This is a genomic window from Streptomyces seoulensis (assembly GCF_004328625.1).
Lineage (GTDB): Bacteria > Actinomycetota > Actinomycetes > Streptomycetales > Streptomycetaceae > Streptomyces > Streptomyces seoulensis.
Map to the genome: position 1 here is coordinate 5,278,213 of NZ_CP032229.1, position 56,734 is coordinate 5,334,946.

The following is a 56,734-nucleotide window of genomic DNA, read 5'->3' on the forward strand; positions in this document are numbered from 1 at the left end:
AGTGGATCAGATAGAGGTCGAGGTAGTCGAGACCGAGCTTCGCCAGCGACGTGTCGAAGGCACGCAGGGTGGAGTCGTACCCCTGGTCGCTGTTCCAGAGCTTGGTGGTGACGAAGAGGTCCTCGCGGGGCAGGCCGGAGGCCGCGATGGCCTTGCCGGTGCCCTCTTCGTTGCCGTAGATCGCCGCGGTGTCGATGCTGCGGTACCCGGTCTCCAGCGCCGTGGCGACCGCGCGCTCCGCCTCGTCGTCCGGGACCTGCCAGACGCCGAAGCCGAGCTGGGGCATCTCGACACCGTTGTTGAGGATGATCGGGGGGACCTTGCTGCTCACGAGCCTGTGATCCTTCGGTTGTGGACAGGTGCTGTACCCATCGTCAACGATCATCGGCCGGTCCGCATTCCTGACGGCGGGATCAGGACCGGTAGAGGGCTTCCACCTCGTGCTCGTACGCCTTCTCGATCGCCTTGCGCTTCAGCTTCAGCGACGGCGTCAGCAGCCCGTGCTCCTCGGTGAACGGCTGGGCCAGGATGCGGAACGTACGGATCGACTCAGCCTGCGAGACCAGAGTGTTCGCCGCGACCACCGCCCGGCGCACCTCGGTCTCCAGATCGGCGTCGTGCACCAGCTCGGCCGGGGCCGGGCGGGGCTTGCCGCGCATCTGGAGCCAGTGGTCGACCGCCTCCTGGTCCAGGGTGACCAGCGCCGCGATGTACGGGCGGTCGTTGCCGACGACGATGCACTGGTTGACCAGCGGATGATCCCGCACCCGCTCCTCCAGCACGCCGGGGGAGACGCTCTTGCCGCCGGAGGTCACCAGGATCTCCTTCTTGCGGCCGGTGATGGTCAGATAGCCGTCCTCGTCCAGCGAGCCCAGGTCACCGGTGGCGAGCCAGCCGTCGTGCAGGGTCTCGTCGGTCGCCTTGGGGTTGTTGAGGTAGCCCTGGAAGACGTTCCCGCCGTGCAGCCAGACCTCGCCGTCGTCGGCGACGTGCACGCTCACCCCGGGGACGGCCTGGCCGACGGTGCCGTAGCGGGTGCGCTCGGGCGGGTTGGCGGTGGCGGCGGCCGTCGACTCGGTCAGGCCGTAGCCCTCGTAGATCTGGACGCCGGCGCCCGCGAAGAACAGGCCGAGGCGGCGGTCCATCGCCGAGCCGCCCGACATCGCGTTGCGGATACGGCCGCCCATCGCCGCGCGGACCTTGGAGTACACCAGCTTGTCGAAGAGCTGGTGCTGCATCCTCAGGCCCGCCGAGGGACCGGGGCCGATGCCCCACGCCTTGGCCTCCAGGGCGTCGGCGTACTTCACGGCCACGTCGACCGCCTTCTCGAAGGGCGTCGCCTTGCCGTCCTTCTCCGCCTTGCGCCGGGCCGAGTTGAACACCTTCTCGAAGATGTACGGCACCGCCAGGATGAACGTCGGCCGGAACGCGGCGAGGTCCGGCAGCAGGGCGGCCGCGTGCAGCTGGGGCTGGTGGCCGAAGCGGACCCGGCCCCGGAGCGCGGCGACCTCCACCATGCGGCCGAAGACGTGCGCCAGCGGCAGGAAGAGCAGGGTGGACGCCTCGTCGCCCTTTTTTGAGTGGAACACCGACTCCCAGCGGCGGATCACCGCGTCCGCCTCGAACATGAAGTTGCCGTGCGAGAGGACGCAGCCCTTGGGGCGGCCGGTGGTGCCCGAGGTGTAGATGACGGTGGCGGTGGACTCCGGGGTGACCGCCGCGCGGTGCCGGTGCACCACATCGTCGTCCAGGTGCGCCCCGGCGTCGTACAGCTCCCGTACGCAGTTCGCGTCGAGCTGCCAGAGCTGGCGCAGGCGGGGGAGGCGGCCGATGACCGTGGCGATCGTCATCGCGTGGTCCTCGTGCTCCACCACGGCGGAGGTGACCTCGGCGTCGTGCAGCATCCAGAAGCACTGCTCGGCGGAGGAGGTCGGGTAGATCGGCACCACCTGGGCGCCGATCGTCCACAGCGCGAAGTCGAAGAGGGTCCACTCGTAACGGGTGCGGGACATGATGGCGACCCGGTCGCCGAAGCGGACGCCCTGGGCGAGCAGGCCCTTGGCGAGGGCGACGACCTCGTCACGGAACTCGGCGGCGGTCACGTCCCGCCACTTGCCCTGATCGTCCTTGCGGCCGAGGGCGATGTGCAGCGGGTCGGTGCGCGCGTTGTCGAAGACGGTGTCGGCCAGACCGCCCACCGGCGGCTCCGACTCCCTCTCCGTCGCAGGGTTGGTGAACTCGCGCAAACCTCGCTCCCCCCTTGCTCGCTCTTCCTCGCTCCTCCGTCACGGACCCGCGACGCTCCGCACAGCGCCGTGAAAGCTACCCCACCGAATGGCCGGATGGGAGGGGTCCGGAAACCGGCCAAACCTCACGTACCTCACGGACACCACCCGGAAAATCCCCGCACATGCGGAAGGGCCGGACACGATACTGACGGGTCGGTACGTACCCCGGTCGTAATCTCCACCGAATCTGTACGGGCCGGTCACGGGGTGGGGCGTGGCGCAGAGGGGTCGGGGAGGCTGTCGGTCACTGCCACAAGGGCGCCGGGGCGAAATGCGCCATCTCCCCTCCGGGAGCCTCAGCCGCTCCGCCGCCGCAGCCGCTCCCCGCCCGCCAGGATCGCCGCCGCGAGTGCGTTCGCCGCGCCCTCCGTCGTGCCCCTCGCGCGGGCGTGGGTCAGGGTGAAGTCGACCTTGCCGAGGTCGGGGAGGCCGGCGCGGTCGGGGATACGGGTCAGGCCCGGGGGGATGAGGTGGCGGGAGTGGGCCATGACGCCGAGGCCCGCTCGGGCGGCGGCGATGAGGCCGTTGAGGCTGGCGCTGGTGCAGACGACGCGGTAGGGGCGGGAGTGGGCGTCCAGGGTCTCCAGGGCGCGGGCGCGGGTGATGCCGGGTGGGGGATAGACGATCAGGGGGACGGGGCGGTCCGGGTCGAGGCGCAGGCGGTCCGTGCCGATCCAGACGAGGTCGTCCCGCCAGACCAGGCGGCCGCGTGGGTCCTCGGGGCGGCGCTTGGCGAGGACCAGGTCGAGCTTGCCCTCGGCCAGGCGCTCGTGCAGCGTGCCGGACAGCTCCACCGTGAGTTCGAGGTCGACCTCGGGATGGTCGTACCGGAAGCCCTCCAGGATCTCCGGGAGCCGGGTCAGCACGAAGTCCTCCGAGGCGCCGAACCGCAGCCGGCCCCGTACGCGCGGGCCGGAGAAGTACGCCGACGCCTGCTCCTGCACCTCCAGCAGCCGCCGCGCGAACCCGAGCATCGCCTCGCCGTCGCCGGTCAGTTCCACCGAGTGGGTGTCACGCGCGAACAGCTGGCGGCCCGCCGCCTCCTCCAGCCGGCGCACGTGCTGGCTCACCGTCGACTGCCGCAGCCCCAGCCGCCGCGCGGCCTGCGTGAAGCTGAGCGTCTGCGCCACCGCGAGGAACGTCCGCAGGTGCGTGGGGTCGTACATGGAGGCCAGCCTAGCCCGGTCATCACGAACCGCGATCGCAGTCAGAGCGGTATGCCGGATTCCGCGATCGGCGCCGACCGGGCACGATGGAGATCGTCCGCCCCCACCGACACGCTACGGAGCCCTGTGAAACGCCGGCTGCCCATCGACCCGTACATCGCGCTGCTCCTCGGCACGGTGGGCCTGGCCGCGCTGCTGCCCGCGCGGGGTGTCGCCGCCGACGTGGCCTCCGGTGCCTCGACGGCCGCCATCGCGTTCCTGTTCTTCCTCTACGGCGCCCGCCTCTCCACCCGCGAGGCGATGGACGGACTGCGCCACTGGCGGCTCCATCTCACCGTCCTGGCCTGCACCTTCGTCGTCTTCCCGCTACTCGGGCTGGCGGCGCGCGGACTGGTACCGGTACTGCTGACCCAGCCGCTGTACCAGGGTCTGCTGTTCCTCACCCTGGTGCCGTCGACCATCCAGTCCTCCATCGCCTTCACCTCCATCGCGCGCGGCAACGTCCCCGCCGCCATCTGCGCCGGCTCCTTCTCCTCCCTCGTCGGCATCGTGGTCACCCCGCTGCTCGCCTCCGTGCTGCTGGGCAACTCCGGCGGCGGCTTCTCCGCCGACTCGCTGCTGAGGATCGTGCTGCAACTGCTGGTGCCGTTCCTCGCCGGACAGCTCCTGCGGCGCTGGATCGGCGGCTTCGTCGCCCGGCACAAGAAGGTGCTCGGACTGGTCGACCGTGGCTCGATCCTGCTGGTCGTCTACACCGCGTTCAGCGAGGGCATGGCCCAGGGCATCTGGCACCAGGTGAGCGTCCCGAGGCTCGGCGCGCTGCTCCTGGTGGAGGCGGTCCTGCTCGCGGTGATGCTGGCGCTGACCTGGTACGGGGCGCGGGCGCTCGGGTTCGGCCGGGGCGACCGCATCGCCATCCAGTTCGCCGGGTCGAAGAAGTCCCTCGCCTCCGGACTCCCCATGGCCGGCGTCCTGTTCGGCGCCCACGCCTCCCTCGCCGTACTGCCGCTGATGCTCTTCCACCAGATGCAGCTCATGGTCTGCGCGGTCATCGCCAAGCGCCGCGCCCACGACCCCGAGGAATCCCCGGCCGCACAGGCCCAGGTACCCCGCCCGCGCGTGCGGCCGGACGGCGACGGCGCCCCGTAGACCGCCGAACGCGTCTCGTTCACGCACCCGTTGATCCAGATTTCCGGCACGGACAGCGGGCGAGGGCTAACGTTCCGTCATGACCGCAGCCCCCGTACTCGACCCCCGGCGCACCGCCCTGGTCCTCGTCGACCTCATGGACCGTCTCGTCGCGCTGCCGCTTGAACCCCGCAAGGGCACCGAAGTGCTCACCGCCTGCGAGGAGTTGGCGGCGCGGTGCCGCGCCGGGGGAGCGCTCGTCGTACTCGTCCGGGTCGAACGGCCCGCCGTCGCCGAACAGCCGCCCGGCAGCGGTCTCGTGGCCGGACTGCTCCACGAGGGCGACCGGGAGGTGGTCAAGCGGACCATCGGGGCGTTCCAGGGCACCGGGCTGGACGAGCTGCTGCGGGACCAGGGCGTCGACACCCTCGTCCTCGGCGGCATCGCCACCAACCTGGGGGTCGAGTCCACCGCCCGCGCCGCCGCCGACCTGGGCTACGAACTGGTCTTCGTGGAGGACGCCATGGCCGCGTTCACGGCCGCCGAGCACGACGCGTCGGTACGGCTGGACTTCCCCCGCCTGGGCACGGTCACCATGGTCGGACGGCTGGACTTCGCGGCCGTACGGGACTGAGGGCGTACCTTTCCGGCCACCCGGCGGCCCCTCCCACCGGCCACCCGACGGCCCCTCCCACCGACCGCCCGACGCACGGAGCCGACCGTTCACCGCAAACGCGCCGCGCCCCTCCTTCTCAACCCACCCGCCCCGACCTACCGTCCGGCCCCATGAGCAGCCCCCCTGTCGCGCCCCCGGGCTGGAGCCGCTGGCTCGTACCGCCCGCCGCGCTCTCCGTCCACCTCTCCATCGGCCAGGCGTACGCCTGGAGCGTGTTCAAGCCACCCCTGGAATCCGCGCTGCACCTCGACGGCACCCAGAGCGCGCTGCCGTTCCAGCTGGCGATCGTGATGCTCGGTCTTTCCGCCGCGTTCGGCGGCACCCTGGTCGAGCGCAACGGCCCGCGCTGGGCGATGACCGTGGCCCTGGTCTGCTTCTCCTCCGGGTTCCTGATCTCCGCGCTCGGCGCCCAGACCCAGCAGTACTGGCTGATCGTCCTCGGGTACGGGTTCGTCGGCGGCATCGGCCTGGGCATCGGCTACATCTCGCCCGTCTCCACCCTGATGAAGTGGTTCCCGGACCGGCCCGGCATGGCCACCGGCATCGCCATCATGGGCTTCGGCGGCGGCGCCCTGATCGCCTCGCCGTGGTCGGCCCAGATGCTGGAGTCCTTCGGCACCGGCCACTCCGGGATCGCGCTGGCGTTCCTGGTGCACGGGCTCGCGTACGCCGTGTTCATGACCCTCGGCGTGCTGCTGGTCCGGGTGCCCCGGCCGGACGGGCGCACCAAGAGCGGCACGGACGCGGCCGTGGGCGTCCAGGTCTCGGCCCGCAGCGCGCTGCGCACCCCGCAGTTCTGGTTCCTGTGGGTCGTGCTGTGCACCAACGTCACGGCCGGGATCGGCATCCTGGAGAAGGCCGCGCCGATGATCACGGACTTCTTCGCGGACAGCTCCACCCCGGTCTCCGTCTCGGCGGCGGCTGGCTTCGTCGCCCTGCTGTCGGCGGCCAACATGGCGGGCCGGATCGGCTGGTCCTCCACCTCCGACCTCATCGGCCGCAAGAACATCTACCGGGTCTACCTGGGCGTCGGCGCGCTGATGTACCTGGTCCTCGCCCTTTTCGGGGACACCTCCAAGCCGCTGTTCGTGCTGTGCGCGCTGGTCGTCCTCTCCTTCTACGGCGGCGGCTTCGCCACGGTCCCCGCGTATCTGAAGGACCTCTTCGGCACGTATCAGGTCGGCGCCATCCACGGCCGGCTGCTCACCGCCTGGTCCACCGCGGGCGTACTCGGCCCGCTGATCGTCAACTGGATCGCCGACCGGCAGGAGGGCGCGGGCAAGCACGGACCCGCGCTGTACGGACTCTCCTTCTCGATCATGATCGGCCTGCTCCTCGTCGGTTTCGTCGCCAACGAGCTGATCCGCCCCGTCCACCCCCGTCACCACGTCCCCGCCCCGAAGGAGGCCCCCGATGCCCAGCGAGAGCAGCCCGCCTGACCGGCGCCCCCTGATCGCCCTCTCCTGGCTCTGGGTGGGCGCGCCGCTCGCCTACGGGCTGTACGAACTGGTGCGGAAGGCGACGCAGCTGTTCACCGGGTGAGGTGTCGGGCGCCCGTACGAGGGTCTGCGTGAAGCCGACAAAGGGGATGCCCGATTCCTGTGGCTTCACGTACCCCCGTACCCGTGAGTCACTGCGCAGACTGGAGAGTCCCGCCAACCACGGCAGCAGTGAGGGGACCCCGACATGCACGGCTCGCGTATCGCCGCGATCGGCCACTACCAGCCCGCCAAGGTGCTCACCAACGAGGACCTGGCGCGCATGGTCGACACCAGCGACGAGTGGATCACCAGCCGGGTCGGCATCCACACCCGGCACATCGCGGGCCCCGACGAACCGGTGGACGAGCTGGCCGCGCACGCCGCCGCCAAGGCCCTGGCCGCGGCCGGGCTCGCCCCCGGCGACATCGACCTGGTGCTGGTCGCCACCTCCACCGCGATCGACCGCTCCCCTAACACCGCCGCCCGGGTCGCGGCCCGGCTGGGCATTCCCGAGCCCGCCGCGATGGACGTCAACGTGGTGTGCGCCGGCTTCACCCACGCGCTGGCCACCGCCGACCACACGGTACGGGCGGGCGCCGCGACGCGTGCGCTGGTGATCGGCGCGGACAAGATGTCCGAGGTCACCGACTGGACCGACCGCACCACTTGCGTCCTGGTCGGCGACGGCGCGGGCGCGGCGGTGGTCGAGGCGTGCGCGCCGGGGGAGGAGGCCGGGATCGGGCCGGTGCTGTGGGGTTCGGTGCCGGAGATGGGCAACGCGGTACGGATCGAGGGCACGCCGCCGAGGTTCGCGCAGGAGGGGCAGAGCGTGTACCGCTGGGCCACCACCCAGCTCCCGCCGATCGCCCGGCGGGCCTGCGAGAAGGCCGGCGTCGACCCGGCCGAGCTGGCGGCGGTCGTCCTGCACCAGGCCAACCTGCGGATCATCGAGCCGCTGGCGCAGAAGATCGGCGCGGTGAACGCGGTCGTGGCCCGCGATGTCACCGAGTCCGGCAACACCTCCGCCGCGAGCATCCCGCTCGCCCTCTCCAAGCTGATCGAACAGGGCGCCGTCCGCACCGGCGACCCGGCCCTCCTGTTCGGCTTCGGCGGCAACCTCTCCTACGCCGGCCAGGTGATCCGCTGCCCCTGACCCGGGGTGGCCGAAGGCACAGATACGCAGGTGAAAGGCGCTCCGAAACCTTGGTATTGTTGTCCATGTCGCCGCGGGGAACACCCCCGGCCGGGTGACAGACACCTTGTCCGGGTGGCGGAATGGCAGACGCGCTAGCTTGAGGTGCTAGTGCCCTTTATCGGGCGTGGGGGTTCAAGTCCCCCCTCGGACACCACAAAGGCCCTTGCTGAGCAAGGGCCTTTTTGTCGTTCCGGGCTCGCCTTTCCGAGGTTTCCGCACCTCGGTGTCGGCATGGGTGGTAAATACAGTCATCCAGTACGACAGAAAGTGAACCGCCGTGTCCGTACAGTCCTCACGGCCCGACGTGGACGCGGCCGCAGCCGCGATCAAGGGCATCTGGTTTCCCGTCAAAGGCACCGTGCACAGCCTCCCCGAGGTGCTGGCGCCCGACGAGATGGTGCAGGTCCTCGCAGTGGCCCACCATGACCGTGCGATGGGCGTACTCGTCCTCACCGACCGGCGCTTCCTGTTCCGGGCACAGAACTGGTCCGGCCAGCGGATGGTGACGCACTCCTTCCCGGAGATCACCGACATCCGGTGGTCGGGCGGGCTTGAGCAGGGGGTGCTCACCGTGTTCATCGGCGGCTGGGCGGCCGAGTTCAAGAACATGGACAAGCGGGACGGGCAGCACCTCGCCGAGTGCATGCGGCAGTGGCGCCAGTGGTATGCGGCGCAGGGCGGTGCGGGTGCGCCGCAGTACGGGCAGCCCGTGCAGACTGCGCCAATCCCTCCGCAGTACGGTCAGCACACTCAAGCGGCGCCCGTTCCTCAGCAGTACGCGCAGCCCGCTCCGGCGGCCCCGGTCCACCCGCAGTACGCACAACCGGCCCCGGTTCCGCCGCAGTACGCCGCCCCGCACCACGCCCAGCCGGCCTCGCCCGCGCCCGTCCCGCCCCAGTCGCCGCGGCCTCCGGCCTCCTCCGGTGGCGGTCTCTTCGGGCGGCGGCGCCGGGAGGCGGAGGCGGAGGCCGCGCGGCTCGGGGACGAGCTGCGGGCGCACGCGGCCGACACCGAGACGTTGCGCGCGGAGAACGCCCGCCTCCAGGCCCAGCTGTCCGCACTAGTCGGCGCCGACGCCGCCCGGCTGGCGCAGGAGGCGGAGCGGATCGGCCGCACCCATGCCGAGCGGCTGGGAGAGCTGGAGCGGATCGACGCCGTACTGGACGCCAAGGTGGAGGCAGCCGCCGTTCGTGCCGAGGGCGAGCTGCACGGCACCCGGCAGCGGCTGACCGAGATGGAGGCGCAGGCTCAGGAGGCCGAGCGCCGGCTCGCCGCCGCGCGCGGCGCGCTGGTCGTCACCGACGACCTGGCGCTGCTCCAGGAAGCGGGGATCTACGAGTACCGCCACCCGCTGGCGGACGCCGTCGCGTACAAGGCCGAGCTGGACCGGATCAAGGAGCAGTACAAGGCGCTGACCAAGAACGGCCGTGCGGTGGTCGGTGTCACCGAGTGGACCGTCAACGGCTCGGCCGCCGAGGGCCGGCGCATGGTGCGGGACTTCTCCAAGCTGATGCTGCGGGCGTACAACGCCGAGGCGGACGCCGCCGTGCGCGGGATGAAGCCGCACCGTCTCGCCTCCCTCGTCGACCGGCTGGTGAAGTCCCGGGAGACGATCGCCAAGCTCGGCAAGACCATGCAGATCCAGGTCACGGACCAGTACCACCGGCTGCGCGTGAAGGAATTGGAGCTGACCGCCGACCACCTGGCCAAGCAGGAGGCGGAGAAGGAGCGGCGCCGCGAGGAACGGGAACGGCAGCGGGAGGAGGAGCGGCTGGAGCGGGAGATCGCCCGTGAGCGCGCCCGCCTCGACAAGGAGCGCAACCGGCTCGTCCTGGCGCTGAACCGCGCCCGTACGGCAGGGCAGGCGGATGCCACCCAGATCGCCGAACTGGAGCGCAAGCTCACCGACCTGGACGCGGAGGAGGAGGCCATCGACCGGCGCGAGGCCAACCGCCGTGCCGGGTACGTGTACGTCATCTCCAACATCGGCGCCTTCGGCGAGTCCATGGTCAAGATCGGCCTCACCCGGCGGCTGGACCCCATGGACCGTGTCATCGAACTCGGCGACGCCTCCGTACCGTTCCGCTTCGACGTCCACGCCCTCATCTACAGCGACGACGCGGTGGGCCTGGAGCGGGCCCTGCACCAGGAGTTCGAGCCCCAGCGCGTCAACCGGGTCAACGCCCGCCGCGAGTTCTTCCACGTCACTCCCGGCCAGGTCCGCGACGCCCTGACCCGCCATGCGGGCCAGCACCTCCTGGAGTTCCACGAACAGCCGGACGCGCCGGAGTGGCGGGCGAGTGTGGCGGCGGGGCGGGAGTGAGGACACCTAGGGTCTGTCGTTTGGATCAGGTCGGCCGAGAGTGACTATGCCTCTTGGCCGACCCGAGCGGGGCGTGGTGCGTGCGGATGCAAGGCGGAGGAGGGCGTCAACGCGGAGCGTTGACAACCGACGACAACGCCGCAGACGTGCGTGCCACGCCCCGCGACGCCGGCATGATCCAAACGACAGGCCCTGGGCCCATGGCCGCGCCGTAACCGCGTTGTGGATCGCACCCCTCCTTGTTATCGTCAGTTCGACGTTAACGGGAGGGGTGGGGGCATGGTTGTCGCGGATGTGCTGGGTAGGCTGGTCGCGCCCTTGAATCGGCCGTTGTTCGAGCTGGGGCAGGACGCGGTCACGTGGGCCGAGTTGCTCGGGTTCGCCACCGGGGCGGTGTGCGTGTGGCTGTGTGTGCGGGCCAGTGTGTGGAACTTTCCGGTGGGGATCGCCAACAACCTGTTCTTCCTGGTGTTGTTCTGGAGTGCCCGGCTGTACGCGGACGCCTCGCTCCAGGTGGTCTACCTGGGGCTCGCCGCCTACGGCTGGCTGCTCTGGCTGCGGGGCGGGGAGCGGCGCACGCGTCGGCGCATGGGGCGCGCCTCCCGGACCGAACTGTGCGCTCTGCTGGCCCTGTTGGTGCCGGTCACCTGGGGCCTGACCCTGCTGCTGGCCCGCGCGCACGACTCCGCGCCCTTCTGGGACGCCCTGACCACCGCACTCTCGCTGGCCGCGCAGTGGCTGCTCAACGCCAAGCAGATCGAGAACTGGTACTTCTGGATCGCCGCCGACCTCGTCTACATCCCGCTGTACTTCAGCAAGGGGCTGGACCTCACCGGCATCGTCTACGTGCTCTTCCTGGCGATGTGCGTGGCCGGGTGGCGTTCCTGGCGGCGGGAGTTGGCGACCGATGTGACCAAGGCCGGCCAGGCGGTGGCCGCGTGAGCGCCCGCTTCGCCCACGGGCTGGTGATCGGCAAGTTCTACCCGCCGCACTCCGGCCACCACTTCCTGATCCGCTCCGCCGCCGACGCCTGCGACGCCGTCACGGTCGTCGTGATGGCGGCCGGCCAGGAGTCGATCCCGCTGGCGGAGCGCGTCGCCTGGATACGCGAGCACTGGGCCGACGATCCGCACGTCGCGGTCGTCGGTGTCGTGGACGACCTGCCGGTCGACTACGAGAGCGAGGTGGCCTGGGAGGGGCATGTCGCCCTGATGCGCGAGGCCCTGGCCCAGAGCCCGCACGCGCCCGCCGTCGACGCGGTGTTCAGCTCCGAGCCCTACGGCACCGAACTCGCCCGCCGCTTCGACGCCGCCCCCGTGCTGCTGGACCTCGACCGGGGCACCTTCGCGGTCTCGGGTACGAAGGTCCGGGCGGACCCCGTCGCCCACTGGGCGGAGATCGAGCCGCCGGTCCGGGCGTGGCTGGCCCGCAGGGTCGTCGTGGTCGGCGCGGAGTCGACCGGCACCACCACCCTCTCCCGCGACCTCGCCACCGCCCTGCGCACCCGGGGCGGCCCGCACGCGCTCACCCGCTGGGTGCCGGAGTACGGCCGCGAGCTGACCGTCGCCAAGCTGGCCCGCGCCCGCGCGCTGGCCGCCCCCGGCCTGCCCCGGCCCACCGTGGCGGACCTCGACTGGGACGACGCCGACTTCGAACTCGTCGCCCGCCGCCAGAACCGCACCGAACAGCAGGCCGCCCGTACCGGTGGCCCGGTGCTCGTGTGTGACACCGACGCCCTGGCCACCACGATCTGGCAGGAGCGCTACCGCGGCCGCACCACCACCCCCGTCCGGGACCTCGCACGCGCCGTGCCTCCACGCACCCTCTACCTGCTCACCTCCGACAAGGACGTCCCCTTCGACGACGACGGCCTCCGCGACGGCGAACACCTGCGCGGCTGGATGACCGACCGCTTCCGCGAAACCCTCACCACCTCCGGCACCCCCTGGCAGGAACTCCACGGCGACCGCACCACCCGTCTCACCGCCGCCCTCACAGCGGTGGACCGCCTCTTGACCGACGGCTGGCACCTGACGGACCCCCTCGGCTGAGCCGCTCAGCAGGGCGACGGCATCCAGGTGCCGAAGTCCGTACCCGAGCGGCCGATTTGGCCGATTCCTCCCCTGACGGCCGCCCCGCCGGCGGCACGCCGGTCGGCGGCGACGTTCCAGAACGCGAGACCCGCTCACTTCCCCGTGCCGCATCCCTTGACGCACCCCCCTCCGGAGGATTAACTCACGTCCTAAATTAAGCCCTGAGGAGCCCACGCGGGTTTCGGGGTTTCTCTCTCCCGGAAAGGGACCGCTGGAGTCATGCGCAGCATCCGAGCCGCGGCCACAGGCGCCGTCGTCATGTCTCTCGCCCTCGCGGCCACGGCGTGCGGAGGAGGTACGGACAGTGGGGACGGAGCCGGCGGCTCGTCCAAGACGCTCACCTACTGGGCCTCCAACCAGGGCGCCAGCGTCGCCGTGGACAAGCAGGTGCTCCAGCCCGAGCTGGACAAGTTCGAGCAGCAGAGCGGCATCAAGGTCAAGGTCGAAGTCGTGCCCTGGTCCGACCTGCTCAACCGCATCCTCACCGCCACCACCTCCGGCCAGGGCCCGGACGTGCTCAACATCGGCAACACCTGGAGCGCCTCCCTCCAGGCTACCGGCGCGCTGCTGCCCTGGGACGCCAAGAACTTCGGCAAGATCGGCGGACGGGACCGCTTCGTCGACCCCGCGCTCGGCTCCACCGGCGCCGAGGGCAAGGACCCGGCCGCCGTACCGCTGTACTCGATGTCGTACGCCCTCTACTACAACAAGCAGATCTTCGCCGACGCCGGGATAGACGGGCCCCCGGCCACCTGGGACGAACTCGTCGCGGACGGCGCCAAGATCAGGGCCAAGGGCAAGTCCGTGCTCGGCGCCGAGGGCTCGAACCTCTCCGAGAACATCCACCACGTCTTCGTCTTCGCCAAGCAGCACGACGCCGACTTCTTCTCCGCCGACGGCAAGCCCGACTTCACCAACCCCAAGGTGGTCGACGCCGTCAAGCAGTACGTCGACCTCATGGCCAAGGACAAGGTCATCCCGCCGGGCAACGCCGAGTACGCGCAGAACCAGTCCGTCAGCGACTTCGCCAAGGGCAAGCAGGCCATGCTGCTCTGGCAGTCCGCCGCCGCCAACCTCAAGTCCCAGGGCATGAAGGAAGACGCCTACGGTGTCGCCCCCGTACCCGTCCAGAAGGGTGCCCCCGGGCAGGGCGCCCAGGTCAACTCGATGGCCGCGGGCATCAACATCGCCGTCTTCAAGGACAGCCACAACCTCGACGGCGCCACCGAGTTCGTGAAGTTCATGACCAGCGACGCCGAGCAGAAGATCCTCAACAAGGCGTACAGCTCCATCCCGCCGGTCAAGGCCGCGCAGGCCGACGCCGCGTTCGACGGGCCGTCCACCGCCGTGCTGAAGGACACCCTGGCTAAGAGTGCCGCCGCGCTGCCCCAGGTCGCCACCGAGTCGCAGTTCGAGACGGCCGTCGGCACCGCGGTGAAGGACCTGTTCGCCGACGCCGCCGCCGGACGCGCGGTCACCACCGCCTCCGTCAAGGCCAAGCTGGAGAAGGCCCAGCAGCAGATGCCGGCGGCCTGACGTCCATGACCTCCACCGTTCTCAAGGAACCGGTGCGCGAGGACACCCCCGGTGCGGCGCGAGACCCGCGCCGCACCGGGCGGTCCCGCCGCACCGCGCTCCCGTACCTGCTCCTGCTGCCCGCCCTGGTCTTCGAACTCCTCGTGCATCTGGTCCCGATGGTCATCGGCACCCTGATGAGCTTCCGGTCCATCACCCGCTTCACGCTGCGGGACTGGAGCAACGCCCCCTGGACCGGCCTGCGCAACTACCGCGTGGCCGTGGACTTCGACGCCCCGGCCGGCGAGGCGCTGCTGCGCTCCTTCGCCGTCACCGTCGGCTTCACCCTGCTCTCGGTCGCCCTGTGCTGGGTGCTCGGAACCGCCGCCGCGATCTTCATGCAGGACACCTTCCGGGGCCGCGGCATCCTGCGCGCCCTGTTCCTGGTGCCGTACGCGCTGCCCGTCTACGCGGCCGTCATCACCTGGGTGTTCATGTTCCAGCACGACAACGGCCTGGTGAACCACGTCCTGCACGACCAGCTGCACCTCACCGACAAGCCGTCCTTCTGGCTCATCGGCGACAACAGCTTCTACGCCCTGCTCACCGTCTCGGTGTGGAAGGGCTGGCCGTTCGCCTTCCTCATCGTGATGGCCGGCCTGCAGAACATCCCGCGCGAACTCTACGAAGCCGCCGCCCTGGACGGCGCCGGGATGTGGCAGCAGATCCGCCGCATCACCCTGCCGTCGCTGCGCCCGGTCAACCAGGTACTGGTCCTGGTGCTGTTTCTCTGGACGTTCAACGACTTCAACACGCCCTACGTCCTGTTCGGCCGGGCCGCACCCGAGGCCGCCGACCTGATCTCCGTGCACATCTATCAAACCACCTTCCTCACCTGGGACTTCGGCACCGGCTCCGCCATGTCCGTCCTGCTGCTGCTCTTCCTGCTGGCCGTGACCGGCGGATACCTGCTGTTCACCTCACGCGGAAGGAGGGCCGGAAATGGCTGACTCGTCGCCCATGGCGCCGCCCCGCTCGTTCCTGTGGTCCCGCCGGATCTTCCTCACCCTGCTCACCGGCTTCGTGCTGCTGCCCGTCTACGTGATGGTCTCCAGCTCGCTCAAGCCGCTCGCCGACGTCACCGACAAGTTCCGCTGGCTGCCCAGCCGGTTGACGATCCGGCCGTACATCGACATCTGGTCCACCGTGCCACTCGCCCGGTACTTCGTGAACTCGCTGATCGTCGCGGGCTCGGCCACCATCTGCTCGGTCGTCATCGCCGTCTTCGCGGCCTACGCGGTCAGCCGGTACGACTTCCGGGGCAAGCGCGTCTTCACGGTCACCGTGCTGTCCACCCAGATGTTCCCCGGCATCCTCTTCCTGCTCCCGCTGTTCCTGATCTACATCAACATCGGCAACGCCACCGGGATCGCCCTGTTCGGCTCGCGCGCCGGGCTGATCCTGACGTACCTGACCTTCTCGCTGCCGTTCTCGATCTGGATGCTGATCGGGTACTTCGACTCGGTGCCGCGCGACCTCGACGAGGCGGCGCTGGTGGACGGCTGCGGGCCGCTCGGCGCGCTGTTCCGGGTGGTCGTGCCGGCCGCGGTGCCCGGCATCGTCGCCGTCGCCGTCTACGCCTTCATGACCGCGTGGGGAGAAGTCCTCTTCGCGTCCGTGATGACCAACGACACCACCCGCACCCTCGCCGTCGGACTCCAGGGGTATTCCACCCTCTACGACGTCTACTGGAACCAGATCATGGCCGCCTCGCTCGTGGTGAGCGTGCCCGTGGTCGCCGGGTTCCTGCTGCTCCAGCGCTATCTCGTCACCGGACTGACGGCGGGCGCCGTCAAGTGACCGACTCCCCGCACCTCGAAGGGACTTCCATGTCCGACCCCATCGACCTCGCCGCCTTCCCGGATAACTTCCGCTGGGGCACGGCCACTTCGGCGTACCAGATCGAGGGCGCCGTCGACGAGGACGGCCGCTCGCCGTCGATCTGGGACACCTTCTCGCACACCCCCGGCAAGATCGACGGCGACGACAACGGCGACACCGCCTGCGACCACTACCACCGCTGGCGCGACGACCTCGGCCTGATGCGCCAACTCGGCGTCGACATGTACCGGTTGTCCGTCGCCTGGCCGCGCGTGATGCCCGGCGGCGACGGCCCGGTCAACCCCAAGGGGCTGGCCTTCTACGACGAGTTGACCGACGCCCTGCTGGAGGCGGGCATCACCCCCTCCGTCACCCTCTACCACTGGGACCTGCCGCAGGTGCTCCAGGACCGGGGCGGCTGGCCGGAGCGGGACACCGCCGAGCACTTCGCCGCGTACGCCTCGGCCGTCGCCGAACGCCTCGGCGACCGCGTCACCCACTGGGCCACCCTCAACGAGCCGCTCTGCTCCGCCTGGATCGGCCACCTCGAAGGCAAGATGGCCCCCGGCTGGACCGACCTCACCGCGGCCGTCCGCGCCTCCTACCACCTGCTCCTCGGCCACGGTCTCGCCACCCAGGCGATCCGCGCCGCCGCGCCCGACGCCGAGATCGGCATCGTCACCAACCTCTCCACCGTGCACGCCGCCACCGACAGCCCCGAGGACGTGGCCGCCGCGCACCGCCAGGACGGCCACGTCAACCGCTGGTGGCTCGACCCGGTGCACGGCCGCGGCTTCCCCGCCGACATGGTCGAGGTGTACGGGGTGGAACTGCCGGAGAAGCCGGGCGACTTGGAGACCATCGCCACCCCGCTGGACTGGCTGGGCCTCAACTACTACATGCCGGCCCATGTCGCCGACGACCCCGACGGGCCTGCCCCCTACGCCCGTTCCGTGCGCCGTGAGGGCGTACCCCGTACTGGCATGGACTGGGAGATCGACGCGAGCGGCATCGAGACGCTGCTGCTGCGCCTCACCGAGGAGTACGGCGCCCGCAGCATCTACGTCACCGAGAACGGCTCGTCGTTCCCCGACCGGGTCGGCCCGGACGGCACCGTCGACGACCCCGAGCGCCGGGCCTACCTGGAGAGCCACCTCGCCGCCTGCGCCTCCGCCGTCGCCAAGGGCGCCCCGCTCGCGGGCTACTTCGCCTGGTCCCTGATGGACAACTTCGAGTGGGCGTACGGCTACGACAAGCGCTTCGGCCTCTTCCACGTCGACTACGCGACCCAGGCCCGCACGATCAAGGCCAGCGGACGCCGGTACGCGGAGATCATCGACACCCACCGCAAGCTCGGGCGCCGCGCCGCCTGACCCCCTCCGGGGCGGGCGCGCTCATCCCGCGTCCGCCCCCCGCCTTCCATGTGACACGCACCAGGCACCGAACTGTCCAGGCACCCCGCACCGCCGACAGATCCTTCCGAGGAGAGCCGCCATGCCGTCACGCACCCCCCGCACCCTGCTCACCGCCCTCGCCGCCGTAGCCCTGCTCGCCGGGACCACGGCCCTGACCGCCCCCGCCACCGCCGCGCCGGCCGCCGTGGCCGCCACCTGGGACACCGACCGCGCCGCCACCGCCTACGCCGCCAACCCCGCCGCCGTCACCGCCTCCGGCAGCGAGAACGCCGGCACCGCCGCCGCGCTCGCCTTCGACGGCAACGGCAGCACCCGCTGGTCCAGCAACTTTGCCGACGACGCCTGGGTACGCGTCGACCTCGGCAGCGTGATCCGCGTCGACCGCGTGGTCCTCGACTGGGAGGCCGCGTACGGCAAGAGATACGTGCTGGAGGTCTCCCGCAACGGCACCGACTGGACGCCGTTCTACACCGAGACCGCGGGCACCGGCGGCTCCGTCACCGCGCACACCTACCCGCAGGAGGTGACCGGCCGCTACGTCCGGATGCGCGGCCTCGAACGGGCCACGCCGTACGGGTACTCGCTGTACTCCTTCAAGGTCTACGGCGGTGAGCCCGCGGCCGCGTCCACCACCCGCACCAACCTCGCGCTCAACCACCCCGCGTACTCCAACCTCTACCAACACGCGGGCAACTCACCGGCATTCGTCACCGACGGCGGCTGGCCCGCCAACCTCAAGGGCGACAGCACCCGTTGGTCCAGCGACTGGAACGCCGACCGCTGGGTCTCCGTCGACCTCGGTGCCAGCTCCACGATCTCCTCCGTCGACCTCTACTGGGAGTCGGCCTACGCCGTCGACTACCTGCTCCAGGTATCCGACGACAACCGCACCTGGCGCACGGTGTACCAGCCGTCCGCCGCCGAGGTCTCGGCCCGCCGCGCCAACGTCCAGGCACCCGGCGACGCGGCCGGACTGCACGACACGGTCACCCTCCCGACCCCCGCCACCGGCCGCTACGTCCGCATGCTCGGCAAGGAACGCCGCTCCTTCTACAACCCGGCGCCCTACACCGCCCAATTCGGTTACAGCCTCTACGAGTTCCAGGTCTGGGGCACCGGCGGCAGCGCCTCGGCCGCGTACCCGGCGCTGCCCGGCGAGCAGTCCGGCAGCTACCAGACCACGTTCTTCGACGACTTCACCGGCACGGCTCTCGACCGCTCCAAGTGGCGTGTGGTGCGCACCGGTTCCGAGATGGGGTCGGTCAACGGGGAATCCCAGGCGTACGTCGACTCCACCGACAACATCCGTACCGAGAACGGGGAGTTGATCCTCCGGGCGAAGTACTGCAAGGGCTGCACCAAGGCGGGCGGCGGCACCTACGACTTCACCTCCGGCCGCATCGACACCAACACCAAGTTCGACTTCAGCTACGGCAAGGTCAGCGCCCGGATGAAGCTGCCGGTCGGCGACGGGTTCTGGCCCGCCTTCTGGCTGCTGGGCAGCAACGTGGACGACCCGTCCGTCTCCTGGCCCGCGTCCGGCGAGACCGACATCATGGAGAACATCGGCTACGGCGACTGGACCAGCTCCGCACTGCACGGGCCCGGTTACTCGGCGGACGGCAACATCGGCGCCCGCCAGACCTACCCGAACGGCGGCCGCGCCGACCAGTGGCACACGTACTCCGTGGAGTGGACGCCGACCGCGATGCGGTTCTACGTCGACGACCGGCTCGTCCAGGAGACCACCCGCAACAAGCTGGAGTCGACGCGCGGGAAGTGGGTGTTCGACCACAACCAGTACGTCATCCTCAACCTCGCGCTGGGCGGCGCCTACCCGGCCGGCTGGAACCAGGTCACCTCGCCGTACTGGGGGCTGCCGCAGTCCAGCGTGGACCGGATCGCCGGCGGGGGAGTGCAGGCGGAGGTGGACTGGGTGCGCGTGGAACAGAAGCGGTAGCCGATCGGCGGATACCCTTTCTGCGCAGGCCGGTTCCGTGATCCCGCGCATGGAGGAGTGTCCCGTGCAGATCGACACCAGCAAGCCCCATCCCGCCCGCGTCTACGACTGGCTGCTGGGCGGGAAGGACAACTATCCGGTGGACCAGCGGATAGGGGAGACGCTGCCCGAGCAGTCCCGGCGCAGCGCCGCCCGCAACCGGGAGTTCATGCACCGCGCCGCCGCGTGGCTGGCGGCGCGGGGCATCGACCAGTTCCTCGACATCGGCACCGGCATCCCGACCGAGCCGAACCTGCACCAGATCGTCCAGGCGATCCGCCCGGAGTCCCGCGTGGTCTACGTCGACAACGACCCCATCGTGCTGCGCCACGCCGAGGCACTCCTGGTCAGCACCCCGGAGGGCGCCACCGACTACATCCACGCCGACGTACGCCAGCCGGAAGCGATCCTCGCCCACGCCGGCCAACGCCTCGACTTCGAACGCCCCGTGGCCCTCTCCCTCATCGCCCTCATGCACTTCCTCCCCGACACCGAGAACCCCCACGCCCTCACCCGCACCCTCCTCTCCGCCCTCCCCTCCGGCAGCTACCTCGTCCTCTCCCACGGCACCGCCGACCAACACCCCGACCTCCGCCAACAGGTCGAAGACGCCTACAAAAAGGGCACCATCCCCCTCCGCATGCGCACCCGCTCCGAGGTAGAACCCTTCTTCGCGGGCCTCGACCTGGCCGACCCCGGCCTGGTCTTCGCCACAGAGTGGTACCAGGAGGAACCCGCACCGGTGCAGGAGCGGAGCGGGTTCTATGTGGGGGTGGCGCGGGTTCCCTAGGCTCAGCGGACGGCCAGTTCCAGCACCGCGGTCGGTGCGGCGGGCGTCTCCTGGGGCTGGACCTCCGGCGTGAAGGCGGTCGCCCGCCCGTGCCGCCACAGCCACACCACATCCCGTCCGAACGACCACACCAGTGACCCCAACGCCAGCAGGACCACGGTGAGTTCCGCCGGGTGGGGGAGGAGGGACGAGCCTGCTGTCAGGAGGGCTATGCCCTGGAGCGCGGCGACGGTCTTGCGGGCGAAGGACGGGGGGAGGGGGGCGTTCAGCCAGGGGGCGAAGTGGGCGGCGGCCACGAAGGCGTAGCGCATGGCGCCGATGAGGAGGACCCAGGGGCCCAGAAGCGTGGAGACGTAGACGCTGAGGACCAGGATGAGGAACGCGTCCACCTCCATGTCGAAGCGGGCGCCGAGCGTGCTGGAGGTGCCGGTGCGGCGGGCCACCTTGCCGTCGACGCCGTCCAGGAGGAGGGCGACGGCCGTGAGGCCGACCAGGAGGGTGACCGGGGGCGCGCTCTGGAAGGAGTCCGCGACCAGCGCGGTGACCCCGCCGACCAGGGTGGCCCGGCCGAGGGTGACCCGGTTCGCCGGGCCGAAGGAGCGCAGCGCGGAGCGGTGCAGGGCGCGCGAGAGGACCGCCCAGGTGGCGAACGCGAAGGCGAGCCCCGACAGCCAGCCGGCCACCCCCAAGCCGATGGCCGTGCCGAGCAGGGCGAGCAGCAGGATCTGTACGCCCGCTCCCACGGCCGTCTCCTGCTGAAGCCTCGCGTCATACGTGTTGTTCAGGGCCACCGCGCATCCTCCGGCCGAGTGACAGAGTCGATCAAGGCCGCGTACTGTGCGCGGCCTGTGCCCTTCTCGGTACGTGAGCAAGTTCCCGATCGTTCAGGAGGATGCCGATGAACCCCGCCGCCCGCGCGTTCTGGCTCAGGTCACCCGGCCACGGCGAGCTGCGCGACGTCACCCTCCCGGAACCCGCCGGGGACGAGGTCCTGGTGCGTGCCCTGTACTCCGGGGTCAGCCGCGGCACCGAGACCCTGGTGTTCCGCGGCGGCGTCCCGGAGAGCCAACACGACGTGATGCGCGCGCCGTTCCAGGAGGGCGACTTCCCGGCCCCGGTGAAGTACGGCTATCTGAGCGTCGGCGTGGTCGAGCGGGGTCCCGATGCGCTGATCGGGCGTACGGTCTTCTGTCTCCATCCGCACCAGAGCCGTTACGTCGTTCCGGCGAGCGCCGTGACCGTCGTACCCGACCGGGTGCCCGCCGCGCGGGCCGTGCTCGCCGGGACCGTGGAGACCGCCGTGAACGCTCTGTGGGACGCGGCGCCGCAGATCGGGGACCGGATCAGCGTGGTCGGCGGCGGGATGGTCGGCTGCTCGGTCGCCGCCCTGCTCGCCCGCTTCCCCGGCATCCGGCTCCAGCTCGTCGACGCCGACCCCGCCCGCGCCGAGACCGCCAAGGCCCTCGGTGTCGACTTCGCCACCCCCGAAGAGGCCGCCGGCGAGCGTGACCTCGTCATCCACGCCAGCGCCACCGAGCAGGGCCTCGCCCGCGCCCTGGAACTCCTCGCCCCCGAGGGCACCGTCGTCGAGCTGAGCTGGTACGGCGACCGGCGCGTCACCCTGCCGCTCGGCGAAGCCTTCCACTCCCGCCGGCTCACCCTCCGCGCCAGCCAGGTCGGCACCGTCTCCCCGTCGGCCCGCCCCGGCCGGGGCTACGCCGAGCGGATGGCCCTCGCCCTGGACCTGCTCGCCGACCCGGCGCTGGACGCGCTCATCACCGGCGAGAGCGGCTTCGACGAACTCCCGGAGCTGATGCCCCGCCTGACGAGCGGCGAGATCCCCGCCCTGTGCCACCGCATCCGCTATCCCGACCCGGCCTGACCTGAGAAAAGGGTGAGAGAGGGCTGAACACGGGGAAGTCAGGAGCCGTACTAGTCGGCAACCCCGGACCGAAACCTCCGGGGGAACCAGACGCGCCGCACCTGGAGGGTCGTCCGTTGTTCAGCATCACCGTCCGCGATCACATCATGATCGCCCACAGCTTCCGCGGCGACGTGTTCGGACCCGCGCAGCGCCTGCACGGCGCCACGTTCCTGGTGGACGCCACCTTCCGCCGTGAGCAGTTGGACGAGGACAACATCGTGGTCGACATCGGCCTCGCCACGCGCGAACTCGGTGCCATCACGGCCGAGTTGAACTACCGCAACCTGGACGAGAACCCCGAGTTCGCCGGGGTCAACACCTCCACCGAGTTCCTGGCCAAGGTCGTCGCCGACCGGCTCGCCGAGCGCATCGCCAAGGGCGCGCTCGGCGAGGGCGCGAAGGGCCTGTCCGCGCTCTCGGTGACCCTGCACGAGTCCCACATCGCCTGGGCGAGTTACGAGCGTGACCTGTGAGCGACCTGACCGTGGACCGGGCCCGGCTCGCCTACGTGCCCGCACAGCCCCTCGCCGCCAAGAACACCAAGAACACCGCCAACTTCGGGATCATCCCCATGTCGCTGCGCACCGTGCACTTCGTGATGCCGGGCGGCGTCGACGACCCGGCCGCGCCCAGCGGCGGCAACGCCTACGACCGCCGGGTCTGCCTGGACCTGCCCGGCTTCGGCTGGCAGGTCGTCCGGCACGCCGCCCCCGGCGCCTGGCCGGACCCGGACGCCGACGCCCGCGAGTCGCTCGCCCGCACCCTCGCGGGCATGCCCGACGACACCGTGGTCCTGCTGGACGGCCTGGTCGCCTGCGGGGTGCCCGAGATCGTCGTCCCCGAGGCCGAACGGCTGCGGATCGCGGTCCTCGTCCATCTGCCGCTCGGTGACGAGACCGGCCTGGACCCGGCCGTCGCCGCCGACCTCGACGCCCGCGAACGCGCCGTGCTGCGCGCGGTGCCCGCCACCATCGCCACCAGCGACTGGGCCGTACGCCGTCTGGTCTCGCACCACGGCCTGGCCCCCGACCGTGTCCACCTCGCCGCCCCCGGCGCCGACATCGCGCCGCTCGCGCCCGGCACCGACGGCATCTCGCACCTGGTGTGCGTCGCCGCCGTCACCCCGCGCAAGGGCCAGCACCGCCTGGTCGAGGCCCTCGCGGCGGTACGGGACCTGCCCTGGACCTGCTCGCTGGTCGGCGGCCTCGGCACCGACCCCGAGTACGTGGCGGCCCTGCGCGCCCAGATCGAGGGGTACGGCCTGGCCGACCGGCTGCGTCTGACCGGCCCCCGCACCGGAGCCGACCTCGACGCCAGCTACGCCGCCGCCGACCTCATGGTGCTCACCTCCTACGCCGAGACCTACGGCATGGCGGTCACCGAGGCGCTCGCGCGCGGCATCCCGGTCGTCGCCACCGACGTGGGCGGGCTGCCCGAGGCGGTCGGCCGCGCCCCCGACGGCGGGGTGCCCGGCATCCTCGTCCCGCCGGAGGACCCCGCCGCCATCGCCGCCGAACTGCGCGGCTGGTTCGGCGAGCCCGACGTGCGCCGCCGCCTCAAGGCCGCAGCGCGCGGCCGGCGCAGCGCGCTGGCCGGCTGGGCCGCCACCGCCCGCAGCCTCGCCGGGGTCCTCGGCAGGCTCCCCGGCGCCCCCAGGAGGGCCGCATGACCGACACAGCCGCCGCACAGGAGGAGCACCGGGTGAACGACGGCACCGAGCCCACCGGCCCCTCCGACGTCATCGCCGGCGCCGGTCCCGTGGGCCGTCCCGGCGAGCGGGCCACCGTACGGCTGCGCGAGGGGGAGGCCGACGAGGCGCCCCGGTACGCGCCCGAGTGGCTCCAGCTCCGGGAACCGGCCGACGCCGACGCGCGGGCGATGGGCCTGCTGGAGCCGCTGGCCAAGCGGTTCAGCGAACTCCCGCCGCGGGAAGGCGGGTTGGTCATCCACGACCTGGGCTGCGGCACCGGCTCGATGGGCCGCTGGCTGGCCGCCCGGCTGGACGGTGCCCAGCACTGGGTGCTGCACGACCGGGACCCGTACCTGCTGCACTTCGCGGCCGTGGCCTCCCCGCGCGTCGCCGCCGACGGCAGCCGGGTCACCGTCGAGACCCGGCGCGGCGACGTCGCCCGGCTCACCCCGGACGCGCTGTCCGGTGCCTCGCTGGTGACCGCGTCCGCGCTGCTGGACGTGCTCACCCGGCCCGAGATCGAGACACTGGCCGCCGCCTGCGCGGGCGCGGGCAGCCCCGCCCTGCTGACCCTGTCGGTCGCCGGGCGCGTCGAGTTCGCCTCCCCCGACCCGCTCGACACCGACCTGGCGGAGGCGTTCAACGCCCACCAGCGCCGGGGCGGCCTGCTCGGCCCGGACGCGGTCACGGCGGCCGGCGAGGCGTTCGCCGGACACGGCGCGTCCGTACGGGTGCACCCGAGCCCCTGGCGGCTCGGCCCGGAGCACGCGGCGCTCACCGCGCAGTGGCTGCGCGGCTGGGTCGGCGCGGCCGTCGAGGAACGGCCCGCCCTGCGGACCCGCGCCGAGGACTACCTGCGCGACCGGCTGGCCGCGTGCGAGGCGGGCGAGCTGGAGGTCGTGGTGCACCACAGCGACCTGCTGGCCGTGCCCCGGCCGGTGGAGGCGTGATGACCGGGCGGACGGGCGAGGCGGTCGCGGAGGCCCGCGACACCGGCCTCCCGGAGCCGGCCCGGCCGCCCGGCACCTCCGAGGGAAACGTCACTGCGCGCCGCCGGCTGCGCACCCACGTCGGCACGTTCGCCGGCGTCGCCATCCTCGGTGTGCTGCTGTGGCGGCTCGGCACCGGGCCCCTGGTCGACGGGCTGCGCCGGATCGACACGGCCACCGTGCTCGCGGCGCTCGGGATCGGCGCCGTCACCACCGTGTTCAGCGCCTGGCGCTGGCAGCTGACGGCGCGCGGCCTCGGCATCCGGCTGCCGCTGGGGCCCGCTGTCGCCGACTACTACCGGGCGCTGTTCCTCAACGCGGCCCTGCCCGGTGGTGTCCTCGGCGACGTGCACCGGGCGGTACGGCACGGACAGAGCGCCGGGGACATCCGGCGCGCCGTCAAGGCGGTCGTGCTGGAGCGGGTGGCGGGGCAACTGGCGCTCGCGGTCTGCGGAGCCGCGCTGCTGCTGACCCTGCCGTCCCCGGTCCGCGAGGACCTGCGGACCGTCGCGGTGCCGGTGGTGCTCGCCGGGGCGGGCGCGCTCGCGGTCGTCGTCGCGGTCCGTATGAACCGGGCGCCCGGCCGGCGTACCGGCTCGCTGCCGGGGAGCGGGCTGCTGCGGGAGGCGCGGCAGGGGCTGCTGTCGAAGGAGAGCGGGCCCGGGGTCGCGCTGTCCTCGGTGGCCGTCCTCGCCGGGCACCTCGGGATGTTCGTCGTCGCGGCCCGGGTCGCGGGCAGCGGGGCACCGGTCGCGGTACTGCTGCCGCTCGCGGTGCTCGCCCTCGTCGCCATGGGAGTGCCGCTCAACGTGGGCGGCTTCGGCCCCCGCGAGGGCGTCACCGCCTGGGCGTTCGCCGCCGCCGGACTCGGCGCGAGCAGCGGCGTCGCCGTCGCCGTGGTGTACGGCGTGCTCAGCTTCGTCGCCGCGCTGCCCGGCGCCGTCGTCCTCGTCGTCCGCTGGGCCGGCGTCCTGCGCGGCTATCCGCGCGGAGCGGTGGGCGCCTCGGGCGAGGTCAGCAGCCGGAAGTACGGCTCGAAGTTCTCCACCAGCCCGGCCAGCAGGCCCTTCCCCTTCTCCGCCGAGGCCAGGGACGGGCGGCCGATGACGCCCGACTCGGTGTAGGCGGACATACCCGTGGTGAGCAGATGACGGCGGTCGTCGGCGGTGAAGTCGGCCGACTCGTGGCCGGGGCGGAGGAATTCGGGATGAGCGTGCAGCAGGAGGGACGCCTCGATCTCCCCGGCGTGCATGTCGGTGAGCAGCGAGGTCTCCACACCCGCCCGCTGCCGTGCCTCCTCCCAGTCCTCGGCCGCCGGGTACAGCGCCATCCGCTCGCCCCGCGCCGACGCCTCCTGCACGACGTTCCCCAGCACATAGTTCCCGCCGTGCCCGTTGACCACCACGAGCGACTCCACGCCCGAGCGGCGCAGGGAGTCCGCGATGTCACGTACGACCGCATGCAGGGTAACCGAGGAGATACTGACCGTCCCCGGCCAGGCCGCGTGCTCGTGCGAGCACGCGAGGGTCACCGGGGGAAGGAGGTGCACCGGGTACGCGGCGGCGATCTCCCGCGCCACGGCGCAGGCCACCAGCGTGTCGGTCGCCAACGGGAGGTAGGGACCGTGCTGTTCGTAGCTCCCCACGGGAAGGACGGCGACCTGACGTGACCCACCCGCCCCCCGCGCCCGTACGTCCTCGGTGGTGTCCGCGGGCATCACCCCGTAGGCCGCCGGTCGCGCGCCCGAACCACTCATGTTTCCCACGGCCTTTCGTCTCTGCTTAGGAATCAGATCATGACAGAAAACATCGGCGCCTTCGGCGGGAAGAACCCGCGTCGTTCGGGCACGGAACGCGTCGTGAACACCCCGCTGCCCACCGCGTACGGGCAGTTCCAGGCAGTCGGTTACCTGGACCACGACCGGGGTGACGAACAGGTCGCCCTGGTGCACGGGGACATCGGGACCGAGAACGTCCTGGTGCGGCTGCACTCGGAGTGCCTGACCGGGGACGCCTTCGGCTCCCAGCACTGCGAGTGCGGCGAGCAGTTGTCGGCCGCGATGCGCGCGGTGGTCGCCGAGGGCGCCGGTGTCGTCCTGTACCTGAGGGGTCACGAGGGCCGGGGCATCGGTCTGCTGGCCAAGCTGCGGGCGATGGCGCTCCAGGCGGAGGGGCTGGACACGGTCGAGGCCAACCTCGCGCTCGGTCTGCCGGTGGACGCCCGTGACTACCGGGTGGCGGCGGAGATGCTGCACGACCTGAAGGTGCGCTCGGTGCGGCTGATGTCCAACAACCCGCGCAAGCGGGAGGCGTTGACCAAGTACGGCATCGAGGTCGCCGAGCAGGTGCCGCTGCTGATCGAGCCGAGCGAGAACAACATCACGTATCTGCGCACCAAGCGCGAGCGTCTGGACCACCACCTGCCCCACCTGGACGCGGTGGCCCACGGCTCCTGAGCCCCACCTTCCCCCATGCGAGACGTCCGGTCGGCATCCCCGGCCGGACGTCTCGTTTTCCGGCCGGGTTCAGTCCGTGACCGCCTCGTGCACCAGGCGGCGCAGGTCGGGGAAGATCTTGAGGGTGCGGGGGCGTACCTGGGTCATGAACTGCACGGTCAGGTCCAGTGCCGGGGCCACCCAGAAGGCGGTGGTGGCCACGCCGGTCCAGCCGAAGGTGCCGGGCGCGGAGGGGGCCAGGGTGCGGGCGGGGTCGGTGACGACGGAGACGTTGAAGCCGAAGCCGAGGCCGTCGTTGGGGCGCTCCTGATGGGCGGGGGCGCCGAACTCGCTCAGCACGGCGCCGCCGGGGAGCTGGTTACGGGTCATCAGGGCGAGCGTGGCGGGGGAGAGCAGGCGGACGCCGTCGAGTTCGCCACCCCTCCGCAGCAGTTCCATGAAGCGGTGGTAGTCGCCCGCGCTGGAGACCAGTCCGCCGCTCGCCGACAGGAACCGGGGCCGTCCGCGCACCGGCAGCCCCGGTACCGGGGTGATGCCGCCGTCCTCGGTCTCCCCGTACAACTCGGCCAGCCGGGGCTCCTGTTCGGGGGTGAGTTGGAAGCCGGTGTCGGTCATGCCGAGCGGGCCGAGAACGCGCTCGGCGAAGAAGGCGTCCAGCGGGCGGCCCGAGACGACCTCGATGAGGCGGCCCAGCACATTGGTGCCGACGGAGTAGTTCCACCGCGTACCCGGCTCGAACTGGAGAGGCAGGGAGGCGTACACCGCGATGGTCTCGGCGAGGTCCGCGCCGGAGGGTACGGAGGACTCCAGCCCGGCCGCGCGGTAGAGGGCGTCCACCGGGTGGTCGTGGTAGAAGGCGAAGGTCAGGCCCGCCGTGTGGGTGAGCAGATGCCGGACGCGGATCGGTCCTTCGGCCGGGCGGGTGCGTACGTCGTCCCTCGAACCGCCCACGTACACCCGGGGGTTGGCGAACTCCGGCAGGTACCGGTCGATCGGGTCGTCCAGGCCGAGCAGGCCCTCCTCGGCCAGCATCAGCACCGCGACCGCCGTCACCGGCTTGGTCATGGAGTAGATCCGCCACAGGGTGTCGCTCTCCACCGGGAGCCCGGCCGCGAGGTCGCGGTGGCCGTGGGCGGTCAGATGGGCGACCCGGCCGCCACGGGCCACCGACACCAGGAAGCCGGGCAGCCGGCCCTCGTCCACGAGACCGGCCACATGCTGGTCCAGCCGGTCCAGCGCCTTCGCGTCCAGCCCCACGTCCCGCGGGGCGACTTCCTGTCGAAGCTGTGCCATGGCTCTCCTCCGCTCCTGCCGGACCCCCACACACCCGGGCCGGCCTCAGCGCTCATCGTGACGCATGATCACCATCAAGTACCCCACCCACAGCCGATCTTGTGAGCGACACGACTCGGTGTCCGAGCCGACACCGCGATCTCGCGAGGAGTGACCGACCGGGCACCCTGAGTGGTGTCCAGGGTAGGCCCGGGAATGCCGGCCAGGGCTTCATCCGTTGACGCCGATATGACTAAGGACACGACACAGGCCGCGTTGCTGGCGCTGCTTTCCGAGGGGCATGGTGGGGTGCTGGTGACGCTCAAGCGGGATGGGCGTCCGCAGATGTCCAATGTCGTTCATGCCTATGACCCGGAGGAGCGGATCATCCGGGTCTCGGTCACCGATGACCGCGCCAAGACCCGCAACCTCCGCCGGGACCCGCGTGCCTCGTACTACGTCACCAGCGCGGACCGCTGGTCGTACACCGTCGCCGAGGGCACGGCCGAGCTGTCCCCGGTGGCCGCCGACCCGTACGACGAGACGGTGGAGGAGCTGGTGCGGCTCTACCGTGAGGTGCTGGGGGAGCACGAGGACTGGGACGACTACCGTGCGTCGATGGTCCGCGACAAGCGCCTGGTGGTCCGGCTGCACGTGGACCGGGCGTACGGCGTGCCGAAGCGTTAGCGCGTGAGGTACGCCAGCACCATGTCGGCCAGCATCGTGCGGTAGTGGTCTCGGCGGGTGGGGGCGGCCAGGTCGCGGTCGAAGAGGGCGTCGAAGGTGTGGCGGCCGGCGACCCGGTAGAAGCAGAAGGCGCTGATCATGGCGTGCAGGTCGACCGCGTCCACGTCGGCCTTGAAGATGCCCTGCTCCCGCCCGGCGTCCAGCACGCGGCGGAGGGTGTCCAGGCCGGGGGAGTCGATGCGGCCGAACCGGCGGGCGGCGGCGAGGTGTTCGCCGCCGTGGATGTTCTCGATGCCGACCAGGCGGACCAGGTCCGGGTGGCGCTCGTGGTGGTCGAAGGTGACCTCGGCCAGGCGGCGGACGGCGGCGGCCGGGTCCAGGTGCTCCAGGTCCAGCAGCTCCTCGACCTCGTGCAGCGCGCCGTAGGCCCGCTCCAGCACGGCCGCGAAGAGCTGCTTCTTGCCGCCGAAGTAGTAGTAGATCATCCGCTTGGTGGTGCGGGTGCGGGCCGCTATCTCCTCCACGCGGGCGCCGTCGTACCCCGCGCGGGCGAACTCGCGGGTGGCCGCGTCGACGATGTCGGAGCGGGTACGGGCGGCGTCCGGTAACCGCCGTGCGGGGTCCACCGGTTCGTCGACGCTCGTCATCGCGTTCCTTCCGGCCGTCGGGCGGGGCTCCTCCGGTCTCCCGGTGATTCTAGGAGCCCCGCCCGCGAACGCCTCAGGGCAGCCGGTTCCACTCCGCGATCACGGGGCGCCCGTGCTCGGTGGAGAGGCGGCTCACCGTGCCGGTGGCCAGCTGGAACAGCCGTCCGTCGCCGGGCGGCAGGCCCAGCCTGCGGGCCGTCAGCACCCGCAGCACGTGTCCGTGCGCGACGAGCAGCACATCACCGTTGTCCGCGTCCAGCGCCTTCTCCGCGCGGGCCAGCACCCGGTCGACGCGCGCCCCGATCTGCTCGGGCGACTCGCCGGGATGCCCCTCGGGGCCGGGCACCGCGCCGTCGGTCCACAGGTCCCAGTCGGGCCGGGTGCGGTGGATGTCGACGGTGGTGATGCCCTCGTAGCCGCCGTAGTCCCACTCGCGCAGGTCGGGCTCGGGGTCGGTGCCGGTCAGGCCCGCCAGTTCGGCCGTGCGCCGGGCCCGGGCCAGGGGGCTCGTCAGGGTGAGTGCGAAGGTCCGGCCGGCGAGGAGCGGGGCCAGCGAACGCGCCTGCTCCTCGCCGTGCTCGGTGAGGGGCAGGTCGGTCCAGCTCGTGTGCTGGCCCGACAGGCTCCACTCCGTCTCGCCGTGGCGGACCAGCAGAAGGTCCCCCACGGCGGGTCAGCCCTTCTTCTCGACGGCGTGGCCGCCGAACTGGTTGCGCAGCGCGGCGATCATCTTCATCTGCGGCGAGTCGTCCTGGCGGGAGGCGAACCGCGCGAACAGCGAGGCGGTGATGGCCGGGAGCGGCACCGCGTTGTCGATGGCGGCCTCGACGGTCCAGCGGCCCTCGCCGGAGTCCTCCGCGTAGCCGCGCAGCCCGTCGAGGTGCTCGTCGTCGTCCAGGGCGTTGACCGCGAGGTCGAGCAGCCAGGAACGGATGACCGTGCCCTCCTGCCAGGAGCGGAAGATCTCGCGGACGTTGTCCACCGAGTTCGCCTTCTCCAGCAGCTCCCAGCCCTCGGCGTACGCCTGCATCATGGCGTACTCGATGCCGTTGTGGACCATCTTGGAGAAGTGCCCGGCACCGACGCGGCCCGCGTGGACGTACCCGTACGGCCCGTCGGGCTTGAGGGCGTCGAAGATGGGCTTCAGGCGCTCGACGTTCTCCTTGTCGCCGCCGACCATCAGGGCGTAGCCGTTCTCCAGGCCCCAGACACCGCCGGAGACGCCCGCGTCGACGAAGCCGATGCCCTTGATGCCCAGCTCGGCGGCGTGCTTCTCGTCGTCCGTCCAGCGGGAGTTGCCGCCGTCCACCACGATGTCGCCGGGGGAGAGCAGGTCCTTCAGCTCGTCGACGACGACCTGGGTGGCGGTGCCGGCGGGGACCATCACCCAGACGGTGCGCGGCGCGTCGAGCTTCTCGACCAGTTCGGCGAGGTCCTTGACGTCGGTCAGTTCCGGGTTGCGGTCGTAGCCGATGACCTGGTGGCCCGCGCGGCGGATGCGCTCGCGCATGTTGCCGCCCATCTTGCCGAGGCCGATGAGTCCGAGCTGCATGTCAGTTCACTTCCTTGAGGGAGCGGTAGGCGGCGACGAGGGCCGTGGTGGAGGGGTCGAGGCCGGGCACCTGGGCGCCTTCGGTGAGGGCGGGTTCGATGCGCTTGGCGAGCACCTTGCCCAGCTCGACGCCCCACTGGTCGAAGGAGTCGATGTTCCAGACGGCGCCCTGGACGAACACCTTGTGCTCGTAGAGGGCGATGAGCTGGCCGAGCACGGAGGGGGTGAGCTCGGGGGCCAGGATCGTGGTGGTGGGGTGGTTGCCGCGGAAGGTGCGGTGGGCCACCTGCGCCTCGGCGACGCCTTCCTCGCGGACCTCTTCCTCGGTCTTGCCGAAGGCGAGGGCCTGGGTCTGGGCGAAGAAGTTGGCCATCAACAGGTCGTGCTGGGCCTTGAGTTCGTCGCTCAGCTCGTCCACCGGACGGGCGAAGCCGATGAAGTCCGCCGGGATGAGCTTCGTCCCCTGATGGATCAACTGGTAGTACGCGTGCTGCCCGTTGGTGCCGGGCGTGCCCCAGACCACCGGGCCGGTCTGCCACTCCACCGGAGTGCCGTCCTTCTGCACGGACTTGCCGTTGGACTCCATGTCCAGCTGCTGCAAGTACGCCGTGAACTTGGACAGATAGTGGCTGTACGGCAGGACCGCGTGCGACTGCGCGTCGAAGAAGTTCCCGTACCAGATCCCCAGCAGGCCCAGCAGCAGCGGCGCGTTCTCCTCCGCCGGAGCGGTACGGAAGTGCTCGTCCACGGTGTGGAAACCGTCCAGCAGCTCCCGGAACCTCTCCGGCCCGATCGCGATCATCAGCGACAGACCGATCGCCGAGTCGAAGGAGTACCGGCCCCCGACCCAGTCCCAGAACTCGAACATGTTGTCCGCGTCGATACCGAACCCGGTGACCTTCTCCGCGTTCGTGGACAGCGCCACGAAGTGCTTCGCGACCGCCTTGTCGTCACCGAGGACGTCCAGCAGCCACTTGCGGGCCGACGTGGCGTTGGTGATCGTCTCGATCGTCGTGAACGTCTTGGACGCCACGATGAACAGCGTCTCCGCCGGGTCCAGATCACGGATCGCCTCGTGCAGGTCCGCGCCGTCCACGTTCGACACGAACCGCACCGTCAGGCCACGGTCGGTGAAGGGACGCAGCGCCTCGAACGCCATCGCCGGACCGAGGTCGGAGCCGCCGATACCGATGTTGACGATGTTCTTGATCCGCTTGTCGGTGTGACCCGTCCACTCGCCCGAGCGGACCCGGTCGGCGAAGCCGGCCATCTTGTCCAGCACCGCGTGCACGGCGGGGACGACGTTCTCCCCGTCGACCTCGATCACCGCGTCCCGAGGGGCACGCAGCGCGGTGTGCAGCACCGCGCGGTCCTCGGTCGTGTTGATCCGGTCACCACGGAACATCGCGTCCCGCTGACCGAACACATCCGTGGCGACGGCGAGTTCCTGGAGCAGGGCCAGGGTCTCGTCGGAGACCTGGTGCTTGCTGTAGTCGATGTGCAGGTCGCCCACCCGGACGACATAGCGCTCGGCCCGGCCGGGGTCGGCCGCGAACAGCTCGCGCAGGTGCGGCTGACCGCCGGCGCGGTGGTCGGCCAGGGCCGTCCACTCGGGGCGCCGGGTGAGCTTGGGGGTGTCTGACGATGCGTCGGACATCAGGCGTTCTCCTTGGGTGCCTCGCCGGTCAGGGCGATGGCGTACATCTCGTCCGCGTCGAGGCGGCGCAGCTCCTCGGCGATCAGCTCCGAGGTCGGGCGGACCTTCAGGGCCAGGGTGCGCGACGGCTGGCCCGGCAGGGTCAGCGTGGCGAGCGGGCCGTCCGGGCGGTCGATGACGATCTCGCCCTCGTCGGTGCCGAGGCGCACGGCGGTGACCACCGGGCCCTCGGAGACGACGCGGTCCACCTTGACGTGCAGCCGGGCCTCCAGCCAGCGCGCGAGCAGCTCGGCGCTGGGGTTGTCCGCCTCCGCCTCCACGGCGGCCGACGTCACCCTGACCCGCGCCTGGTCCAGCGCGGCCGCGAGCATCGAGCGCCACGGGGTGAGCCGGGTCCAGGCCAGGTCGGTGTCGCCCGGGGCGTAGGTGCGGGCACGGGTGTCCAGCACCTCCAGCGGGTTGTCCACCGCGTACAGGTCGGTGATCCGGCGCTGGGCGAGCGCGCCGAGGGAGTCCTTGGCGGGGGCCTCGGGGGCGTCCACCGGCCACCAGACGACCACGGGGGCGTCGGGCAGCAGCAGCGGCAGCACCACGGAACCCGCGTGGTCGGACACCTCGCCGTAGGTGCGCAGCACGACCGTCTCACCGGCGCCGGCCTCGGAGCCGACCCGGACCTCGGCGTCGAGCCGGGAGCCGGTGCGGTCCCGCAGGCGGGCGTGGCGCTTGATGACGACCAGGGTGCGCGAGGGGTGCTCGTGCGAGGCTTCCTCGGCCGCCTTGATGGCGTCGTAGGCGTTCTCCTCGTCCGTGACGATGACCATCGTCAGGACCATGCCCACAGCCGGGGTGCCGATGGCGCGGCGGCCCTCCACCAACGCCTTGTTGATCTTGCTTGCCGTGGTGTCGGTCAGGTCGATCTTCATGGCCTGCGCCAGCTCCGTCCGTCTCGTGCGAGCATCTCGTCCGCTTCCTCGGGTCCCCAGCTTCCGGACGCGTACTGCGCCGGAGTGCCGTGCTCGTTCCAGTAGCGCTCGATCGGGTCGAGGATCTTCCAGGACTCTTCCACTTCCTGGGTGCGCGGGAACAGGTTGGCGTCGCCGAGCAGCACGTCCAGGATGAGCCGCTCGTACGCCTCGGGGCTGGACTCGGTGAAGGACTCGCCGTACGCGAAGTCCATCGACACGTCCCGGATCTCCATCGAGGTGCCGGGCACCTTCGAGCCGAAGCGGACGGTCATGCCCTCGTCCGGCTGGACCCGGATGACGATCGCGTTCTGGCCCAGCTCCTCCGTGGCGGTGGAGTCGAACGGCGAGTGCGGGGCGCGCTTGAACACGACCGCGATCTCGGTGACGCGACGGCCCAGCCGCTTGCCGGTGCGCAGGTAGAACGGCACGCCCGCCCAGCGGCGGTTGTCGATCTCCAGCTTGATGGCGGCGTAGGTGTCGGTCTTCGACTTGGGGTCGATGCCGTCCTCTTCGAGGTAGCCGACGACCTTCTCGCCGCCCTGCCAGCCGGTGGCGTACTGGCCGCGCACGGTGTGCTCGCCCAGCTCGTCCGGGAGGCGGACCGACTTCAGGACCTTCAGCTTCTCGGTGAGCAGCGAGTCCGCGTCGAACGCGAGCGGCTCCTCCATGGCGGTGAGCGCCATGAGCTGGAGCAGGTGGTTCTGGATCACGTCACGGGCGGCGCCGATGCCGTCGTAGTAGCCCGCGCGGCCGCCGATGCCGATGTCCTCGGCCATCGTGATCTGCACGTGGTCCACGTACGAACGGTTCCAGATGGGCTCGTACATCTGGTTGGCGAACCGGAGCGCCATGATGTTCTGGACGGTCTCCTTGCCCAGGTAGTGGTCGATCCGGAACACCTGGTCCGGCTCGAACACCTCGTGCACGACCTTGTTCAGCTCGTGCGCGCTCTCCAGGTCGTGACCGAACGGCTTCTCGATGACCGCGCGGCGCCAGGAGCCCTCGGGGGCGTCCGCAAGACCGTGCTTCTTGAGCTGCCGGACGACCTTGGGGAAGAACTTCGGCGGCACCGAGAGGTAGTACGCGAAGTTGCCGCCGGTGCCCCGGGAGGCGTCCAGTTCGTCGACGGCCTCCTTGAGCTGGTCGAAGGCGGTGTCGTCGTCGAAGTCACCGGGGATGAAGCGCATGCCCTCGGCGAGCTGCTGCCAGACCTCCTCGCGGAACGGGGTCCGCGCGTGCTCCTTGACCGCGTCGTGGACGACCTGCGCGAAGTCCTGGTCCTCCCAGTCGCGGCGGGCGAAGCCCACCAGGGAGAAGCCCGGCGGCAGCAGACCGCGGTTGGCCAGGTCGTAGACGGCCGGCATCAGCTTCTTGCGGGAGAGGTCGCCGGTGACACCGAAGATGACCAGGCCGGACGGGCCCGCGATACGGGGCAGCCGGCGGTCCTGGGGGTCGCGCAGCGGGTTGTCCCACTCGGCGGCCGCCGTGACCGGGACCTGGAGCTCCTCGGCCTCGCGGACCGCGGCGGGCTTCGCCTTGGTCCGCGTCCTGCGCGCCTTGGGCTCCGCCTCGGCGGCGGCCGGCTTCGGCTGCGCCTCGGGCTCGGCCTTCGGCTGCGCCTCGGGCTCGGCCTTGGCGGTGGCCGCCGCCTTCGGCTCGCCTGACTTGCTCGTCATTACGCGTCCACTCCCTTGCTCGTCAGGGACTCGGTCACGGCGCCCAGCAGCTCCAGCCAGGCCGCCTCGAACTTGGCGACGGCCTCGTCCTCGAGCTGCTGGACGACCTCGTCGTAGGAGATGCCCAGCTTCTCCACGGCGGCGAGGTCGGCGCGGGCCTGCTCGTAGCGGCCGGTCACCGTGTCGCCGGTGATGTCACCGTGGTCGGCGGTGGCCTTGAGCGTGCCCTCGGGCATGGTGTTGACGGTGCCGGGGGCGACCAGCTCGTCCACGTACAGGGTGTCCTTGTACGCCGGGTCCTTCACGCCGGTGGAGGCCCACAGCGGGCGCTGCTTGTTGGCGGCGGCGGAGGTGAGGGCCTGCCAGCGGGCGGAGGAGAAGACATCCTCGTACGCCTCGTAGGCCAGACGGGCGTTGGCGAGGGCCGCGCGGCCCTTCAGGCCGAGGGCCTCGTCGGTGCCGATCGCGGTCAGGCGCTTGTCGATCTCGGAGTCCACGCGGGACACGAAGAAGGACGCCACCGAGTGGATCGTGGACAGGTCGAGGCCGCGCTCCTTGGCCTTCTCCAGGCCCGCCAGGTAGGCGTCCATGACGGCGCGGTAGCGCTCCAGGGAGAAGATCAGGGTCACGTTGACGCTGATGCCCAGGCCGATGACCTCGGTGATCGCCGGGAGGCCCGCCTCGGTGGCCGGGATCTTGATCATCACGTTGGGGCGGTCGACCAGCCAGAACAGCTGCTTGGCCTCGGCCACCGTGGCGACCGTGTCGTGGGCCAGACGAGGGTCGACCTCGATGGAGACCCGGCCGTCGCGGCCCTCGGTGGCGTCGTACACCCCGCGCAGCACGTCGGCCGCGTCCCGCACGTCGGCGGTCGTCATCATCCGCACGGCCTCGTCGACCGTGACACCGCGCACCGCGAGGTCGGTGAGCTGCTCCTCGTAACCCTCGCCGGAGCCGATGGCGGCCTGGAAGATCGAGGGGTTGGTGGTGACGCCGACGACGCCGCCGTCCGTCACGAGAGCGGCCAGGTCGCCCGAGGTGATCCGCTTGCGCGACAGGTCGTCCAGCCACACCGACACGCCCTCGTCGGCGAGACGCTTGAGGGCTCCGGGGGTGCTGATTGCTTCAGTCACAGTGCTCATCTTTCTTCGTCGCGTAATTCTGTGTCGCGGGGGATCAGGCGCGCGCGGCGGCCAGCGAGGCGCGGGCGGCCGTGGCGACGTTCTCGGGGGTGAAGCCGTACTCGGCGAACAGGGCGTTCGCGTCGGCGGAGGCGCCGAAGTGCTCCAGAGAGACGATGCGGCCGGCATCACCCACATAGCGGTACCAGGTGAGGCCGATGCCCGCCTCGACGGAGACGCGGGCCTTCACGGCGGCCGGCAGGACGCTCTCGCGGTAGGCGGCCGGCTGCTGGTCGAACCACTCCACGCACGGCATGGACACCACGCGCGTGCCGGTGCCCTCGGCCTCCAGGGCGTCCCGGGCGGCCATGGCGAGCTGCACCTCGGAGCCGGTCGCCATGATGATCACCTCCGGGACCTCGGTCGAGGAGTCGGCGAGCACGTAGCCGCCCTTGGCCGCGTCCTCGTTCGGAGCGTACGTCGGTACGCCCTGACGGGTGAGGGCGAGACCGTGCGGGGCCGGGTCGCTGGCGTGCCGCTTCAGGATCTCGGCCCAGGCGATCGCGGTCTCGTTGGCGTCCGCCGGGCGGACCACGTTCAGGCCCGGGATCGCGCGCAGCGAGGCCAGGTGCTCGACCGGCTGGTGGGTCGGGCCGTCCTCGCCGAGGCCGATGGAGTCGTGGGTCCACACATAGGTGACCGGGAGCTGCATCAGGGCCGACATACGGACGGCGTTGCGCATGTAGTCGGAGAACACCAGGAAGGTGCCGCCGTAGATGCGGGTGTTGCCGTGCAGCGCGATGCCGTTCATCTCCGCGGCCATGGAGAACTCACGGATACCGAAGTGGACGGTACGGCCGTACGGGTTCGCCTCGGGCAGCGGGTTGCCCTTCGGGAGGAAGGAGCTGGTCTTGTCGATCGTGGTGTTGTTGGAGCCGGCGAGGTCGGCCGAGCCGCCCCACAGCTCCGGCAGCACCGGGCCGAGCGCCTGGAGGATCTTGCCGGACGCGGCGCGGGTGGCGACGGACTTGCCCTCCTCGAACGTGGGGAGCGCGTCCTGCCAGCCCTCGGGCAGCTCGCCCTTGGAGACGCGGTCGAACAGCTCGGCGCGCTCGGGCTGGGCGGTGCGCCACTCGGCGATCTTCTTGTCCCAGGCGGCGTGCGCCTCGGCACCCCGGTCCAGGGCGCGGCGGGCGTGGCGCAGGACCTCGTCGGAGACCTCGAAGGTCTGCTCCGGGTCGAAGCCGAGGACGCGCTTGGTGGCCGCGATCTCCTCGTCGCCCAGGGCGGAGCCGTGGGACGCCTCGGTGTTCTGCGCGGTCGGCGCGGGCCAGGCGATGATCGTGCGCATGGCGATGATGGAGGGGCGGCCGGTCTCGGCCTTGGCGGCCTCCAGCGCGGCGTGCAGCGCGGGGACGTCCACGTCGCCGTCGGCGGTCGGCTCGATGCGCTGGGTGTGCCAGCCGTACGCCTCGTACCGCTTGAGGACGTCCTCGGACAGCGCGGTCGCGGTGTCGCCCTCGATGGAGATGTGGTTGTCGTCGTAGAGGAAGACGAGGTTGCCGAGCTTCTGGTGGCCGGCCAGCGAGGACGCCTCGGAGGAGACGCCCTCCTCCAGGTCGCCGTCGGAGACGATCGCCCAGATGGTGTGGTCGAAGGGGGAGGTGCCCTCGGGGGCCTCCGGGTCGAAGAGACCGCGCTCGTAGCGGGCGGCCATCGCCATGCCCACCGCGTTGGCGGCACCCTGGCCGAGCGGGCCGGTGGTGGTCTCCACACCGGCCGTGTGGCCGTACTCCGGGTGGCCGGGGGTCTTGGACCCCTGGGTGCGGAACGCCTTGAGGTCGTCCAGCTCCAGCTCGTACCCGGCGAGGAACAGCTGGGTGTAGAGGGTCAGCGAGGTGTGACCGGGGGAGAGGACGAAGCGGTCACGGCCAGTCCACTCGGGGTCGGCCGGGTCGTGCTTCATCACCTTCTGAAAGATCGTGTACGCGGCAGGCGCGAGGCTCATCGCGGTGCCGGGGTGGCCGTTGCCGACCTTCTGCACCGCATCGGCCGCGAGAAGGCGGGCCGTGTCGACGGCGCGGCGGTCGAGATCGGTCCACTCGAAGCTCTCGGGTGTCTGCGTGCTCATCTTCAAGAAGTCCTCTTCGGAAGCAGGGATATGGATCAAACGCGTTCAAACTTAAAAGTCTGACTTTTTCGCGGAAAGGTCGGGGTGTGTCAGCCTGTGGTGAATCTGGGACACCGATCGCTTGATAGGAACGGCAAATCGAACATGGCGGACAGATCGCCTCAAGGTGTGGGTCACGGCACGGACGGTGACGGGATCAGGACCTTCCCCTTCCCGACCGAGCTGGCCGTGGGCGGTGTCGGCATGCAGGTCGGCGCCATGGGTGAGGACCGCACCTGGCATGCGGATGCCCCGCTGGACCGGGTCCACCGCATCGACTTCCACGTGGTGATGCTGTTCACCGAGGGCCCGGTCCGGCACATGATCGACTTCGCCGAGTACGAGGCCGGCGCGGGGGACGTGCTCTGGATCCGCCCCGGCCAGGTGCACCGCTTCTCCCGCACCAGCCGGTACCGGGGCACCGTGCTGACCATGCAGCCCGGCTTCCTGCCCCGCTCCACCGTCGAGGCGACCGGGCTGTACCGCTACGACCTGCCGCCGCTGCTGCACCCCGACCCGGCCCAGCGCACCGCGCTGCGGGACTCCCTCGCCCAGCTCGGCCGCGAGTACGAGGACACCGCGACCCTGCCGATCAGCCTGCACACCGCCGTCCTGCGGCACAGCCTCACCGCGTTCCTGCTCCGCCTCGCCCACCTCGCGGCCAGCTCCGCCGAGGCCAACCGGAGCCAGGCGGACACCACCTTCACCCTGTTCCGGGACGCGGTGGAGCGCGGCTTCCACTCCAACCACAGCGTCAACGCCTATGCGGACGCGCTCGGTTACTCCCGTCGCACCCTCGTCCGCGCGGTCCGCGCCGCCACCGGCCAGACCCCCAAGGGCTTCATCGACAAACGCGTCGTCCTGGAGGCCAAACGCCTCCTCGCCCACACCGACATGCCCATCGGCCGCGTCGGCGCCGCCATCGGCTTCCCGGACGCGGCCAACTTCTCCAAGTTCTTCCACCTGCACACCGGATTCACCCCGGTCGGCTTCCGGGCGGAACTGAGCTGACGCCCGTCGGGAGCCACCTGCGACGGCGGCGCCGGGCCTGGTGAGCCCGGCGCCGCCGCTCGCTTTCGTCAGTGCGCGAAGCTGAACCAGTTCACGTTCACGAAGTCGGCCGGCTGGCCGCTGCTGAAGGTGAGGTAGACGTCGTGGGTGCCGGTGACGGAGCTGATGTTGGCCGGGACGGTCTGCCAGTTCTGCCAGCCGCCGGTGCCGGACAGGGCGAAACTGCCGATGGGGGCGTTGGAGCGGCTGTCGAGCCGTACCTCGACCAGGCCGCCCACCCCGGACGCCGCCCCGCCGGCGACGCGGGCCTTGAACTGGGTGGCGGGCGTCGAGCCGAAGTTGACGCCCTTGTACTGCGCCCAGTCGCCGTTGGAGACGTAGCTGAGGTTCTGGCCGCCGCCGGAGTCCGTGGTGGTCTCCGTGTTCAGGCCGGACTGGCTGTCGAAGGACTCGGCCTGGATGGTGCCGTAGGCGTCGCGGTTGCCGGTGGGCGGGGGAGTGGTGCCGCCGCCGCTGCCGGACTGGAGCACCTGGACGTAGTCGACGGTCATCGGGTGGCCCGGGTCGGTGTCGGCGTAGGGGCCGCCGCCGAAGGCACCCGGGAAGCCGCCGCCCATCGCCACGTTGAGGATGAGGAAGTAGCCGTGCTTCGTGGCGTTGTTCCAGGTCGTGGCGTCGAACTGGTTCGCCCGCACGGTGTGCAGGTTGACCCCGTCGACGTAGAAGCGGATCTCCTCGACGGAGGTCGAGCGGTCCCACTCCATCGCGTAGGTGTGGAACGCGGACTGGCAGCTGCTGCCGGGGCAGGCCACCGAATTGCCCACGCCGGTGGTCTCGTTGCACGGGCCCCCGGGGTTGGTGCCGCAGTGGAACGTGGACCAGACGGTGTTCAGGCCCTGGACGTTCTCCATGATGTCCAGCTCGCCGACGCCCGGCCAGTTCTGGTAGTTGCCCCGGTACGGCGCCCCCAGCGCCCAGAACGCCGGCCAGTAGCCCTTGGCCGCCGCGCCCGTGACGTTCGGCATCTGGATGCGCGCCTGCACCCGCAGCTTGCCGCCCGCCGGGGGCTGGAAGTCGGTGCGGTTGGTCTCGATACGGCCCGAGGTCCAGCGGCCGGAGGAGTCGCGGCGCGGGGTGATCTGGAGGTTGCCGTTGCCGTCGAGCGCGACGTTGCTGGTGCTGTTGGTCATCGTCTCGACCTCGCCGGTGCCCCAGTTGGCGGCGCCGCCCGGATAAGAAGTCCCGGTGTCGTACTGCCAGTTGGCGGTGTTCACGCCGGAGCCGGCCGAGCCGTTGAAGTCGTCCAGGAACACCTGGGTCCAGCCGGACGGCGGCGTCGGGGCCGACGCGTCGGCGGGCGCGACACCGGCCACCGCGGCCGCGGCCGCGAGCCCCAGCGTGCCTATGGCGGCGACCAGCGCCCGCCGGACAGAACGCCGGCGTCTGCCGCCGGCCGGGGAGGTGCCGGAGGTTTCACTCATGGGGGTGCCTTCCGGGGTACGGGATGGGGTGCGGGGACCCCGTGAGCCTCTTGAGAGCGCTCTCAGGGTGCGTACAAGGTGCTCCCCGCACCTGCGGCCGTCAAGGGTTGAAGCAGGGAAAGTCCGTACCAGTCCGGGGAGTTCAGTGCGTGAAGGCGCGCGTACCGGTGCGGATCGCCCGCTCAGCAGGAGGTGGCCGGAGTGATCTTCCGGACCTCCGCCCCCGGCACGACGACCTGCCGTTCGGTGCCGCCCGTGGTGCGGATCAGTGTGACCTTGTCCGGCTGGTAGGCCACCAGTTCACCGCAGAGCGGCCCGGCCGGGGTGGTCACCTTCACCAGATCGGCCGACGGTTCCTCCGACTTGGTCCAGGAGACGAACAGGGCGCCGACGACCAGGGCCACCCCGAGGGTCAGCGCGACCGCGCTGACGTACACGGCTCTCCGCACCCGGCCGATCTCCTTCAGCGTCCACTCGCGCAGCACCTGCCCGCCCAGCCGCACCCGTTCGCCCGGCCTGCCGAAGGACGCGCGCACCGCGAACAGCGAGCCGGCCAGGAGCAGCAGGAAGGCCCCGACCAGCAGCCATACGGCCACCGTCCGCCAGGGTGTCTCCAGCGCGGACAGGTCGTCGCGGCCCTTCAGCGCGGTGACGACTGTGACCAGTGCGGTGAGGCCCAGCAGGCCGTTGCGCCAGCCCTCGGCCTGCTTGCGGAGTACGTCCAGCTGTCCGAACTCCAGCTCGCGCGCCAGCTCCGCCCACCGGCGGTCCGTGCCCGCGCTCATGTCCCGCTCCCCGAGGCGGGCTTGAGCCGCCAGTAGGCTCCGCAGCCCACGAAGAGGGCGCCCTCCGGCAGCCCGTCGTGGCCGAACCCGCATTCGCAGTACAGCACTTCGTCCGCGACCACCGCCGATCGCTTCTCCGGGGGCAGTGCCTTGTCGCGCTTCCACGGCAGGCCCTTCGAGCCGACGACACCGAGCGGGAAGTCCGTCGCGCTGGTGCCGTGGCAGCGCGGGCAGGGGCCGGTCACGGTGACCGTGCTCGACACCGAGGTCAGCTGGAACTCGCTCTCGTCCCTTACACCGAGGTCGAGTTGGGCGTAGGACAGGTCGAGGTTGTGCGCGGTCATGGGACGGGCTCCTCCTCCGGCTGTGGTGCGTCGCCGTCCTTGGGGACGCGCAGGCCGAACATCGGTGCGTACAGGGTGAGCCGGTCCGTGACCCAGGCGTCGTCGGTGTCGAGTTCGCTCGCCAGGGCGGCGATCCGCTCCGCCGGCAGGGTGCCGGAGACGGCGGGGGCGCGGCCGTTCAGCCCCTCGCTGAGCAGGATGAGGTCCTGCCACAGCGGGAGTTCGTCCGGCGCCTCGGGGGCGTCGACCACGATGCCGAGCGGTTCGTAGCAGCGGAGGCGGGCGTGGACCTCGCGGACGGTGCGGCCGGCGCGGGCGGCCACGGCGACGATCTCGAAGGGGGTGAGGACGGGGGACTCGCGGGGCTTCGCGCCGGTCATGCCTTCGGAGAGGGCGAGGATCTCGTACCGGTCCGGCTTGATCTGCTGGAGGAGCCGGCGCTCCTCCCCGGTCAGCTCCGGTACCGGAGCGCCGAGTGCGCGGTAGGGGGCGAGGCGGTCCAGTACGTCGCCGATGGTCAGGAGGGAGCGGAGCGCGTACTGGGCGATGTGGAGCGGGGCCAGAGTGATCCAGTCGGCCCGGATGGTGTCGGCGCTGTCGAGCTGGAGGATGTCGGTGAGCAGCTCGGAGTCGGCCTCGGTGGGGGTGAGCGACAGAGCCTCCGCGGTCAGCACGGGCGGCTGCTTGCCGAGGTGGGGCGCGTGCCTGGTGAGCCGCTCATGACTGTCCCGGAGCGACTCCCCGAGCCCGCCCGCCGTGTAGACCAGCGTGGCCGCCGTCCACGGTACGGCCGCGTCCAGGCTGCCGACGAGCACGGCCATCCGGTCACGCGGGGAGAGGTCGACCCAGTACCGCAGCGGCTCCAGGTCCTCGGGCACCTCCATGCCGAACATGGCCAGCCGTCGCACGCGCTCGACGAAGCGGTGCCACGGTTCGAAGTCCTGATCGGAACCGAGGCCGCGGAACGCCCCGCCGGGCGCGTAGCACAGTGCCAGCAGGTCCAGCGGCACCGAACGGGTGCGCAGGGCGGGCCCGTTGTCCCCGTCGACGGTGAGCAGTTTCAGATCCGCGCGGGCGAGCGGCGGCAACGGGTCGTTCTGCTGCGGGAGTTCGGGCAGCAGGCCGGCGGACGGTCCGGCGAGACCGCTGACGGAGCGCAGCACTTCCTCCACCGTGGTCTCCTGGCTCGCCGCCAGCGCCAGCAGGGACTGGAGACTCGGATCGGGCGTTCCGCTCTCCGGCTCCCAGAAGGTACGGAAGAGTTCCCACTGCTTGTCGCTGGGCGCGGCCGGGAGCAACTGGTCCTCGGTGGGCAGCCGGTACCCGTACCGCTCCCAGTGCCGCAGCTGCTCCAGCACATCGGCGCTCGTCGTGTCCAGCCGGTCGGCGATGCGGGCGATGTGCACGGGAAGCACCTCGGCGGGCAGCCCCCGGCCGGAGTAGCCGGCCCCGTGCTCCGTCCAGCCCGCCAGCAACTCGGCGTCCCGGACCGTGGCACGGTGTTCCAGCAGCGAGTCGGGCACGTGGGGGATCGCGAGGCCGAACGGCCGGTAGCGGGAGGCGCGTTGCAACAGGGTCCCGATGCCCGATTCCCTGGACGCCGCGATGGAGAGCAGAGCCCCCACGGCGGGTTGCCGCTCGGCCCGGCCGGGCTCGGCCCAGTCGGTCATCCAGTCGATCAGATCGAGGTCCACCGGCTGGGGAACGAAGTCCAGCTCGGTGGTGCCGTCGGGCGGGACCGCCGGCACCCGCAGCTCGGGCGTCAGCAGGGCGAACCGGCGCAGGGCACGCAGCACGTGTGCCACCGTCTGCCTGGTGCGCAGGGCGTGCACCACGAGGCTGCGGACCGAACCGGCCGCGTTGTCCAGCAGGGCGTTGTCGCCGGGGCGGGGGACCGGGTGGCCGCGCAGGTCCAGCGGCAGGACGTAGGTGTCCCCCTCCGGATTCGCGGCCGGTCCGGCTCCCTGGTCCCGCAGCACGGCTCGGCGCCACGCCGTCGCGAACTGGTTCCTGGGGCTCCTGCCGTCCTCGAAGCGGCGCGGCAGCAACGCCTTGTCGTCCGGGAACCAGCCCACCTCGTCGAGCGCCACCTCGGGCCGCTGATACTCGGCCGACCGGTACACGGGCAGCGTCAGCCCCCGGCCGGCCAGCCGCTCCGCGACCGCCCCCGCCAGCCCGACGTCCTGGCTCTCCAGCTGCCACAGCCACGCCATCTCCAGCCCCTCCCAGCCCGGCAGATCGTCGGCGGCGGCGCGGACCTGTTCCCCGGCCCACTCGCGGTCCCACTCCAGCATGCTGTTGCGGTTGACGCTGAGCTGGGGGACGTGGGCGCCGGAGAGGTTGATGACATAGCCGAAGGGCGTCGCGGAGGTGACGATGCCGTCCGAGAGCACCGCGCCGTTGCCCGACACCCACCAGACCGGCCCGCGCGCGTTCAGCGGTTCGGCCGGGGCGGGCTCGTCCTCGGCGGAAGGGTGGCGCAGTCGGTCGGGCTCGCGGACGAGCGGTTCCCGGCCGTCCTCCTCCAGCGTCAGCCGGTACTCGCTGAGCCGCACCTGATGGTTCATCACCTTGCGGACGGAGAGCGCCTCGTCGTCCGCCTCGGGCTCGCAGAGCATCAGCCGGACCCGGGTGCCGCCCTCCCGCACGGGGTCGGGGTCGTTGTCGCTGTAGGGGCGGATGCGGAACAGGCCGCTGCTGCTGGAGATGTCGACGACCAGCGCCTGCCCGGCCGTGGTGCCGTTCGCGCGGACCTCGCGGGTCACCAGGGACACCTCGTCGGCGATCATGAAGTAGCTGAGCACGCCGATCCCGAACCGGCTGTACGGGTAGAGCCGCAGCTCCGGGTCCTCGGCCAGCCAGCGGGCCTGTTCCTGGCCGAAGGCGCGGGTCTGCGCGAAGCGGCGGCCGGCCCGGCTGAAGGTGTGCTCCAGGACGGACCGGCTCATCCCGACACCGTTGTCCCGGCACTCGATGTAGGCCCGGCCGAGCCGTCCGTCCGCCGTGGTCTCCCGGCCCTGGGTGATCCGGATCTCGCCCCGCCACGGGTACGGCTCGCGGTCGCTGCGGCCGAGGTACCGCCAGCGCATCGCCCGGTACCGGCAGGCGTCGGCGGCGTTCTGGTACAGCTCCCGCACCGCCAGCGAGCGGTCCCCGTACAACTGGTGGCCCATGAGGAGTTCGCGGATCTCGTCCTGCGCCAGGGTGAAGCGGAGCAGCGGGACGCTGTAGACGCGGTCCTCGGAGTTGTGCTGCCGCGCGGCCTGGAGATCGCGGGCGGTCACCCGGCCCGGCAGCCCGTCCGGCAGGGCACCTGGCTGCCGGTGCCGTGGGGAGGACAGGGCCCGCAGCACTTCGTCGGCGCGGTGTGTGACGTCCACCAGGCTTTCGTGCAGAGCGGGGTGGCGGCACACCATGTCGAGGTGCAGCCCGTCGTCCTCGCGGGTCCACCCCAGGTGCTGCTGGAGGTTGTACACCACATCGGCGGGCACGACGGGGTCCGCGACGCCCACATGGTCGGGGAGCACATCGGGGAACAGCCGTATGTCGGCGGCGAGCAGTCCGGCGACCCGTAGCTGACCGAGCAGGCCCCACCAGGGGACGGCGCCGGGGCCCTCGGCCGTCGTCAGGGTGGACGGCGAGCCGGCCAGCAGCTCGTCGTACTGGGCGGGGTCCAGCGGGTCGGTGGCGAGGAAGCGCACCGCGGCCGCCAGATGCCAGCGGAGCTGTTCGGCCTTGTGCGCCAGCTCGGGGCCGAGCAGGGCCGTGGCCAGGTGTTCGGCGAGTTCCACCCCGCCCGGATCGGGCGTCTCGGCCAGCTGCTCCGCGACCCAGCGGTGCGCCAGCCAGGCGGCGAGCGCCCGGTACTCCGCGTCCTCGCCGCGCCGCTGGTGTCCCCGGGCCTTGCGCAGCAGCTGCGGGTGGCTCTCGTGGATATTGCGCAGCTCGGTGCGCATCACCTGCACCGGGCCGTCGGTGTCCGGGGGGTCCTGGTCCAGGTCCCATGGGTCCGCCTCGGCGAGCCGGCTCAGCTTGCGTGCCCACATCGCCTCCCGCAGGAAGGGCAGCCCCGCCAGCAGCCCCTTCTCCAGCGGCGACCGGTCCTGGCCGGGCGGGAGCAAGGCGGGCAGGACCCGGCGCAGTACGCGCTCGGGCAGACCGGAGTCCTGCCAGGGGTCGGTGAAGCGGGCGCGGTCCCGGAGCACGGACACGGCACACCGGTGCGCGAACTCGGCGATCCGGTCGCGCATCGCGGAGTCCGGCCCCTCCTCGCCCACCGGCGCGCTCCAGATCTCCGCCCTCCGTACGGCCTCGGACCAGCGCAGCGGGATGTCCGTGCCGTCGCACAGCTCCGGGAAGCCCGCGAGGCCCTCGTCGTGCGGGGCCGCACTGATCACCGGTGTCTGCTGGTGGCCGCCGTGCCGGTGGGCCAGGGCGGTGGTGTGGGCCTGGGCGCGGAGGAACACCGCCTCCACCGTGCGCTCCGGGGAGAGCGGGTTCAGCGCCTCGGCCAGCGCGTGGGTGAAGTGGCTGCCCTCCTGGCCGTAGTGGCACCGCTGGCCCTTGGCGCAGCCGACGAGCAGCGCCAGTCTCCGGGAGGGGGCGTGCACGGTGGCCGCGCCGAAGCCGGCCGCGTCCTCGTCGGGCTGGTCGTCCCGGCAGGCGTCCACCACGAAGACGACGGACTCGGCCCGGCACCCGGTCAGATAGCGGGAGACGTCCAGGGGCAGCAGCGACTCGCGCATGCCGTCGGTCCACCGGCCGCCCGGCTCGGGCGCGCGGGCACTGGCGGGCACCAGATAGTCCCGGCCGTCCAGATGGATTCCGTGCCCGGTGAAGTACACCAGCAGCACCTCGCAGTCCCGCCGGGCGGCCGCCTCCAGGGCGGAGGTGACGGCGCCCTTGTCCACCGGGCGCTCCCCGTCGGGGCCGAGCGTCGTCACGCCGTAGCCGGACTCGGTCAACTGCTCGCTCATGACGGCGAGATCCCTCGTCACCACGTCCGTGAGGGAGGCGAACCTCCGCTGGGCTTCCGGCGTTTCACCGACGCCGATGAGCAGCGCGTGTCGTCTGACCGTCATCAGCCGGAGGTTAGCGTTCTTCGCCACGGTGGGGGAGCGTTTGCGTGGATCACGGCAACCGGCCGGCTCTCCGGCCCCGCATGCCATGATCGGACCAGGCGGGCCGGAAAGGGTGAGGCATGAGGCTGGCGATTCTGGGGGGCGGCGGGTTCCGCGTGCCGCTCGTGTACGGCGCGCTGCTGGGCGACCGGGGCGAGGGGCGGGTGTCCGAGGTCGTTCTGCACGACGTGGACGCCGGGCGGCTGGACGCGGTGACGCGGGTGCTGGCCGAGCAGGCGGACGGGGTGCCGGACGCGCCCGTCGTAAGGGCGACCACCGATCTGGACGACGCGCTGCGCGGGGCCGACTTCGTGTTCTCCGCGATCCGGGTCGGCGGGCTGCGCGGGCGCGCCGAGGACGAGCGGGTGGCGCTGGCCGAGGGAGTGCTCGGGCAGGAGACCGTGGGCGCGGGGGGCATCGCGTACGGGCTGCGGACCGTGCCCGTCGCCGTCGACATCGCCCGGCGGGTGGCCCGGCTGGCGCCCGACGCCTGGGTCATCAACTTCACCAACCCGGCGGGACTGGTCACCGAGGCCATGTCCCGGTACCTCGGCGACCGGGTCATCGGCATCTGCGACTCCCCGGTCGGCCTCGGCCGCCGCGTCGCCCGCGCCCTGGGCGCCGACCCGCGTGAGGCGTTCGTCGACTACGTCGGCCTCAACCACCTTGGCTGGGTACGCGGCCTGCGCATCGCCGGACGCGACGAACTCCCGCGTCTGCTGGCCGACTCGGACCGGCTCGGCTCCTTCGAGGAGGGGCGGCTGTTCGGCCCCGAGTGGCTGCGCTCCCTCGGCGCGATCCCCAACGAGTACCTGCACTACTACTACTTCAACCGCGAGACCGTACGCGCCTACCAGGAAGCCGAGTCGACCCGAGGCGCCTTCCTGCGCGACCAGCAGTCCCGGTTCTACACCGACGCGCTGCGCCCCGGCGGGTCCGCGCTGCGGGCCTGGGAGGACACCCGCGCCGAGCGCGAGGCGACGTACATGGCGGAGAACCGGGAGAGTGCCGGGGCCGGGGAGCGCGAGGAGGAGGATCTGTCCGGCGGGTACGAGCAGGTGGCGCTCGCGCTGATGCGGGCCATCGCCCGGGACGAGCGCACCACCCTGATCCTCAACGTCCGCAACCGCTCCACACTCGCCGCGCTGGACGCGGACGCGGTGATCGAGGTGCCCTGCCTGGTGGGCGCGGACGGCGCGCACCCGCTGGCCACGGACCCGCTGCCCGCCCATGCCACCGGACTGGTCTGCTCGGTCAAGGCGGTGGAGCGGGAGGTGCTGGCCGCCGTCGGGTCGGGATCGCGGGCAACAGCTGTGAAGGCGTTCGCGCTGCATCCGCTTGTTGACTCGGTCAACGTGGCCCGCAGGCTGGTCGACGGTTACACCGCCGCGCACCCCGAGCTGGCGTACCTGAAGTGAACACGGGTGAGGGGCCGCTCCGCCCAGCGGCCCCTCACACAGGTCGTACGAGGCTCAGCCGGTGAAACCGGCCGTGATCGAGGTGAACTGCCAGGTGCTCTGGTTGATGCCGGAGCAGTTGCTCACCACGCCCCCGCCGGCGCAGGGCCGGTCCCGGTTGACCGCCCAGTAGGCGAGCCGGGCGATGTGGTGCGAGTTGGACCAGTCGCGGATCTTGGTCCAGATCTCCGGTGTCGTGTTCTCCTGCTGGTCGGAGAGACCGTTCATGCCGGAGATGCCGATGTGGGAGTACGCGGTGGTGTCGTCCCAGCCGAAGGTCGACTTCAGCTTTGCCTTGAGGCCCTCGGCCGCGTTCACCGTGTTGCCGTACATGTCCGAGCCGCCGCCGAAGTCGAACGGCATGATCGTGAACACGTCGATGTCGGCGCCGATCGACTTGGCCTGCTCGATGAGCCGGTTGCCGTAGTAGGTCGGGCCGGTGGTCGTGGTGCCGAAGGTGACGATGGTCTTCAGGCCGGGGTTGTTCGCCTTGACCGTCTTCAGCGCGGTGAGGATCTTCGCCTGGACGGCCTCGTTCTCGAACTCGTCCGTGTTCTCGATGTCCATGTCGATCGATTTCAGCGAGTAGGCGTCGATCACCTTCTGGATCGCGCCGGCCAGCGCGCTCGCCGAGGAGCAGTTGGCGCCGAGCTTGCTGCCCTGCCAGCCGCCGAACGACGGCACGATGTCACCGCCCGCCGAGCGGATCTGGTTGATCGCGGTCTGGTCCGCCCCGCCGGTCAGCGGCCGGCTGCCGTCCCACGACGGGGTGCAGCCGCCGGAGTCCAGCACGAACGCCATGGTGAACCACTTCACCCCGGTCGCGTTCATCACCGTCGCCGGGTTCGGCGGGTCGCCCCAGCCCTCGTAAAGGTACGGCGCGGCCTGCTTGAAGCCGGTGCCGCCGCCCGAGCCCGCGTTCGTCGTGACCGAGACCGCGTTGGAGGCGCCGGAGGTGTTCCCGGCCGCGTCCCGCGCCTTCACGGTGAAGGTGTACGCGGTGCTCGGCGAGAGCCCGCTGACCGTGGCCGTCGTACCGGAGACGCTGAGCACCTGGTTGGAGCCGCTGTAGATGTCGTACGCGGTGACGCCGACGTTGTCGGTGGCCGCGTTCCACTTCAGCGAGACGCTGTCGGCGGTCTTGCCGGTCGAGGTGAGGCCGCTCGGCGTGCTCGGCGCCTGGGTGTCACCGCTGCCCCCGCCGCCGGGCCCGTCCAGGCTGATGTCGTCCGCCTGGTAGGAGCCCTGCGCGTACCAGCCGTGCACGTACACCTTGGCGCTGGTCTGCGAGGCGCCGGTGGTGAACGAGAGGCTGAGCCGGCTGTACGCCGAGGGGGACGAGGTCCAGGTCGATGCGCCGCCGTCCACCCCGAGGTAGACGTAGGAGCCGCGGACCCAGCCGCTGAGGGTGTACGTCGTGTTCGGCTTCACCGCGACGGTCTGCGCACACTGGGCGGTGTCGCTCGAACTCACCGCGCCCTGAAGCGCCTTGGAGCCGCCGTGCACGGGGGAGGAGACGACCGAGCCGAGGTTGCCGGAACAGGTCCACGGGGACAGGCCCCCCGACTCGAAGCCGGGGTTGGTGAGCACGTTGGCGGCCTCGGCGGTGCCCGGCAGGGCGACGGCCCCGCCGAGTGCCAGGGCGCCGGTGCCGACCAGGGCGAGAAGCCGGCGTCTGGGACGCCCGAGAAGGTGTCGCACGCGATCTCCCTGATGGTATGGGGACGTTCGGGAGTGCACCGGGGTGCGGGAAGTGCGGGACGAGCCTGCGGAGAGTGCGTCCCCCAAAGTGGTATGGACCAATCCAACTGTCAAGGGACAGCGCGGGATTGGTCCATACCGGGATGATGACGGGGTGCCGCGACGGGCTGCCGCGGACGGGGCGGGCCGGGGAGGGCCCTACAGCGGCAGCGCGGCTCCGGCTCCGGCCACGGCGGCCGACGCGGCGAGCGGGGCGGTGGCCGCGGGCAGGCGGACCGCCGCCTCCTCGGAGCCCTCGGGCTCCTGATCCGTGAAGGTCGGCGGGCCCAGCGGGCGCGGCCCGGAGACCACCGCGTAGTCCTGGCCCAGGAACGGCGGCTCGACCCTGCCGGGGTCCTCGCCCAGCGCCAACTGTACAGCGGCCCAAGGGGCGTTGACCCCGCACAACGAGAGCTGGTGCAGCCCGCCCGCCGCCCGCGTGTTGACGTCCAGCAGCACCGGCCGGTCGCCCAGCATGCGGAACTGGATGTTGGACAGATAGTGCAGCCCGAAGCCCTCCGCGATCAGCCGGGCCGGCTCCAGCCAGCGCTCGTCCAGCGTGAAGCCCCGACGCCGGCCGTTCTTGGTGCGGCCCACCATCAGCCGGACCCGGTTGTCCGGACCGGTCAGGCAGTCCACCGACACCTCCGGCTGCTCCAGCCTCGGCATCACCAGCAGGTCCACCTGCTCCTCGGCCTCCCGCAGCGCCGACACGGCGAGGTCGAGCTGCACGTACGGGCTCGGGAAGCCGCTCAGCTGCGCCAGCGAGAAGGGCGAACGGGTGATCATGCGGAAGCCGACCCCGCCCGCGCCGGAGGCGGGCTTGAAGCACGCGCGGTGACCGGCCGCCTCCAACTCCTCAACGGCAGAGAGGAGTTCGTCCGCCGTGCGGACCCGGAACCACGGCGGCACCGGCACGCCCACCGAGCGGACCGCCTCGTACGCGGTCACCTTGTCCTCGAACACCGCCACCGCCTCGGGCGTCGGCGCCAGCAGGGCCGTACCCGCTGCGGCGAAGTCGGCGCGGTGCGCCACGATCGCCGACTGGTGCAGCCGGGGCACGAAGACATCGATGCCACGCCGGGCGCACTGGTCGAGCGCGTACTCGACGTACCCGGCCGGGGACAGCCCCTCCGGCTCCAGCGCGGCGGTGTCGGCGGCGGCCAGCACGGGGGAGTCCGGGTCGCCGTGCGTCGCGTGGATCTCCACCGCGCGGTCGCTCGGGTTTCTCCGGAGCTGATCCATGAAGAACACGTTCTCCGCGTACGTGCGGTTGAGCCAGACGCGTACGCGAGAGACCATGCGGGCCGCCTTTCGGGGGTTTTCGGGCAGGACTCAGCGGTCCGCGCCCGGACAGGAGGAAGGAAGGGTCACCAAACCGCCCTGGGAAAAGGGGCGTTGGGCGGTGAGTGATGGGGCGATCATACGGCCTGCGCGGAGTGGTTCGTGCAACGCGCGTGTTACGGATTCGCCGGGCGCGTCGGCCCCCGGAGAGGGCCGCTCTTGCCCGTGCCCCGGCGATGTGCTGTCGTGGTGCCGCGCCGCACTGTCGTGGGAGGTCGGGTACCCGGTGATCGAGGAGCTGCTGCCGGACACGGTGGTCGCCGTGGAGTCCTGCGGCGTACCCGACGACGACCCGGACACCGCGCTCTTTCCCGAGGAGCGGGCGCTGGTGGACCGCGCGGTCGCCAAGCGGCGCCTGGAGTTCACCTCCGCCCGGGTCTGCGCCCGGCGCGCGATGGAGAAGCTCGGCCGGGCGCCCGCCGCCGTGCCGACCGGCGAGCGCGGCGCACCCGTCTGGCCGGACGGCCTGCTCGGCAGCATGACCCACTGCGACGGCTACCGGTGCGCGGCCCTGGCCCGCGCGGGCGACCTCGCCTCGCTCGGCATCGACGCCGAGACGCACGAACCGCTGCCCGAGGGCGTGCTCGACGCCGTCTCCCTGCCCGCCGAGCGCGACCGCCTCCGCGCGCTGACCGCCACCCACCCCGGTGTGCACTACGATCGGCTGCTGTTCAGCGCCAAGGAGTCCGTGTACAAGGCGTGGTTCCCACTGACCCGCGCCTGGCTGGACTTCTCCGAGGCCGACATCGAGCTGGTCCCCACCCACGCCGGCCGAGGCACCTTCCACGCCCGGCTCCTCGTGCCGGGCCCCCTGGTGGGCGGGGTCCGCCTGACCGGGTTCGACGGCCGCTGGCGCACCGGGGACGGACTGGTCCTGACGGCGGTGACCGTACCGGCGCCCTGAGCCAGGCGCCACTTTCCGGACACGACCTAGGCCGTGTCCGGAAAGTGGCGCCTGGCTCGCGACGCCTGGCACGTTCCCCCAAGCTCTGCGAGCAGGGGGGACCCCCAGCGGCGTTGTCGGGGTCGCCCTCGTACGCCCAGTACGAGGGCGACCCTCCGCCTTGCGAGCGCACGCACCAGACGCCGCGAGCCCTGCCCTCCGGGCAGACAGCGCCACTTTCCGGACACGGCCTAGGGGCACCACGCCCGCAGCAGTTCGAAGAACTCGTCCTCGTTACCCGCGAGACCCGCTCCGGCCAGCGCCCGTTCGGCCTCCGCCAGTACGGCCGGCGGCACCATGGCGGGAGCCGCGTCCGGCGGGCCGTCCAGGGTGGCGCGCACGGTGTGCAGCAGCCGCAGATACGCCTGGACGGCGGTGCGCTCACGGTCGGTCAGTACGGCGGTCGGCATCGGTCGGCTCCCCGGTCGGCGGCACGGTTCACGCACGCTGGCGCCGCGTACCGCCCCTCGCGGCACGCAGGGTTCCAGCTTGCCGCCCACCACTGACAACGCGTCGGTTCCGGGCCGCCCGGGGTCGCCCGTACGGCTCAGGAGGCGTCGCCCGCGTCCTCAGCCCTGCGGCCCCGGATACCCCAGCGACGTCCCGATCCGCCCCGCCACGTCGTCCCGGCGCACCGGGCCGCTCAGCGACGAACCCCGCATCCGGGTACGGCACTTGCTGGCCAGCAGCAGGCCGAAGGTCTCGGCGTCCCGCTCCTCGTCCTGGTCGAACCGGGTGCGCGCGGCGACCCGGTGCACGGCCGCCCACAGCGCGTCCCGGTCGGTGTCGTCCGTCAGCAGCCGGGTGGCCACGCCCACCCCGAGGCCGTCCGCCCGGTGGGCGGCGTGGCCGGTCTGCATGTGCCACAGCTCATGGCCGAGGATCACCAACTGGTGGTCAGGAGCGGTGCGTTGCTCCACCACGACCAGATCGCGGTCGCTCATGTCCAGCCACAGCCCGCTGGCGGTGCCGGGCGGGAAGACCGACGTACGGAAGTGCACCGGACGGCCGCGTCTGCGGCTCATCGCCGAGCACAGCGAGCGGTACAGCTCCTCGGGCGGCACGGGCGCGGGCCGCCGGTCCAGTTGTCCGACCAGTTCGGCGCACAGCCGCCGCATGCCCTTGGCGATGTTCTTGGACCCCATCCTGTTCACGACCCCGGCTGCCGGACGCTCTCCAGCAGCATGTCCAGCCACTCCGCGACCTTGTCGCGGTGCTGGTCGGTGGGGAGTTGGGCGGCCCGCCAGGCGATCCCGCGCACCCCGTGGTCCTGGAGCAGCCGCTCCAGCGGGTCCTGCGCGGTCCCGGAGGCGGCCCGCTCCCGGTCCGCCAGCTTCTGGAGCAGTTCCTGTTCGGTGTGCTGGAGGACGCCCGCGAGCGCCTCGGGGTCCTCCGCCGTGAGGAAGCCGGCGTGCACGTGGAAGAAGCGCTGGAGCGCGTCGCAGTGCTCCATCGTGGGGCGCCGGTCGCCGTTGATCAGGGCGCCCGCCTGCTGCCGGGACATGCCGGCGCCGTCCGCGATCTCCTGCTGGGTGTATCTGCGCCCGCCGGGCTTGAGCCGGGTGCGGCGCAGCAGGTCGAGGCGTTGCAGGAAGCGGGCCTGTACGTCCGGTTCACCGGCCGGGCGGCCGGTCAGCAGCGCTCTGACCACGGGCTCCGGGACCCCGCTGCCGACCGAGAGCCGGGCGGTGTCGAATACCTCGGCGTGCGGGACACCGAGCCGGTCGGCGAGCGCGGTGACGCGGGCGACGACGGCCGGAAGCTGGACGGTCGCCGTGGCGCCCGGATTCCCGTAGCCATCCGTCACCGACAGAACTCCTACGTCTTGGGGGGGCCGCGCGAGATCGGGCGCGCTTGTCACCCCCGGCCGCCGTGAACATCCCGGAGAGTAGCCCGTGGTTCGAACTCGCATCCAGGTCTCGCCACAACTGTGGCGAATTTCAGCCGTCAACCGGCATGAAATGCCACGATAGTTGACACGGCTCTCGTCGGAGCAGCAGGATCGCAGCGCCGCGTGCAGGCGGCCAGGGCAAGAGGGGTGACCACCCGATGGCACATCAGGCGGGAGGGCGACGGCCGGTATCCCGGTCCGTCCCCGAGAGCTGTGAGGCGCGGGAGTATCTGGACGACTACGCCGCCGTGGTGGAGGCTGCCCCGTTCCCCTCGCTCGTGGTCGACCACCGCTGGAACGTCATTCTGGCCAACGACGCCTTCGCCGCCCTCTTCGGGGAGGTCCGGCACCACCCCACCGCGATGCCCGGCGACAACTTCCTGCGCTTCGTCCTCTTCCACCCCGACGCCGGCCGGGTACTCGGCGAGCACGAGCCGGGCTGGTGCCTGCCGATGCTGGCCCAGCTCAAGACCGCGATGGAGGGCTACGGCCACGACCACGAACTCCAGGCGATACGCCGGGACGTGGCCCACGACCCGATCATGGATGCCGCCTACCGGCAGGGCCTGCCGTACTGGATACACACGGTCGGCGAGCGCGCGGCCCGGCTCGACGGCGCCGTACGCCTGCTGCACCACCCCGACCCGCGCCGGGGCACCACCGAGTGCCGGGTCGTGGACGAGACCCCGCCGCTGCTGCGCGACCTGGGCCACCGCCGCCTGACGATGATCCCCCGGCAGCCCTCCGCCACCGCCCGGCGCGCCCACCTGATGGTCGTCCCCACCCCCTAGACCTGGCCCGGCCCCGTCGGTGTTCAGGTCATCGACGGCGCCGGGTCATCCGCACCCGCACATCTTTTACGCAAGCTGCTTGCGTAGCTTGCGCTACCCTTGCGCTCATGACGCGACGACTTGCGGAAGTGGCGAAGAAGGTCGGGGTCAGCGAGGCCACGGTCAGCCGGGTGCTCAACGGCAAGCCCGGAGTCTCCGACGCCACCCGGCAGTCGGTCCTCACCGCTCTGGACGTACTGGGCTACGAGCGCCCCACCCAGCTGCGCGGGGAGCGCGCCCGCCTGGTCGGCCTGGTCCTGCCGGAACTCCAGAACCCGATCTTCCCGGCGTTCGCCGAGGTCATCGGCGGCGCGCTCGCCCAGCTCGGGCTGACCCCGGTGCTGTGCACCCAGACCAAGGGCGGAGTCTCGGAGGCGGACTACGTCGAACTCCTACTCCAGCAGCAGGTCTCCGGCGTCGTCTTCGCCGGCGGGCTGTACGCGCAGGCCGACGCCCCGCACGACCACTACCGCCGGCTCGCCGACCGCAGCATCCCGGTCGTGCTGGTCAACGCGGCCATAGAGCACCTCGGTTTCCCGGCCGTCTCCTGCGACGACACGGTGGCCGTGGAGCAGGCGTGGCGCCACCTCGCCTCCCTCGGCCACGAGCGCATCGGCCTGGTCCTCGGCCCCGGCGACCACGTGCCCTCCGCCCGCAAGCTCGCCGCCGCCCGCGCGCTGGCCGGCGATCTGCCCGACGCCCACGTGGCCCGCGCCATCTTCTCCATCGAGGGCGGCCACGCGGCCGCCTCCCGGCTCATCGACCGGGGTGTCACCGGCATCATCTGCGCCAGCGACCCGCTCGCCCTCGGCGCGGTGCGGGCCGCCCGGCGCAAGGGACTCGACGTGCCGGGCCAGATCTCGGTGGTCGGCTACGACGACTCGGCGTTCATGAACTGCACCGAGCCCCCGCTCACCACCGTCCGCCAGCCCATCGAGGCGATGGGCCGGGCCGCCGTGGAGCTGCTGAACGCGCAGATCGGCGGCACCGCCGTCCCCGCCGAGGAGCTGCTGTTCGAGCCCGAGCTGGTGGT

At 71.5% G+C, this 56,734-nt stretch carries 48 protein-coding genes, 1 tRNA gene and 1 pseudogene (2 of these 50 running past the window's edge); 27 read left to right on the forward strand and 23 right to left on the reverse strand.

The window, feature by feature from the left end:
• From D0Z67_RS24225 to D0Z67_RS24235, 3 genes are all read right to left on the reverse strand, one after another.
• Positions 1–331, reverse strand: the 5' end (the start) of a protein-coding gene (locus D0Z67_RS24225; protein WP_031183781.1) for an aldo/keto reductase. It extends 506 nt beyond the left edge of the window; 331 of the gene's 837 nt are visible here — the first part of the coding sequence; the start codon lies at positions 329–331; the stop codon falls past the left edge of the window.
• 82 nt (positions 332–413) lie between these two features.
• A complete protein-coding gene (locus tag D0Z67_RS24230; RefSeq protein WP_031183782.1) occupies positions 414–2,246 on the reverse strand; it encodes an AMP-dependent synthetase/ligase in 1,833 nt (610 codons plus the stop codon).
• 338 nt (positions 2,247–2,584) lie between these two features.
• Positions 2,585–3,454, reverse strand: a complete 870-nt coding sequence (locus D0Z67_RS24235; RefSeq protein ID WP_031183783.1) for a LysR substrate-binding domain-containing protein — start codon at positions 3,452–3,454, stop codon at positions 2,585–2,587.
• Positions 3,455–3,592: 138 nt separating this feature from the next.
• On the opposite strand from D0Z67_RS24235, the gene D0Z67_RS24240 reads away from it, so the two are divergent.
• The 15 genes from D0Z67_RS24240 (at position 3,593) to D0Z67_RS24305 (ending at position 19,950) form a co-directional block, all read left to right on the forward strand.
• Positions 3,593–4,603: a bile acid:sodium symporter family protein gene (locus D0Z67_RS24240; protein ID WP_031183784.1), complete on the forward strand. Its 1,011-nt coding sequence runs from the start codon at positions 3,593–3,595 to the stop codon at positions 4,601–4,603.
• Positions 4,604–4,682: 79 nt separating this feature from the next.
• A complete protein-coding gene (locus D0Z67_RS24245; protein WP_031183785.1) occupies positions 4,683–5,216 on the forward strand; it encodes an isochorismatase family protein in 534 nt (177 codons plus the stop codon).
• 152 nt (positions 5,217–5,368) lie between these two features.
• Entirely contained in the window at positions 5,369–6,697 is a 1,329-nt protein-coding gene (locus D0Z67_RS24250) for an OFA family MFS transporter (protein WP_031183786.1), read from the forward strand.
• The gene (locus tag D0Z67_RS30440) at positions 6,672–6,800 is read left to right on the forward strand and encodes an MFS transporter small subunit (RefSeq protein WP_267974119.1); all 129 of its coding nucleotides are present in this window, start codon (positions 6,672–6,674) and stop codon (positions 6,798–6,800) included. The genes D0Z67_RS24250 and D0Z67_RS30440 overlap by 26 nt, the downstream gene beginning before the upstream one ends.
• A 144-nt stretch (positions 6,801–6,944) precedes the next feature.
• Positions 6,945–7,892 (forward strand): beta-ketoacyl-ACP synthase III, encoded by a 948-nt coding sequence (locus D0Z67_RS24255; RefSeq protein WP_031183787.1) that lies wholly within the window; start codon positions 6,945–6,947, stop codon positions 7,890–7,892.
• A 108-nt stretch (positions 7,893–8,000) separates the two neighbouring features.
• Positions 8,001–8,088, forward strand: a tRNA-Leu gene (locus tag D0Z67_RS24260).
• A gap of 123 nt (positions 8,089–8,211) precedes the next feature.
• Positions 8,212–10,257, forward strand: coding sequence for an SNIPE associated domain-containing protein (locus D0Z67_RS24265; RefSeq protein WP_107059663.1), 2,046 nt, complete (start codon positions 8,212–8,214; stop codon positions 10,255–10,257).
• 279 nt (positions 10,258–10,536) lie between these two features.
• On the forward strand, positions 10,537–11,199 hold the full coding sequence (gene pnuC, locus D0Z67_RS24270) for a nicotinamide riboside transporter PnuC (RefSeq protein ID WP_031183789.1): 663 nt from the start codon (positions 10,537–10,539) through the stop codon (positions 11,197–11,199).
• Positions 11,196–12,308: an AAA family ATPase gene (locus D0Z67_RS24275; protein ID WP_031183790.1), complete on the forward strand. Its 1,113-nt coding sequence runs from the start codon at positions 11,196–11,198 to the stop codon at positions 12,306–12,308. The genes pnuC and D0Z67_RS24275 overlap by 4 nt, the downstream gene beginning before the upstream one ends.
• A 261-nt stretch (positions 12,309–12,569) precedes the next feature.
• Complete coding sequence (locus D0Z67_RS24280; protein ID WP_031183791.1) at positions 12,570–13,886, forward strand: ABC transporter substrate-binding protein; 1,317 nt, start codon at positions 12,570–12,572, stop codon at positions 13,884–13,886.
• Between the two features lie 5 nt (positions 13,887–13,891).
• Positions 13,892–14,875, forward strand: a complete 984-nt coding sequence (locus D0Z67_RS24285; RefSeq protein WP_031183792.1) for a carbohydrate ABC transporter permease — start codon at positions 13,892–13,894, stop codon at positions 14,873–14,875.
• A gap of 10 nt (positions 14,876–14,885) precedes the next feature.
• The gene (locus D0Z67_RS24290) at positions 14,886–15,725 is read left to right on the forward strand and encodes a carbohydrate ABC transporter permease (protein WP_031183793.1); all 840 of its coding nucleotides are present in this window, start codon (positions 14,886–14,888) and stop codon (positions 15,723–15,725) included.
• 29 nt (positions 15,726–15,754) lie between these two features.
• A complete protein-coding gene (locus tag D0Z67_RS24295) occupies positions 15,755–17,119 on the forward strand; it encodes a GH1 family beta-glucosidase (RefSeq protein WP_031183794.1) in 1,365 nt (454 codons plus the stop codon).
• A 121-nt stretch (positions 17,120–17,240) separates the two neighbouring features.
• Positions 17,241–19,121, forward strand: a complete 1,881-nt coding sequence (locus D0Z67_RS24300) for a discoidin domain-containing protein (RefSeq protein WP_031183795.1) — start codon at positions 17,241–17,243, stop codon at positions 19,119–19,121.
• A gap of 64 nt (positions 19,122–19,185) precedes the next feature.
• Complete coding sequence (locus tag D0Z67_RS24305) at positions 19,186–19,950, forward strand: SAM-dependent methyltransferase (RefSeq protein ID WP_382849950.1); 765 nt, start codon at positions 19,186–19,188, stop codon at positions 19,948–19,950.
• A 2-nt stretch (positions 19,951–19,952) separates the two neighbouring features.
• On the opposite strand, the gene D0Z67_RS24310 is transcribed toward D0Z67_RS24305, so the two are convergent.
• On the reverse strand, positions 19,953–20,741 hold the full coding sequence (locus D0Z67_RS24310; protein WP_031183797.1) for a CDP-alcohol phosphatidyltransferase family protein: 789 nt from the start codon (positions 20,739–20,741) through the stop codon (positions 19,953–19,955).
• A gap of 107 nt (positions 20,742–20,848) precedes the next feature.
• Here D0Z67_RS24310 and D0Z67_RS24315 point away from each other — a divergent pair, with 107 nt between their 5' ends.
• From D0Z67_RS24315 to D0Z67_RS30250, 5 genes and pseudogenes are all read left to right on the forward strand, one after another.
• Positions 20,849–21,832, forward strand: a complete 984-nt coding sequence (locus D0Z67_RS24315; RefSeq protein ID WP_031183798.1) for a zinc-dependent alcohol dehydrogenase — start codon at positions 20,849–20,851, stop codon at positions 21,830–21,832.
• 116 nt (positions 21,833–21,948) lie between these two features.
• A complete protein-coding gene (locus tag D0Z67_RS24320; protein WP_031183799.1) occupies positions 21,949–22,347 on the forward strand; it encodes a 6-pyruvoyl trahydropterin synthase family protein in 399 nt (132 codons plus the stop codon).
• Positions 22,344–23,543, forward strand: a complete 1,200-nt coding sequence (locus D0Z67_RS24325) for a glycosyltransferase family 4 protein (RefSeq protein ID WP_031183800.1) — start codon at positions 22,344–22,346, stop codon at positions 23,541–23,543. The genes D0Z67_RS24320 and D0Z67_RS24325 overlap by 4 nt, the downstream gene beginning before the upstream one ends.
• Positions 23,540–24,514 (forward strand): class I SAM-dependent methyltransferase, encoded by a 975-nt coding sequence (locus D0Z67_RS24330; protein ID WP_031183801.1) that lies wholly within the window; start codon positions 23,540–23,542, stop codon positions 24,512–24,514. The genes D0Z67_RS24325 and D0Z67_RS24330 overlap by 4 nt, the downstream gene beginning before the upstream one ends.
• Positions 24,514–25,428: pseudogene (locus tag D0Z67_RS30250) on the forward strand (lysylphosphatidylglycerol synthase transmembrane domain-containing protein); the annotation flags it as partial. The gene D0Z67_RS24330 and the pseudogene D0Z67_RS30250, both read left to right, overlap by 1 nt.
• Positions 25,429–25,532: 104 nt before the next feature.
• Here D0Z67_RS30250 and D0Z67_RS24340 read toward each other — a convergent pair.
• Positions 25,533–26,309: a creatininase family protein gene (locus D0Z67_RS24340; protein WP_031183803.1), complete on the reverse strand. Its 777-nt coding sequence runs from the start codon at positions 26,307–26,309 to the stop codon at positions 25,533–25,535.
• Between the two features lie 39 nt (positions 26,310–26,348).
• On the opposite strand from D0Z67_RS24340, the gene ribA reads away from it, so the two are divergent.
• A complete protein-coding gene (ribA, locus tag D0Z67_RS24345; protein WP_031183804.1) occupies positions 26,349–27,008 on the forward strand; it encodes a GTP cyclohydrolase II in 660 nt (219 codons plus the stop codon).
• 69 nt (positions 27,009–27,077) lie between these two features.
• Here ribA and D0Z67_RS24350 read toward each other — a convergent pair whose 3' ends face one another.
• Positions 27,078–28,301, reverse strand: coding sequence for a serine hydrolase domain-containing protein (locus D0Z67_RS24350; protein WP_031183805.1), 1,224 nt, complete (start codon positions 28,299–28,301; stop codon positions 27,078–27,080).
• Positions 28,302–28,529: 228 nt separating this feature from the next.
• On the opposite strand from D0Z67_RS24350, the gene D0Z67_RS24355 reads away from it, so the two are divergent.
• Entirely contained in the window at positions 28,530–28,967 is a 438-nt protein-coding gene (locus tag D0Z67_RS24355) for a PPOX class F420-dependent oxidoreductase (RefSeq protein WP_031183806.1), read from the forward strand.
• Here the strand turns inward: D0Z67_RS24355 and D0Z67_RS24360 are convergent.
• The 8 genes from D0Z67_RS24360 to tkt form a co-directional block, all read right to left on the reverse strand.
• The gene (locus tag D0Z67_RS24360; RefSeq protein ID WP_031183807.1) at positions 28,964–29,614 is read right to left on the reverse strand and encodes a TetR/AcrR family transcriptional regulator; all 651 of its coding nucleotides are present in this window, start codon (positions 29,612–29,614) and stop codon (positions 28,964–28,966) included. The genes D0Z67_RS24355 and D0Z67_RS24360 overlap by 4 nt on opposite strands.
• Before the next feature lie 73 nt (positions 29,615–29,687).
• Positions 29,688–30,281, reverse strand: coding sequence for a histidine phosphatase family protein (locus D0Z67_RS24365; protein WP_031183808.1), 594 nt, complete (start codon positions 30,279–30,281; stop codon positions 29,688–29,690).
• 6 nt (positions 30,282–30,287) lie between these two features.
• Positions 30,288–31,166 (reverse strand): phosphogluconate dehydrogenase (NAD(+)-dependent, decarboxylating), encoded by an 879-nt coding sequence (gene gnd / locus D0Z67_RS24370; protein ID WP_031183809.1) that lies wholly within the window; start codon positions 31,164–31,166, stop codon positions 30,288–30,290.
• A gap of 1 nt (position 31,167) precedes the next feature.
• Positions 31,168–32,823 (reverse strand): glucose-6-phosphate isomerase, encoded by a 1,656-nt coding sequence (gene pgi, locus D0Z67_RS24375; protein ID WP_131589703.1) that lies wholly within the window; start codon positions 32,821–32,823, stop codon positions 31,168–31,170.
• A complete protein-coding gene (gene opcA / locus D0Z67_RS24380; protein WP_031183551.1) occupies positions 32,823–33,746 on the reverse strand; it encodes a glucose-6-phosphate dehydrogenase assembly protein OpcA in 924 nt (307 codons plus the stop codon). Before opcA ends, pgi begins: the two co-directional genes overlap by 1 nt.
• A complete protein-coding gene (zwf, locus tag D0Z67_RS24385; RefSeq protein WP_031183552.1) occupies positions 33,743–35,464 on the reverse strand; it encodes a glucose-6-phosphate dehydrogenase in 1,722 nt (573 codons plus the stop codon). The genes opcA and zwf overlap by 4 nt, the downstream gene beginning before the upstream one ends.
• Positions 35,464–36,606: a transaldolase gene (gene tal / locus D0Z67_RS24390; protein WP_031183553.1), complete on the reverse strand. Its 1,143-nt coding sequence runs from the start codon at positions 36,604–36,606 to the stop codon at positions 35,464–35,466. The genes zwf and tal overlap by 1 nt, the downstream gene beginning before the upstream one ends.
• A 34-nt stretch (positions 36,607–36,640) precedes the next feature.
• Positions 36,641–38,716, reverse strand: coding sequence for a transketolase (tkt, locus tag D0Z67_RS24395; RefSeq protein ID WP_031183554.1), 2,076 nt, complete (start codon positions 38,714–38,716; stop codon positions 36,641–36,643).
• 144 nt (positions 38,717–38,860) lie between these two features.
• Between tkt and D0Z67_RS24400 the strand changes: the two genes are divergently transcribed.
• Complete coding sequence (locus D0Z67_RS24400) at positions 38,861–39,766, forward strand: helix-turn-helix domain-containing protein (RefSeq protein ID WP_031183555.1); 906 nt, start codon at positions 38,861–38,863, stop codon at positions 39,764–39,766.
• Positions 39,767–39,834: 68 nt separating this feature from the next.
• Here the strand turns inward: D0Z67_RS24400 and D0Z67_RS24405 are convergent, their stop codons facing one another.
• The 4 genes from D0Z67_RS24405 to D0Z67_RS24420 form a co-directional block, all read right to left on the reverse strand.
• A complete protein-coding gene (locus D0Z67_RS24405; protein WP_031183556.1) occupies positions 39,835–41,247 on the reverse strand; it encodes a glycoside hydrolase family 16 protein in 1,413 nt (470 codons plus the stop codon).
• Positions 41,248–41,429: 182 nt separating this feature from the next.
• On the reverse strand, positions 41,430–42,032 hold the full coding sequence (locus D0Z67_RS24410) for a hypothetical protein (RefSeq protein ID WP_031183557.1): 603 nt from the start codon (positions 42,030–42,032) through the stop codon (positions 41,430–41,432).
• Entirely contained in the window at positions 42,029–42,376 is a 348-nt protein-coding gene (locus tag D0Z67_RS24415; protein WP_051888138.1) for a hypothetical protein, read from the reverse strand. Before D0Z67_RS24415 ends, D0Z67_RS24410 begins: the two co-directional genes overlap by 4 nt.
• Positions 42,373–47,457, reverse strand: coding sequence for a wHTH domain-containing protein (locus tag D0Z67_RS24420; protein ID WP_031183559.1), 5,085 nt, complete (start codon positions 47,455–47,457; stop codon positions 42,373–42,375). Before D0Z67_RS24420 ends, D0Z67_RS24415 begins: the two co-directional genes overlap by 4 nt.
• A 119-nt stretch (positions 47,458–47,576) precedes the next feature.
• Between D0Z67_RS24420 and D0Z67_RS24425 the strand changes: the two genes are divergently transcribed.
• Entirely contained in the window at positions 47,577–48,914 is a 1,338-nt protein-coding gene (locus tag D0Z67_RS24425; RefSeq protein WP_031183560.1) for a 6-phospho-beta-glucosidase, read from the forward strand.
• Positions 48,915–48,968: 54 nt separating this feature from the next.
• Here D0Z67_RS24425 and D0Z67_RS24430 read toward each other — a convergent pair whose 3' ends face one another.
• Positions 48,969–50,654, reverse strand: a complete 1,686-nt coding sequence (locus D0Z67_RS24430; RefSeq protein ID WP_031183561.1) for a carbohydrate binding domain-containing protein — start codon at positions 50,652–50,654, stop codon at positions 48,969–48,971.
• 198 nt (positions 50,655–50,852) lie between these two features.
• Positions 50,853–51,995: an ATP-grasp domain-containing protein gene (locus D0Z67_RS24435; RefSeq protein WP_031183562.1), complete on the reverse strand. Its 1,143-nt coding sequence runs from the start codon at positions 51,993–51,995 to the stop codon at positions 50,853–50,855.
• Positions 51,996–52,263: 268 nt separating this feature from the next.
• On the opposite strand from D0Z67_RS24435, the gene D0Z67_RS24440 reads away from it, so the two are divergent.
• Positions 52,264–52,941 carry a 4'-phosphopantetheinyl transferase family protein gene (locus D0Z67_RS24440; protein ID WP_031183563.1) on the forward strand — a complete coding sequence of 226 codons (678 nt, stop codon included), beginning with the start codon at positions 52,264–52,266 and terminating at the stop codon, positions 52,939–52,941.
• 230 nt (positions 52,942–53,171) lie between these two features.
• Here the strand turns inward: D0Z67_RS24440 and D0Z67_RS24445 are convergent, their stop codons facing one another.
• The 3 genes from D0Z67_RS24445 to D0Z67_RS24455 form a co-directional block, all read right to left on the reverse strand.
• Complete coding sequence (locus D0Z67_RS24445; protein ID WP_131589704.1) at positions 53,172–53,390, reverse strand: hypothetical protein; 219 nt, start codon at positions 53,388–53,390, stop codon at positions 53,172–53,174.
• A gap of 159 nt (positions 53,391–53,549) precedes the next feature.
• Positions 53,550–54,098 (reverse strand): hypothetical protein, encoded by a 549-nt coding sequence (locus D0Z67_RS24450; protein ID WP_031183564.1) that lies wholly within the window; start codon positions 54,096–54,098, stop codon positions 53,550–53,552.
• A gap of 32 nt (positions 54,099–54,130) precedes the next feature.
• Positions 54,131–54,787 (reverse strand): helix-turn-helix domain-containing protein, encoded by a 657-nt coding sequence (locus D0Z67_RS24455; protein ID WP_031183565.1) that lies wholly within the window; start codon positions 54,785–54,787, stop codon positions 54,131–54,133.
• A 242-nt stretch (positions 54,788–55,029) separates the two neighbouring features.
• Here D0Z67_RS24455 and D0Z67_RS24460 point away from each other — a divergent pair, with 242 nt between their 5' ends.
• Positions 55,030–55,662 carry an MmyB family transcriptional regulator gene (locus D0Z67_RS24460; protein WP_031183566.1) on the forward strand — a complete coding sequence of 211 codons (633 nt, stop codon included), beginning with the start codon at positions 55,030–55,032 and terminating at the stop codon, positions 55,660–55,662.
• A 107-nt stretch (positions 55,663–55,769) separates the two neighbouring features.
• A protein-coding gene (locus tag D0Z67_RS24465) for a LacI family DNA-binding transcriptional regulator (RefSeq protein ID WP_031183567.1) crosses the window boundary here: on the forward strand, positions 55,770–56,734 show its 5' portion. Its footprint extends 34 nt past the window's final position; 965 of the gene's 999 nt are visible here — the first part of the coding sequence; it begins with the start codon at positions 55,770–55,772; its stop codon lies beyond the right edge, outside the window.

Bases quoted from the DNA above. Each gene is read 5' to 3' on its own strand.
- D0Z67_RS24235 (WP_031183783.1), bottom strand. From the start codon at position 3,454: ATGTACGACCCCACGCACCTGCGGACGTTCCTCGCGGTGGCGCAGACG.
- D0Z67_RS24245 (WP_031183785.1), top strand. From the start codon at position 4,683: ATGACCGCAGCCCCCGTACTCGACCCCCGGCGCACCGCCCTGGTCCTC.
- D0Z67_RS24250 (WP_031183786.1), top strand. From the start codon at position 5,369: ATGAGCAGCCCCCCTGTCGCGCCCCCGGGCTGGAGCCGCTGGCTCGTA.
- D0Z67_RS30440 (WP_267974119.1), top strand. From the start codon at position 6,672: ATGCCCAGCGAGAGCAGCCCGCCTGACCGGCGCCCCCTGATCGCCCTC.
- D0Z67_RS24255 (WP_031183787.1), top strand. From the start codon at position 6,945: ATGCACGGCTCGCGTATCGCCGCGATCGGCCACTACCAGCCCGCCAAG.
- pnuC (WP_031183789.1), top strand. From the start codon at position 10,537: ATGGTTGTCGCGGATGTGCTGGGTAGGCTGGTCGCGCCCTTGAATCGG.
- D0Z67_RS24280 (WP_031183791.1), top strand. From the start codon at position 12,570: ATGCGCAGCATCCGAGCCGCGGCCACAGGCGCCGTCGTCATGTCTCTC.
- D0Z67_RS24285 (WP_031183792.1), top strand. From the start codon at position 13,892: ATGACCTCCACCGTTCTCAAGGAACCGGTGCGCGAGGACACCCCCGGT.
- D0Z67_RS24290 (WP_031183793.1), top strand. From the start codon at position 14,886: ATGGCGCCGCCCCGCTCGTTCCTGTGGTCCCGCCGGATCTTCCTCACC.
- D0Z67_RS24295 (WP_031183794.1), top strand. From the start codon at position 15,755: ATGTCCGACCCCATCGACCTCGCCGCCTTCCCGGATAACTTCCGCTGG.
- D0Z67_RS24300 (WP_031183795.1), top strand. From the start codon at position 17,241: ATGCCGTCACGCACCCCCCGCACCCTGCTCACCGCCCTCGCCGCCGTA.
- D0Z67_RS24315 (WP_031183798.1), top strand. From the start codon at position 20,849: ATGAACCCCGCCGCCCGCGCGTTCTGGCTCAGGTCACCCGGCCACGGC.
- D0Z67_RS24330 (WP_031183801.1), top strand. From the start codon at position 23,540: ATGACCGACACAGCCGCCGCACAGGAGGAGCACCGGGTGAACGACGGC.
- D0Z67_RS24340 (WP_031183803.1), bottom strand. From the start codon at position 26,309: ATGAGTGGTTCGGGCGCGCGACCGGCGGCCTACGGGGTGATGCCCGCG.
- ribA (WP_031183804.1), top strand. From the start codon at position 26,349: ATGACAGAAAACATCGGCGCCTTCGGCGGGAAGAACCCGCGTCGTTCG.
- D0Z67_RS24350 (WP_031183805.1), bottom strand. From the start codon at position 28,301: ATGGCACAGCTTCGACAGGAAGTCGCCCCGCGGGACGTGGGGCTGGAC.
- D0Z67_RS24355 (WP_031183806.1), top strand. From the start codon at position 28,530: ATGACTAAGGACACGACACAGGCCGCGTTGCTGGCGCTGCTTTCCGAG.
- D0Z67_RS24360 (WP_031183807.1), bottom strand. From the start codon at position 29,614: ATGACGAGCGTCGACGAACCGGTGGACCCCGCACGGCGGTTACCGGAC.
- gnd (WP_031183809.1), bottom strand. From the start codon at position 31,166: ATGCAGCTCGGACTCATCGGCCTCGGCAAGATGGGCGGCAACATGCGC.
- pgi (WP_131589703.1), bottom strand. From the start codon at position 32,823: ATGTCCGACGCATCGTCAGACACCCCCAAGCTCACCCGGCGCCCCGAG.
- opcA (WP_031183551.1), bottom strand. From the start codon at position 33,746: ATGAAGATCGACCTGACCGACACCACGGCAAGCAAGATCAACAAGGCG.
- zwf (WP_031183552.1), bottom strand. From the start codon at position 35,464: ATGACGAGCAAGTCAGGCGAGCCGAAGGCGGCGGCCACCGCCAAGGCC.
- tal (WP_031183553.1), bottom strand. From the start codon at position 36,606: ATGAGCACTGTGACTGAAGCAATCAGCACCCCCGGAGCCCTCAAGCGT.
- tkt (WP_031183554.1), bottom strand. From the start codon at position 38,716: ATGAGCACGCAGACACCCGAGAGCTTCGAGTGGACCGATCTCGACCGC.
- D0Z67_RS24400 (WP_031183555.1), top strand. From the start codon at position 38,861: ATGGCGGACAGATCGCCTCAAGGTGTGGGTCACGGCACGGACGGTGAC.
- D0Z67_RS24405 (WP_031183556.1), bottom strand. From the start codon at position 41,247: ATGAGTGAAACCTCCGGCACCTCCCCGGCCGGCGGCAGACGCCGGCGT.
- D0Z67_RS24410 (WP_031183557.1), bottom strand. From the start codon at position 42,032: ATGAGCGCGGGCACGGACCGCCGGTGGGCGGAGCTGGCGCGCGAGCTG.
- D0Z67_RS24415 (WP_051888138.1), bottom strand. From the start codon at position 42,376: ATGACCGCGCACAACCTCGACCTGTCCTACGCCCAACTCGACCTCGGT.
- D0Z67_RS24420 (WP_031183559.1), bottom strand. From the start codon at position 47,457: ATGACGGTCAGACGACACGCGCTGCTCATCGGCGTCGGTGAAACGCCG.
- D0Z67_RS24425 (WP_031183560.1), top strand. From the start codon at position 47,577: ATGAGGCTGGCGATTCTGGGGGGCGGCGGGTTCCGCGTGCCGCTCGTG.
- D0Z67_RS24435 (WP_031183562.1), bottom strand. From the start codon at position 51,995: ATGGTCTCTCGCGTACGCGTCTGGCTCAACCGCACGTACGCGGAGAAC.
- D0Z67_RS24445 (WP_131589704.1), bottom strand. From the start codon at position 53,390: ATGCCGACCGCCGTACTGACCGACCGTGAGCGCACCGCCGTCCAGGCG.
- D0Z67_RS24450 (WP_031183564.1), bottom strand. From the start codon at position 54,098: ATGCGGCGGCTGTGCGCCGAACTGGTCGGACAACTGGACCGGCGGCCC.
- D0Z67_RS24460 (WP_031183566.1), top strand. From the start codon at position 55,030: ATGGCACATCAGGCGGGAGGGCGACGGCCGGTATCCCGGTCCGTCCCC.